Origin of the sequence: Erwinia sp. INIA01 (assembly GCF_025947915.1) — a bacterium.
GTDB classification, from domain to species: Bacteria; Pseudomonadota; Gammaproteobacteria; order Enterobacterales; family Enterobacteriaceae; genus Erwinia; species Erwinia coffeiphila.
The window spans coordinates 57,672-101,133 of sequence record NZ_JAPDNC010000015.1; the positions used below are offsets into that span (position 1 = coordinate 57,672).

The 43,462-nt window shown below is 52.0% G+C and carries 50 protein-coding genes and 1 pseudogene (1 of these 51 running past the window's edge); 11 read left to right on the forward strand and 40 right to left on the reverse strand.

Translation table 11 applies throughout. The features are described 5' to 3' along the window. The 10 genes in view from traW to OMR58_RS22315 are tightly spaced (at most 33 nt apart) and all read right to left on the reverse strand, a layout consistent with a single transcriptional unit that may run on beyond the window. Positions 1-133: the beginning of a type-F conjugative transfer system protein TraW gene (gene traW / locus OMR58_RS22270; protein WP_264546962.1), read on the reverse strand. It extends 500 nt beyond the left edge of the window; the window shows 133 of its 633 coding nt (coding positions 1-133); its start codon is at positions 131-133; its stop codon lies off the left edge, out of view. Positions 134-166: 33 nt separating this feature from the next. After that, positions 167-517, reverse strand: coding sequence for a type-F conjugative transfer system protein TrbI (gene trbI / locus OMR58_RS22275; protein ID WP_264546963.1), 351 nt, complete (start codon positions 515-517; stop codon positions 167-169). Then, complete coding sequence (gene traC, locus OMR58_RS22280) at positions 514-3,120, reverse strand: type IV secretion system protein TraC (protein WP_264546964.1); 2,607 nt, start codon at positions 3,118-3,120, stop codon at positions 514-516. Before traC ends, trbI begins: the two co-directional genes overlap by 4 nt. A 7-nt stretch (positions 3,121-3,127) precedes the next feature. Further along, on the reverse strand, positions 3,128-3,670 hold the full coding sequence (gene traV / locus OMR58_RS22285; protein WP_264546965.1) for a type IV conjugative transfer system lipoprotein TraV: 543 nt from the start codon (positions 3,668-3,670) through the stop codon (positions 3,128-3,130). Then, the gene (locus OMR58_RS22290; RefSeq protein WP_264546966.1) at positions 3,663-4,016 is read right to left on the reverse strand and encodes a hypothetical protein; all 354 of its coding nucleotides are present in this window, start codon (positions 4,014-4,016) and stop codon (positions 3,663-3,665) included. Before OMR58_RS22290 ends, traV begins: the two co-directional genes overlap by 8 nt. Then, positions 4,013-5,353 (reverse strand): TrbI/VirB10 family protein, encoded by a 1,341-nt coding sequence (locus tag OMR58_RS22295; RefSeq protein WP_264546967.1) that lies wholly within the window; start codon positions 5,351-5,353, stop codon positions 4,013-4,015. The genes OMR58_RS22290 and OMR58_RS22295 overlap by 4 nt, the downstream gene beginning before the upstream one ends. Next, positions 5,343-6,074: a TraK domain-containing protein gene (locus OMR58_RS22300; RefSeq protein ID WP_264546968.1), complete on the reverse strand. Its 732-nt coding sequence runs from the start codon at positions 6,072-6,074 to the stop codon at positions 5,343-5,345. Before OMR58_RS22300 ends, OMR58_RS22295 begins: the two co-directional genes overlap by 11 nt. Further along, positions 6,067-6,639 carry a TraE/TraK family type IV conjugative transfer system protein gene (locus OMR58_RS22305; RefSeq protein WP_264546969.1) on the reverse strand — a complete coding sequence of 191 codons (573 nt, stop codon included), beginning with the start codon at positions 6,637-6,639 and terminating at the stop codon, positions 6,067-6,069. The genes OMR58_RS22300 and OMR58_RS22305 overlap by 8 nt, the downstream gene beginning before the upstream one ends. Before the next feature lie 17 nt (positions 6,640-6,656). Then, the gene (traL, locus tag OMR58_RS22310) at positions 6,657-6,953 is read right to left on the reverse strand and encodes a type IV conjugative transfer system protein TraL (RefSeq protein WP_264546970.1); all 297 of its coding nucleotides are present in this window, start codon (positions 6,951-6,953) and stop codon (positions 6,657-6,659) included. 8 nt (positions 6,954-6,961) lie between these two features. Further along, positions 6,962-7,297 (reverse strand): type IV conjugative transfer system pilin TraA, encoded by a 336-nt coding sequence (locus tag OMR58_RS22315; protein WP_264546971.1) that lies wholly within the window; start codon positions 7,295-7,297, stop codon positions 6,962-6,964. A 284-nt stretch (positions 7,298-7,581) separates the two neighbouring features. Here OMR58_RS22315 and OMR58_RS22320 point away from each other — a divergent pair, with 284 nt between their 5' ends. Further along, on the forward strand, positions 7,582-8,877 hold the full coding sequence (locus OMR58_RS22320) for a hypothetical protein (protein ID WP_264546972.1): 1,296 nt from the start codon (positions 7,582-7,584) through the stop codon (positions 8,875-8,877). Positions 8,878-8,933: 56 nt separating this feature from the next. On the opposite strand, the gene OMR58_RS22325 is transcribed toward OMR58_RS22320, so the two are convergent. Beyond that, entirely contained in the window at positions 8,934-9,335 is a 402-nt protein-coding gene (locus tag OMR58_RS22325) for a relaxosome protein TraM (protein WP_264546973.1), read from the reverse strand. Positions 9,336-9,760: 425 nt separating this feature from the next. On the opposite strand from OMR58_RS22325, the gene OMR58_RS22330 reads away from it, so the two are divergent. Further along, on the forward strand, positions 9,761-10,264 hold the full coding sequence (locus OMR58_RS22330; RefSeq protein WP_264546974.1) for a lytic transglycosylase domain-containing protein: 504 nt from the start codon (positions 9,761-9,763) through the stop codon (positions 10,262-10,264). A gap of 125 nt (positions 10,265-10,389) precedes the next feature. On the opposite strand, the gene OMR58_RS22335 is transcribed toward OMR58_RS22330, so the two are convergent. From OMR58_RS22335 to OMR58_RS22355, 5 genes are all read right to left on the reverse strand, one after another. Next, positions 10,390-11,241: an LPD29 domain-containing protein gene (locus OMR58_RS22335; protein ID WP_264546975.1), complete on the reverse strand. Its 852-nt coding sequence runs from the start codon at positions 11,239-11,241 to the stop codon at positions 10,390-10,392. Positions 11,242-11,295: 54 nt separating this feature from the next. Then, positions 11,296-11,865 (reverse strand): hypothetical protein, encoded by a 570-nt coding sequence (locus OMR58_RS22340; RefSeq protein WP_264546976.1) that lies wholly within the window; start codon positions 11,863-11,865, stop codon positions 11,296-11,298. 680 nt (positions 11,866-12,545) lie between these two features. Next, entirely contained in the window at positions 12,546-12,854 is a 309-nt protein-coding gene (locus OMR58_RS22345) for a HigA family addiction module antitoxin (protein WP_264546977.1), read from the reverse strand. Then, positions 12,854-13,135, reverse strand: coding sequence for a type II toxin-antitoxin system RelE/ParE family toxin (locus tag OMR58_RS22350; RefSeq protein ID WP_200563763.1), 282 nt, complete (start codon positions 13,133-13,135; stop codon positions 12,854-12,856). Before OMR58_RS22350 ends, OMR58_RS22345 begins: the two co-directional genes overlap by 1 nt. A gap of 127 nt (positions 13,136-13,262) precedes the next feature. Next, positions 13,263-13,643, reverse strand: coding sequence for a hypothetical protein (locus OMR58_RS22355; RefSeq protein WP_264546978.1), 381 nt, complete (start codon positions 13,641-13,643; stop codon positions 13,263-13,265). Positions 13,644-13,742: 99 nt separating this feature from the next. Between OMR58_RS22355 and OMR58_RS22360 the strand changes: the two genes are divergently transcribed. Continuing rightward, positions 13,743-14,006, forward strand: a complete 264-nt coding sequence (locus OMR58_RS22360; RefSeq protein WP_264546979.1) for a hypothetical protein — start codon at positions 13,743-13,745, stop codon at positions 14,004-14,006. Between the two features lie 276 nt (positions 14,007-14,282). Here OMR58_RS22360 and OMR58_RS22365 read toward each other — a convergent pair whose 3' ends face one another. The 18 genes from OMR58_RS22365 to OMR58_RS22450 form a co-directional block, all read right to left on the reverse strand. Continuing rightward, positions 14,283-14,573 carry a helix-turn-helix domain-containing protein gene (locus OMR58_RS22365; protein ID WP_200564222.1) on the reverse strand — a complete coding sequence of 97 codons (291 nt, stop codon included), beginning with the start codon at positions 14,571-14,573 and terminating at the stop codon, positions 14,283-14,285. Further along, a complete protein-coding gene (locus OMR58_RS22370) occupies positions 14,570-14,902 on the reverse strand; it encodes a type II toxin-antitoxin system RelE/ParE family toxin (RefSeq protein WP_105595824.1) in 333 nt (110 codons plus the stop codon). Before OMR58_RS22370 ends, OMR58_RS22365 begins: the two co-directional genes overlap by 4 nt. Before the next feature lie 100 nt (positions 14,903-15,002). Continuing rightward, complete coding sequence (locus OMR58_RS22375; protein WP_264546980.1) at positions 15,003-15,593, reverse strand: JAB domain-containing protein; 591 nt, start codon at positions 15,591-15,593, stop codon at positions 15,003-15,005. Between the two features lie 614 nt (positions 15,594-16,207). After that, positions 16,208-16,417 carry a hypothetical protein gene (locus OMR58_RS22380; protein WP_264546981.1) on the reverse strand — a complete coding sequence of 70 codons (210 nt, stop codon included), beginning with the start codon at positions 16,415-16,417 and terminating at the stop codon, positions 16,208-16,210. Beyond that, on the reverse strand, positions 16,414-16,719 hold the full coding sequence (locus OMR58_RS22385; RefSeq protein ID WP_264546982.1) for a hypothetical protein: 306 nt from the start codon (positions 16,717-16,719) through the stop codon (positions 16,414-16,416). Before OMR58_RS22385 ends, OMR58_RS22380 begins: the two co-directional genes overlap by 4 nt. Before the next feature lie 41 nt (positions 16,720-16,760). Beyond that, complete coding sequence (locus OMR58_RS26090; protein ID WP_444861337.1) at positions 16,761-17,006, reverse strand: hypothetical protein; 246 nt, start codon at positions 17,004-17,006, stop codon at positions 16,761-16,763. Next, complete coding sequence (locus OMR58_RS22395) at positions 17,003-17,350, reverse strand: hypothetical protein (protein ID WP_264546983.1); 348 nt, start codon at positions 17,348-17,350, stop codon at positions 17,003-17,005. The genes OMR58_RS26090 and OMR58_RS22395 overlap by 4 nt, the downstream gene beginning before the upstream one ends. A gap of 93 nt (positions 17,351-17,443) precedes the next feature. Further along, entirely contained in the window at positions 17,444-17,824 is a 381-nt protein-coding gene (locus OMR58_RS22400) for a hypothetical protein (protein WP_264546984.1), read from the reverse strand. Positions 17,825-18,468: 644 nt separating this feature from the next. Then, a complete protein-coding gene (locus OMR58_RS22405) occupies positions 18,469-18,687 on the reverse strand; it encodes a hypothetical protein (RefSeq protein ID WP_264546985.1) in 219 nt (72 codons plus the stop codon). Beyond that, positions 18,687-19,211, reverse strand: coding sequence for a conjugation system SOS inhibitor PsiB family protein (locus tag OMR58_RS22410; protein ID WP_264546986.1), 525 nt, complete (start codon positions 19,209-19,211; stop codon positions 18,687-18,689). The genes OMR58_RS22405 and OMR58_RS22410 overlap by 1 nt, the downstream gene beginning before the upstream one ends. Positions 19,212-19,311: 100 nt before the next feature. Next, positions 19,312-21,306, reverse strand: coding sequence for a ParB/RepB/Spo0J family partition protein (locus OMR58_RS22415; protein ID WP_264546987.1), 1,995 nt, complete (start codon positions 21,304-21,306; stop codon positions 19,312-19,314). Between the two features lie 740 nt (positions 21,307-22,046). Beyond that, positions 22,047-22,283, reverse strand: a complete 237-nt coding sequence (locus OMR58_RS22420; RefSeq protein ID WP_264546988.1) for a hypothetical protein — start codon at positions 22,281-22,283, stop codon at positions 22,047-22,049. A gap of 22 nt (positions 22,284-22,305) precedes the next feature. Further along, positions 22,306-22,899, reverse strand: coding sequence for a methyltransferase (locus OMR58_RS22425; RefSeq protein ID WP_264546989.1), 594 nt, complete (start codon positions 22,897-22,899; stop codon positions 22,306-22,308). 64 nt (positions 22,900-22,963) lie between these two features. Then, positions 22,964-24,340, reverse strand: coding sequence for a DUF3560 domain-containing protein (locus OMR58_RS22430; protein ID WP_444861342.1), 1,377 nt, complete (start codon positions 24,338-24,340; stop codon positions 22,964-22,966). Between the two features lie 676 nt (positions 24,341-25,016). Next, complete coding sequence (locus OMR58_RS22435) at positions 25,017-25,367, reverse strand: hypothetical protein (RefSeq protein WP_264546991.1); 351 nt, start codon at positions 25,365-25,367, stop codon at positions 25,017-25,019. A 57-nt stretch (positions 25,368-25,424) separates the two neighbouring features. Then, a complete protein-coding gene (locus OMR58_RS22440; protein WP_264546992.1) occupies positions 25,425-26,801 on the reverse strand; it encodes a DUF3560 domain-containing protein in 1,377 nt (458 codons plus the stop codon). Positions 26,802-27,738: 937 nt separating this feature from the next. Continuing rightward, on the reverse strand, positions 27,739-28,131 hold the full coding sequence (locus tag OMR58_RS22445; RefSeq protein WP_264546993.1) for a plasmid partitioning/stability family protein: 393 nt from the start codon (positions 28,129-28,131) through the stop codon (positions 27,739-27,741). Between the two features lie 4 nt (positions 28,132-28,135). Continuing rightward, complete coding sequence (locus tag OMR58_RS22450) at positions 28,136-29,092, reverse strand: plasmid segregation protein ParM (protein ID WP_264546994.1); 957 nt, start codon at positions 29,090-29,092, stop codon at positions 28,136-28,138. Positions 29,093-29,365: 273 nt separating this feature from the next. Between OMR58_RS22450 and umuD the strand changes: the two genes are divergently transcribed. From umuD to OMR58_RS22470, 4 genes are all read left to right on the forward strand, one after another. Then, the gene (gene umuD, locus OMR58_RS22455; RefSeq protein WP_264546995.1) at positions 29,366-29,794 is read left to right on the forward strand and encodes a translesion error-prone DNA polymerase V autoproteolytic subunit; all 429 of its coding nucleotides are present in this window, start codon (positions 29,366-29,368) and stop codon (positions 29,792-29,794) included. A 1-nt stretch (position 29,795) separates the two neighbouring features. Further along, positions 29,796-31,067 (forward strand): translesion error-prone DNA polymerase V subunit UmuC, encoded by a 1,272-nt coding sequence (gene umuC / locus OMR58_RS22460; RefSeq protein ID WP_264546996.1) that lies wholly within the window; start codon positions 29,796-29,798, stop codon positions 31,065-31,067. Between the two features lie 224 nt (positions 31,068-31,291). Further along, complete coding sequence (locus OMR58_RS22465; RefSeq protein WP_264547008.1) at positions 31,292-31,918, forward strand: ParA family plasmid-partitioning AAA ATPase; 627 nt, start codon at positions 31,292-31,294, stop codon at positions 31,916-31,918. Beyond that, entirely contained in the window at positions 31,915-32,217 is a 303-nt protein-coding gene (locus tag OMR58_RS22470; protein WP_264546997.1) for a hypothetical protein, read from the forward strand. The genes OMR58_RS22465 and OMR58_RS22470 overlap by 4 nt, the downstream gene beginning before the upstream one ends. A 531-nt stretch (positions 32,218-32,748) precedes the next feature. Here OMR58_RS22470 and OMR58_RS22475 read toward each other — a convergent pair. The 3 genes from OMR58_RS22475 to OMR58_RS22485 form a co-directional block, all read right to left on the reverse strand. Beyond that, complete coding sequence (locus OMR58_RS22475) at positions 32,749-32,931, reverse strand: hypothetical protein (protein WP_264546998.1); 183 nt, start codon at positions 32,929-32,931, stop codon at positions 32,749-32,751. A 301-nt stretch (positions 32,932-33,232) separates the two neighbouring features. Continuing rightward, positions 33,233-34,069, reverse strand: coding sequence for a hypothetical protein (locus tag OMR58_RS22480; protein WP_264546999.1), 837 nt, complete (start codon positions 34,067-34,069; stop codon positions 33,233-33,235). A 116-nt stretch (positions 34,070-34,185) separates the two neighbouring features. Then, a complete protein-coding gene (locus OMR58_RS22485) occupies positions 34,186-34,749 on the reverse strand; it encodes a hypothetical protein (RefSeq protein ID WP_264547000.1) in 564 nt (187 codons plus the stop codon). A 317-nt stretch (positions 34,750-35,066) separates the two neighbouring features. Between OMR58_RS22485 and cui the strand changes: the two genes are divergently transcribed. Both cui and OMR58_RS22495 read left to right on the forward strand, forming a co-directional pair. After that, a complete protein-coding gene (cui, locus tag OMR58_RS22490) occupies positions 35,067-35,591 on the forward strand; it encodes a colicin immunity protein Cui (protein ID WP_264547001.1) in 525 nt (174 codons plus the stop codon). A 905-nt stretch (positions 35,592-36,496) separates the two neighbouring features. Beyond that, the gene (locus OMR58_RS22495) at positions 36,497-37,219 is read left to right on the forward strand and encodes a replication initiation protein (protein WP_264547002.1); all 723 of its coding nucleotides are present in this window, start codon (positions 36,497-36,499) and stop codon (positions 37,217-37,219) included. Between the two features lie 780 nt (positions 37,220-37,999). Here the strand turns inward: OMR58_RS22495 and OMR58_RS22500 are convergent. Continuing rightward, complete coding sequence (locus OMR58_RS22500) at positions 38,000-39,199, reverse strand: hsdR (protein ID WP_264547003.1); 1,200 nt, start codon at positions 39,197-39,199, stop codon at positions 38,000-38,002. Between the two features lie 292 nt (positions 39,200-39,491). On the opposite strand from OMR58_RS22500, the gene OMR58_RS22505 reads away from it, so the two are divergent. Further along, positions 39,492-39,770: a hypothetical protein gene (locus OMR58_RS22505; protein ID WP_264547004.1), complete on the forward strand. Its 279-nt coding sequence runs from the start codon at positions 39,492-39,494 to the stop codon at positions 39,768-39,770. A 54-nt stretch (positions 39,771-39,824) separates the two neighbouring features. On the opposite strand, the gene OMR58_RS22510 is transcribed toward OMR58_RS22505, so the two are convergent. Next, entirely contained in the window at positions 39,825-40,559 is a 735-nt protein-coding gene (locus tag OMR58_RS22510) for a tyrosine-type recombinase/integrase (RefSeq protein WP_444861338.1), read from the reverse strand. Positions 40,560-41,715: 1,156 nt separating this feature from the next. Further along, positions 41,716-42,393: a helix-turn-helix transcriptional regulator gene (locus OMR58_RS22515; RefSeq protein ID WP_264547005.1), complete on the reverse strand. Its 678-nt coding sequence runs from the start codon at positions 42,391-42,393 to the stop codon at positions 41,716-41,718. A 476-nt stretch (positions 42,394-42,869) separates the two neighbouring features. Here OMR58_RS22515 and OMR58_RS22520 point away from each other — a divergent pair. Beyond that, positions 42,870-43,106, forward strand: a pseudogene (locus tag OMR58_RS22520) (transposase); the annotation flags it as partial. Between the last annotated feature and the right edge of the window lie 356 nt (positions 43,107-43,462).

The following is a 43,462-nucleotide window of genomic DNA, read 5'->3' on the forward strand; positions in this document are numbered from 1 at the left end:
GAAGGTTGTTCTTCAGAACGCTTATCAGGTTCTGTTCGCGGACATCCCAGGTGTCGCCCCAGATGCCGAGACTGGCCGCACCCGCATTCATACAGGCGAGACTCACCAGGGCACCGCAAAGGATGCGTTTCATCGTTACTCTCCGGGGTTGTGGTGATCGGGGGGGTTACTGACCGCCCTGCTTCATCGCGGCAGCCAGACGCGACTGGATTTCCGGCGTGGCATCCGGCAGGCCGGTGACAACGGCGGGACTGACCACAATGGCCACATGCTTCTCCTGTGCATAGTCACGGGTAACAGTCGTGAGTCCGCGGTCGAAGCGGGCCAGCAGCTGGCGGCGCTGCTCCTCAGTCAGATCCATTTTTGCACTCTGCCGGATGAACGCATTCATCGTGTTTTTCATATCAAAGGTCACCATGCCCGGCGGTTTCAGCAGATACTGGCTGACTGCAGCGCTGATGCCGGTGCTGAGTAACACCGACAGCATAACGGCGAGAACGACAGATTTTGTATTCACAGCGACATCTCCCGTAACGCGTTAACAATGTGTTTTTTATGCGGATCGTGCTCGGCCATTTCAAAAAGGATGTCTTTGATATCCGCCCCTTCCTTCAGTCGTTTTTCGCGGTAGGTGAAGTCGTCACCTTTCGAGGAAAACAGGCCGTCGCTGAGCGGGTCCAGCAGCAGCCGGTGGAAACTGGAATATTCCCCGACACTCAGCAGGAACGAACTGTAACGGGCCTTTTTAGCCGGCGGGAACTTGCGGATCATTTCCCATTCCAGTTCACTGAATGCGTGCGGCTCCTCTTTCTGGAAGGTCGTGAAGGACTTCGCATCCTGCATACAGGTAAATTTGAACGAGCTGTTGTCGTAGGCCGCCAGCGCAGCGGTGGACAGATTTTTATCCCTGATGGCCTGTGTGACCGTGCCGTAAGAGCCGTTATGACGACGTGCAGTACGGTAGCCCTCCTCGATGAAGTCCCTGATTTTGGTGCTGGACCCGCCCAGCAGCTTCCAGCCTTCATCAATGATGTTCATTTTTTTCTTGTTACGCGGCGAGGTGTACATCATGTTCTCGTTCCAGATCATGATGGTGAACAGGATCGCGGAGAGCAGGTCAGCCTGTTTTCTCAGGTCGCCCAGTTCGGTCACCACAAACTGCAGTCCGTGCTTCAGTGTCGGCTCAGAGGAGTTGAAAAACTGGCCGTAAAGCCCGTACGTGCAGTATTTGCTCAGCAGTGTGGTGATTTCATCAATGCGGCCACCGATGCGGGAAGAGTGCTGCTTCGACACATCGTCCTGCTTCTTCTTCAGATAACTCACCACGTGGTCAATACGCATGTCCTGCTGGTACTGCGGCCACGACTCGGTGATGGCCTCCAGGATAAGCGACTCGTGAACTTCATCCAGCAGGCCGTTCGAACTGCCGAGGATGCATAACTGGTCACGGATACGTTCTGCCGCCAGTGTGATGTTGGTGACGTTGGCAAACGGGTTAAACCGCAGGGATTCCCCGTTAATGTAGGTGCCACCCAGGCTGCTGCAGGCGGCTTTGTACGAATCACCGATATCCTGAATGGCCACATCACCGCCGTCATCCAGCACAGATCGCGCGATGGAGTTGGCCAGCACCGACTTACCGGCCCCGGATGTCCCGGACATAAACCAGTTGAAGTTCGTGTTAGGCAGTGACTCGTCGAACACGTTGATGAACGCCACCTGGTTGCGGATGCTGGGGATCAGAATGCCGGAACGGCAAAGTTTGTTATCCCCGATGATCGGCAGCAGATTGACCACATGGAAAGCTTCTGCGCGCTGCATCCCGCCGGTCTTACGGCAGTCGCTGCGCAGTTTTTTATCCACCATCGAGAACGGAATGGTGGCCAGCACGTTACGCAGTTGCATAAAGTCGGCGCGGACCAGCTTCAGCCCCTGCACCGCAAAGGCGTTACGCGCTTTTTCGGTGTAACGCGAGGTCAGGTCATCGTCATCAGGACAGAACAGCGTCAGACCGCAGAAATAGCTGGTCAGTGAGGTCTGGTTTGCCAGCAGCCGGGTGCGGACATCGCCCCATTCGGCGTGTTGCGCCTTCGTGCTCGGAATGTATTTGGCGTAACTGGTGTTAACCCGCGAATCCAGTGACAGGAATTTGCTGTTTGCCTCGCCCTGGCTTTTCATCTGTTCTTCGGTCACCAGCACCATCGTGAAAATAAACGGGCACGGGATGCCGTTGGTCGGCGACATCAGATCCTGAATAATATTGCCGTTCTGCCACAGGAAGTGTTCTGTCGGGTTCTGATCCAGGTTCAGGTTCACCATCCGTGAACTGAAAGGTTTGTTTTCCCTGTCGCTGCCTTCAACGAGGATATGCGATGTCTTTACGCGCCAGGACGTGGTCCTGTCCACAAACTGCGTGCTGAGGTCAGCGGCGGGGTCATACTTCGAATCGTACATTTCAAGACGTGCAGGGTCGTGGTTGAAATACTCGCGCAGGACGCCACTGAACTCATCCACGCCGATCGCAACAGACTGGACATCCGCCGCGTTCAGGCCATTCAGCACATTTCGCCTGACATCACGCACCTTTATCAGATCGGTTTCCGTGACGTTTTTAACCGGCATGCTCCAGGTAAAGAACAGCCGGTAGTCCCGAAGGGTCAGGGGATGGTCAAGCCCGTTGCCAAAGGTATAGCGCGCACCGTTCAGGTAAAAACGCGCGGTGAGATCGTTACATTCCTCTGCCCGGTGGCCCTTCCAGGCAAAGTCTTTCAGACCGTACTGCACCTGCTCTTTCACCGCACGGGTCGACATCAGCAGCACCTGCAGCGGCGTTTCGCGCGGAACGATATCGCGGATCAGATACTCCAGCCCTTCCGCCAGTTTTTCATTGGCACCCAGCAGCGGCTGTGACTCAATAACAAAACCCAGCGAATCTTTGTTTACCCATAACTGACTTTCGCTGTCGTAATCCCTGAAGGTCATCAGGTCGCGGATATGCGGATAGTCCATCTCGTTGAGCATTTTCCGCGTTTCTGTCGTGGTATCGCGATCGCCCATAATTCCGGCAACCGTATCCACGACATTCAGCGGGTCAAATTTGAATTTACTGAAGAATTTCATGGCTGCCTCACATCAGAATGCCGTTCCAGTCTGCCGGACTGGCCACCGTGTAAATCACCTCACCCATATGCACACTGTTGTCAGGCGACACGTACGGCGCTATCCAGATGCGCGCCACACCGTCAGGGCGACGAAAGGCGGCAGCAGGTTCGGGGAAACAGTGCGGCGCATTACAGTAAACGCCCTGGGACGTCGTCACCGGTGTTCCACGAGAGGGTTCGCTGAACAGGCGACGGGGTTCACCTGCGGCCGTCTGCAGGGGAATGCCCGCTCCGCTCACACTGCCGACGGGACGTACCGGCTCCCGCTGCGGGTCCAGCTGAATATTGCCGGTATTGATAAGCCGGTAATCCTCCAGGCGGATACTGTTGCCCTGCGAAGCGGCAGAAGGGGCATTCCGGCTGGCAGAGGCGGACATATCATCCGCCTCTGCCATCCAGACGCCGGAATCCTTCGCCGGTTTGTCGAACTGGAACTCACTGTTCATACCGGCGCAGCCGCTGAGCAGTAACGCCAGCACGGTTATCGCAGGCGGATTGAATTTAGTCATGGTGTTCTCCGTTATCTGAGTGGCCACCGGGCAGGCTGGCTTTTTCGGTGATATCGATAAAAAGATCGCTGTATTTCCTGTTGGTCCCCAGCCGGGAAAGCAGGTCAAGGGCAAAGGGATCGCCGGGCGCAACTTCAAGAAGTCGTCTCAGTGTTTCGCCGAAAAGTGAGACGTAGCCGTCATCCGGAATGAGGCCCGGTTTGCAGTAAACCTTCTTGATGAAGAAGCCCAGCTCGCGTAGTCCGGGAATACGCTTGTCTGCTTCCCGTCCGAAAAGCGAAACCGTACGGTCGGTGAACACCATCCAGCCGCAGTGCTCTGCATGATCCATGCGCGTATTACTCATGGCGTCACACCCTGTGGCGTTGCCCCCTGGCGCTGACCGGCAACCGGTGCCACAAAGTCATTCATGTTGAGATGTGTCGCATCGCCCAGCTTGCCGACCAGCTCCGGCGGCAGACCGCTGTTCCCGGTGGCCTGTGTCGTGGCGTCATCAACGGCTTTATCCGCCTCTTTCGCCAGCTGTGCCGCCTCTTCATCCTCAATGAACTTCGCCCGGAACCCTTCGATAAAGACCACCTCCACGCGGTTGGCGGCCCCGATGGGAATAATCGGGTGGTACTGTTCGGCCCGTTCTATGTAGTAATCAGCCAGTTTGTCAGCGGCTTTTGAGACCCCGTTTCCTGCAGCACTGCGGGCAACATCGCCACCGCTCTGGCTGGCTGTAGCCCCCAGCCCGGCAACGGTCTGACCGACCTGGGACGCACTCTGTCCCAGACCGCCCAGCGCACCGGAAGCAAACGCCAGCCCCAGAATTTTGCCGTTACGCATGACCGGCACGCCCTTGATACCGGCCTTGCCGTAGAAGGCCACATGCCCTTTAACTTCCTGGTCGATATGTTTGCCGTCGATAATGCAGGACAGTCGCTGGAGCTGAACGACGGCACGCTCACTGGAGATATCGCCATACGCTGCAGCTGTGACAAAACAGTTATCCAGATGGTTGAGCCGGTTGTTACCCGGCAGACGCGCCAGCCCTTTCAGCTTGAACTGCATCGGGACCAGATTTTTCTCACCCCGTACCGATGCGTTGGTGTCAGCCCCTTCGATAACGATGGCATCGGAGAAGGTGCCGGTGGGCACCCAGAACGAGCTGTCTTTGGGTTTCTTCTGCCACTTTGAGTAATCCAGCAGTGCGTTATCGATCTGCCCGGTCTGGACCGGAGCCGGTCCCACCGCATACTCAGTACGTGGTGGCATGTATCCACCGCCCTGCGCCTGCGCTGTCGCTCCCGGTTGAGACTGCGCTGTGTTCAGCTTCTGCGTCAGCTCGTCTACTTTCTGATTCAGGCTCTGGTTGGTGCTCATGAATTCAGTCAGCTGATCCTGCAGACCTTTAAACTGCTTCTCCATATTCGACAGGTGCTCTTTCGCTTCCTGCTCCCGTCGCTGGGAATCGACCAGCAGTGAGTTCTGCCCGTTACCGTCAAAGGTGTTACTGACCGTACCGCCGGTCAGGTCCGGCTCGGGGGTGGCAGCATCCGCAGGGGTTTCTTCCGTCGGGGCCGGGGCCACTGCCTGCCGGTTGGCGGCATACAGGATACCGATAACAAAAATCACGGCCCCCAGGATGATGGCCATCAGCTTCCGCTGACGGGTCAGCACCAGCCGGTTAATGTTCATCAGCACCTCCCTTCGTGCGGAATACCGTGATGACAGACACCTTCGCCCCCGGCTTCAGCACATCCAGACGCGGATGAAACGACACGGCCATCACGCCCGGACTCCAGAAGTAGCGCTCACTGAGTCTGACCGAAACCGCAGAACGGCTGGAGATATCCGTGCGCACGATACGGATGCGGTCGCCCTGCCAGGCGGTCACCGGCTTCATCTGAAACGTGGCGCTGACCGCTGCACTGACCGGCACATCCCTGTTTTTCGTGAACACATACCCGGCAGGTTTCCGGTTGGTGATAAAACGGCTGACCAGCCCGCTGATGAGCGCGCTGTAGGAGTCCTGCTTGTTTTCATACTCACGGGCTTCTTCACCGCCCCGGACCTCGCTGTTGTCAACGGTCAGTGACATACCCGCCCGCTTACCCGGTGTGGCCTGCAGGGAGAAGGCGAAGCCGGACTCGGTCTGTACGAACAGCGTGAAAGGCTTCTCCGCCACGGTCGAGAACACCACGGCGCCATCCGGTGTCGGCGATCGCGAGGTCAGCACACCCTGCGTGGCCTGAACGCTGATAACGCGGTCATCGCTGACGCGGATATAGTTGGGATCGGTATTACTGACGGCGGCGGAAACGCGGGCACCGGAGTTCAGCGTCAGCTGCTCCGCATGCGCGGTACCGGACAGGGCGGCCAGCAGTGTCAGCGCGCCGATGACAGAACGTTTATTCATCTGCAACCTCCAGAAAAGCACTCCAGCAGAGACGGTTATTACGGGTGTCGGTACGCAGGCGGTAATGCTTGTGAACCGGCTCAGCGGCATTGAGGCCGTAGGTCAGCACCAGGTCGCCGGTAATATCCACAACGCCCTTGTCCGTCCAGACATTCAGATCTTTGGGATAGAACACCGAACTGCCGCTGTTACCGGCAACCCGTGCTGCTTCCTGCGCAAGGACAGGCTTCAGCTCTTTCTCTGAGCCGTCACAGGCCGAGGCGATCAGCATGCTGTGGCTGGCCTGCGCGTTATCGCTGTTAATGTTCAGCCGCAGATTGAGCCAGGCAAGCGCCATCAGGCGCAGATAACGGGCATCACCCCGCTCTCCGGTAAAACTGAAAGGCGTGTCTGCGCCATACGGCACGATGATGGTCTGTCGGTTGTTGAGCAGCTTGTCGGTCAGTTCTTTGTTATCGCCGTAAATGCGCCAGGCCAGCGCCATAGCGGTAATGGTCATGAACAGCAGCACAATGATGGCCACGCCCATATTGCGGTTACCCGCCGTTCGCAGCTTGTATTCCATGAGGACTCCGGGGAAGGTCAGGCGACCCAGTGCCGTTTAAAACTGTCAGGCAGCTTACTGATGAAAAACCGCAGGGGGGCGGTCGGCAGGCACCAGTAGGCAAGATTGAGAAGGTACTGAGAACCACGGCCCTTTTTCAGGTGGCGAATTCCGATGACAGACGCAAGAAGTGTGGGGCCGAAAATCCACATGTTGAGAAAAACCGCCAGCAGCGCCAGAGGCACATACAGGCAGAACTCATCAGGTGGCAGCCCCACAAAGCGTTTCTGCTCGGAAAACGTAGCCGGGTAGGCGTATCGGTTACGTTTATCCATAGGATCGACTACTTGGGTTGAGGGATGACCCCGAAGGCAACATTTACAAACACCAGAACCGCCGCAACACTGGCAAACATGGCCAGATTCTTGGTTTTGATGTACGTGAAGATACAGGCTAGAATTTCGAGAGTATACAAGATCCAGATAATTGTCGAACCACTTCCGAACGTATCCTGGATTGTAGTTTTCCCGCCCTTAAAAAGGTCTACTGCTTCTGCTTGCATCACCGGGGTGGACATAATGGCGGTGGCAGCTAAGATGCTGAATAAATTGACCTTCTTGCACGCTACCGCCACTGCCTTACGACAGGTTTTTAAAGACGAAAGAATCTTGCCCTTCATATGCACATTCCTCTGCATGGGATATAATGTTAAGGTTTTTCACTTAATTTAATTTCTGCTGTCACGCAGTACGACCCGAGTAATTCTTACTCTTTCAACCTCCCCTTACATTTCCGAACATAACGTTGCGACATCTGTCAAAAAACTTACGATTCCTTTGCTTCCTGACGCTTTTTTACGCTCAGAGGGTCTACACTTCAACATAACTTATTGATCTTGCTGATCAATTTTATTTATCGTTGCAGTGAAATTTTGAATCGATGATATTTAAGGTACTGACAGATATGGAGAAAAATATTAAACCCGCAGAATTAATAGTGAATGTTACCCATCCCGGCGGCACGAAAATTCAAATACATTCAGAAATACATCGCCGTGATTTAAGTATCATCATTAAACATGCGCTCTATCATTACGTCCGCAAGCTGGGCTGGATAAAAGCTGATCTGGATGGGCACGATTACTATGCCTGCCGCGTTGTACCCCTCCCCTTTCTGTATTCTTATTCCCTTAGTGCAGGAACAGCACTGTCAGAATCTTTTTATAATCGGGTCATCGGGACGGTGAAACTTTCAGCGGGATCGGCTGAACCTGAAATATGGATCGCCGTCAGTGCTGACTGGTTCTGTCCGTTTCCGGTGGCCGTGGTTAATTCCGCCCAGGCCCGGACACTCCAGAGAAAAAATGAACAGGCATTCCTGATTGAAGTGGCTGAAGAAGAAATTGCCCCTGAAATAAAATCAGCCGGCGACCACGAAGCTGCGGAAAAGAAAAAGAATTTCGCAGCCAGTATTAAGAAAGAGAAAATAATGGAGCGTTTCTATCAGGGCTGGTCTGTAAATGAGATTGCGGCTGACCAGTTATGCTCGGCGTCATCTGTTTATAAAACCGTATTCAGTAAAACGGGTGTTTCAGCGATGGAATACCGCTACAGAAGGTGGCAGCTGATATATGACCTCTACTGTGCAACACCCAGACGGTCAATGAAAGAGATCAGTGAAATCTGTAGTGTCAGTCACTCACAGATTTATCACGCCGTAAAGAAAGTGGCAGAGAGAGAAAACAAAGAACTCCCGAAAGAAAAGAGAGACAGAAAACTCTCTGAAAAGGATGTCGAAGAAATTAGGTTGAAACTGTCACAGGGAGCTCTCAGAAAAGAGATCCTTCAACAGTACGATATTACAACCATGACGCTGATTAAATATGTCGGTAAAGACCCGTCACAGAATATCATTCCAAAGGCATTTAAGGAAAAAGTCATCAGACTGAGGATGATGGGTAAAACCATAGAGGAAACGGCTGACAAGCTTGACGTAAGTATCCAGTACGTAAAAAAAGCCTGGAAAGAGGCAAAAGGAGATCCGAATGTTAAAAGACGGAGATTGAAATATGATAACAGGAACCCTCTTTCAAAGCGCGACAGAGATCAGGCAGTCAATGCTGTTCTGATCGGCGGTCATACCAGAAAGCAGATATATACGCAGTACGGAATTAATGCACTGACACTGCGCAGGTATATTCGTAAGGCGCTTGAAAAAGAAACTGAGGAAATCAGAGAAAAAAATCAGGAAAAAAAATAAAATCAATACTGAAGAAAATCGAGAACAGGGAGGCTTACATGCAGGCCTCCCTTCAATCACTTGAAGTATTCCAGAAGTTTTCCCGCTACCATTTGTTTCATTTCTTTTGGCCAGTCTGGTTCTAACAGACTGGCATTCCTGACAACTAAAGATTTATCGACGGTTTCTTTTGTTATCCCAAAGAGAGCATCTATCATAAAGCCATTTATAAGGGCATTTTTTGCAATCAGCTCCAACTTGTCATCCAGAGTTTTCTCCGCATCATCCTTGTTGATTTTATTTTCATATACTCTGAGTCCCAGCTTGAACATTTCCATAACGAATGCTGAACGGTTAGCCACATCTCGTGACTCACCATCTTCCAGTCTCTTCTCAACATGCATATCAACTTTTTCAAGCAATGAATAAGGAACGGTAAGGTACACCCTGTTTCTTTTTACTGCGTCATTGTCGTTCATATTTTAAATCCCACCATTCCAGTTTATCGATGAGGAGCATCAATCTCTGCCCCCAGACAATCGTCGTTTCTGATGCCTGAATACTGCCATGACTGGCCACCAACTGGCAACCACATAGCAACCTTAAAGCCACTCATAAGAAACTCGAAAGAAACCCACCGGAAGCTTGTGAATGTAATATGGTTATATCACATTGAAAATATTCAATATGCCATAATGCCTCCTTACAGCAACCATCCGGCCTGTTTTAAGATGCCATCTGGCAACCTTGATATTGTATGTTTTTTCTACGTTTTCGAGCTAAGTTAATGATATAACACAATATAATAGGCAAAATTTATTTTGCGAGTGGTGTGTCAAAATATCGACATCGTGATATTATAGTTTTGTACCTCGTCCATTTCCCTTTAAAAACCGGTGGCCTTATGCGATCTATTTTTCTTGCAATCGCCCTGCTGGCGTCAGGACTCAATATATCAAATTCTCTGGCTGACTGTTTTAATCAGGCTGGCCAGTGGTACTCAATCGATCCCGACTATCTGCGCGCTATCGCCTGGCAGGAATCCCGCTACAATCCGAAGGCCATCAATTATAACCGGGACGCGAAAGGTAAAATAACCAGTACCGATTACGGCATCATGCAAATCAATGACGCCACGCTCAGAAACTTCAGGAAAGAATACCCGGCACTCACCCCGGAAAAAATGCGGGCCGATCCCTGCCTCAACATTTATGTCGGTGCAATGGTGCTGAGAAGAAATTTCAATCAGTACGGAGCCGGGTGGCTTGCTGTCGGAATGTATAATGCAGGTGTTAAGAACAGGGAGATTACCATCAGGAATCGTTACCGTTATGCGATGCTCATCGATGGCCACTACAAAGATATCAGGGCTGGAAAAATTCCGCGTAAGATCATTGAGAGAAACTGACTGTCTGAATGGTTCAGTTTTCTTCTGACAGCTCTGCGATCTCTGGAACCGTTTCTGCTTTTATCCGGTTCGATGCCGGATAAAAACAGAAGGCGATAAAGGAGCCTTGCGGCTCCTTTTATAAATCACTCCGTAACCTCCATAACTCGTCTTATCTCGCCGTCAAAACCCTGACTGTGCCAGAAAAGCGCCTGCCCCGTTCTGTACAGTGCGCCTGATTTGTAATTCTCTTTATCAATTTTAACCCCTTCAAATTCTGCACCGTATTTCTTATGAATCTCCGAGAGTGCTTTATCGAGGATTGCATCGGTAAACTCCCTTTTCAGAGAAATATATCCCACGCCGCCATAAACCACATTGAAAGCAGAACGACAGGAGACGGACATATCCTGTGACGAATCAAAAAAGCTGTCCCTGTATTTTTCAGTAACGGATTTAACGTTTTCCTCAGTGGGTCCGTCAGTCCAGGAAACCGTGATGCTGTCATAATGATTTTTACGCACTGAAAATTTCACGCCGGGGAACTGTGATTTAAGTTCTTTTCTGATGTTTTTTGTAACCTGATTCGCGCCGGACTGTTCCTGTGTAAGATGACTGTATCGTTTATCTGTTTTCAGCTGAATACAAAGGTTTTCAAAAATCACCTTAGCTCTGTCAATCTGCTTACGCTTATTGTCTTCTACCTGAAGGCAGTGTGATACCAGCTGCTCCAGTTCATCCCCGGATATGACCTCATCTGTCACCGACCACTGCACACCGTGAAGAATGCTTTCAGGGAGACTTCGGGAAATGCTGCCATTAAAGAATGCAATATCAAATTTAGCATTTCCGCCACGCGTCATTATTCCTTTGACGGAACCGACTGTTTCCGGTTTTTGTTCACCCTCAATCGCGAAAACAGCCCCACGGCCTTTATTATAGAGATTCGTACTGACAACCTGGCCGACTACCAGAGGCTTTTGCAGAGTGTTTTTCATTATTAATGCCCTCCTTTAATTTTAATAAAACGGCCCGACCGGACCGTATGTTATTCAGAACGGAATATCACAGTCTTTCGGGTGCGCTGATGTGTCATAAAAATTGCGGTCCGGATGCAGAGCCTTCTCCAGTGGGATGTGTCCCTTTGCAACCGACGATGCGACATACAGATCCAGCCCGGCCGCCAGTGCTTCGTGCAGTTTTTCCATGAACACAGTGTTATTCCTGGTAAGGATCTCGAGCACCAGTCGCCGGTGAATGGCTGCCGCAGTAAAGAGGTTACCCAGCCGTTTATGGATGGTGCCGCTGCGGCTGATGATGTAACGCTCAGGCGAATTTATCCCGGTATCGTAAAGCGCCGATTCACTGCCTGCGCTTGACGTTATGCGTTTGAGTGAGGTTACATTCAGGGACATCAGCTCAGAGACTTCAGCCCGATCAAAAACCAGAAAATCACGCCCCCATTCACCATTTCGCGTCGGATAATAGAACCCTTCCCCTCTCATAAGTGAATCAGCCGATACCTGTAATTCCTCATCCAGACTGGTGGCATTCACACAAATTTTTTCCACCCATGTTTTGGAAGATTCAGAAGCGGCGGTGTTGACGTTATGTGTGTTCATGCTGGTTCTCCTTTCAGTGGTTATCTTCATGTTTCGGTGAGTTCGTCGCGGCAGAGGGCAAAGGAGCAACGCCGGGCGGGTGCTGCAGGGGCGCGCAGCGTGCATTTCACCCTTGCAGCAGCTGACCGGGGGTGCTACGACCAGCCCTCCGCGCCGGACTGGCCGGAACATGGCCACGGCAGCGGAGATGAGCAGGAACACACCTGCACGCCACAGCGTGCCCCTCAGCGGCCACGTCTTTATGTGGCCAGTGAACGCGCTGGCGCCAGCCAGCTGCAGAGCCCTGGACGTTCGCCATCAGACCCTAGCCGGGAGGCCCGAAACCCGTTTACGGGGTTCGGCGAAGCTTACCGGCAGGGCCGGTTAGCGCAGTGGGGCTGACGAGCCGGCTACGCCGGGGAGCCGGAGGGGGCCATACTGTGGTTTACGGTTTTGAAGGACGTTCAGCTGCAGCAGCTGCATGACGGGAGAAAGGAGATAAACAGCAGGAGAGGAAGAGGAAGTAAAAGCAGTACAGTAAAGATGATGCAGTCACACAGAAATAATCTCACGCGAACGGAGCAGAGCTGCGCGTCAGCGCAGCCTTTATCCGGTGACGGAACGGCATGCGGCAGTTTTCAGCCGGACGTAAACCCGCCCAGACCAGGCGGGGATAAACGAAATCCTTTAAAGGCCCGGCATCAGACTTTAGCGGCCAGATCCGGTCCCTGCCCCGGATGAAGCTCAACATGGGATACATCCGTAACTTCCCGCGCTTTATTAAGATCACAGGCTGCCTGCATCGCCAGCCAGAGCCTCGCTGAAATACCCAGACCGGCCTCCAGGCGTACCGCCATCTCCGCGCTGACAGACGTCTTTCCTGCCGCCAGTTTACTTAACGCAGCGGGTGAAACACCGAGACTTTTCGCCAGAGAACGCAGCGAGACATTGTAATCTTCCAGGTATTCTGTAATCAGCCCGCCCGGATGCGGGGGATTAAACATTGCCATCAGTGATAGTCCTCCAGATTGAGTATCCAGGCATCGCCATCCGTAAATTCAAATGTGATACGCCAGTTTGCCCGGACGGTGATCGAATAGATATTTTTCCTGTCACCCTTGAGTGGATGAAACCGGAAACCAGGATAGAGACGAAAATCATCGATCGACACGGCCTCATCGATCGCCAGCAGGCGCAGCCGGATACGATCCACGTCCTGAGCCTGAACGCCGCTGGCGTCGCCTTTCTCAAACAGTTTCTGAAGCCCTTTATGCTTCCAGCTTTTTATCACGTACTGCCTCCTGTTTCCTTCTGAGGAACATTATACCATACGTTTCTCAACGGGAAACACTTTCAATGGGTATGCCATTTCCCGGATATCAGGCAGGTAGCTTTATTGCATACCTGCCCGCACAGAGTCAGGGATGGTAGTACCCCACAATGAGGTCCGCGCGCAGAGACTTCTCGATACGATCCCACTCAGCCTCTCCTCCTTCTTCAAACGCAGAGGTCACCATTTTTTTGGCCAAAAGCCAGGCCGCCACAACAGCAGCCGGAATTAACGGACGTGGCACTGACCAGTCAGTGACTGAATCGCACACCAGATCAACGATGTGAAGAGCGGCACCGTCAATCAGTTCCAGTCGTTCAATGTGTAACATGCGTTCTTCTTTATCACAGAGTGACGCCAGAAAACGCATTTCTTCTGCCAGCTGTGGGGGGAAGTTACGGGTGTTGACCTGTTCAACCCATGTTTTGGAAGATTCAGAAGCGGCGGTGTTGACGTTATGTGTGTTCATGCTGGTTTTCCTCTCAGTGGTTATCTTCATGTTTCGGTGAGTTCGTCGCGGCAGAGGGCAAAGGAGCAACGCCGGGCGGGTGCTGCAGGGGCGCGCAGCGTGCATTTCACCCTTGCAGCAGCTGACCGGGGGTGCTACGACCAGCCCTCCGCGCCGGACTGGCCGGAACATGGCCACGGCAGCGGAGATGAGCAGGAACACACCTGCACGCCACAGCGTGCCCCTCAGCGGCCACGTCCTTTTGTGGCCAGTGAACGCGCTGGCGCCAGCCAGCTACACGCCCTGGACGTTCGCCATCAGACCCTAGCCGCAAGGCCCGAAACCCGCAGGGGTTCGGCGGAGCTTACCGGCACAGCCGGTTAGCATAGTGGGGCTGACGAGCCGGCAACGCCGGGGAGCCGCAGGGGGCCATACTGTGGTTTACGGTTCTGAAGGACGTTCAGCTGCTGCAGCTGCTTAACGGAAAACGCAAAAGCGAGAGCCGGCATAACAGAATGAGAAGAGAAGACGGCAGAGAGAGGAAGAAGAAGCGCAGGCGAAGGGGGAAAAACAGTGCGTCAGCACTGTTCCCCCCCGGGCCGCAGGCCCGCCCGCTTTGCCCGCTTCGTACCGGATTTCACGCACGGAGCAGACACCTGATCAGGCGGCCGCAGCTTCACTGATCTCAATATTAACGATATGCAGACCCGCATTAGCCAGCATAGTGATCAGTCTGTCTACGCTGAAAAGGGCGATTTTGCCCCGTGCCAGCTCTGAAATACGCGGCTGAGTCACACCGAGCGCTCTGGCGGCTTCCTCCTGGCTCAACCCGTGGCGGGCAATCCAGGCATTAATGATGGTCATCAGCTGAGAGCGGATTTTCATATTTTCCGCTTCTTCGTGGGTATCACTGATCGCATCCCATACGTTTTCGAAATCGTGAGTTTTCATTTATCCCGCTCCCGCGTCAGTTCCTTAAAACGTTTTCTGGCCAGTTGCACATCATGCTGACTGGTCGCCTGTGATTTTTTCTGGAAACAGTGGAGGACATACACAGCTTCTTCAAACTTCGCAACATACATCGCGCGGTAGATCCCATCCTGGTCTTTTACCCGGATTTCCCGCACGCCAGCACCAACGGTGGTAAATGGTTTCCAGTCATCAGGGTCCATTCCCTGCTGCACCCTGTCCAGCTGATACCCCATCTCTGTACGCATATCGTGAGGAAAGGCGCGAAGATCATCCAGACTGGTATCGATGAAGCTGAGTTTTTTTCTCATTACATATCCGCACATACGAAATTACGTATAATTATAGTACGCCCGCCCGGTTAAAGCTACCAGGTATCGACCCGGCAGCGCTGATAACCCGGCGGAAAGATTACATCAGCCCCCGGGAGGCCATCGATACGCAGGTGTTACCGGCGACGATGATATGATCCAGTACCCTCACATCAACCGCATTCATCACATCAACAATCTTTCGCGTAACCTCAATATCCTGCCTGGATGCTTCCTGATAAAAAGACGGGTGATTGTGAGCAAGGATCAGGGCTGCCGCGTTAAACGTCATAGCAGCACGCATCACTTCGCGTGGATAAATACAGGTAGTGTTGATGCTGCCGAGGAAGAGTTCGCGATATGCGATTAACTCGTTCTGGTTGTTGAGGAATGCCACGGCAAAGACTTCACGCTCGCTCCCCGCCAGTTTGGCCCTGAAAAACTCTTCAGCCACCTCATTCTTTGTGAATGCTGTACCCGACGGATAGCGAAGATCGATAACTTTTGCTGCTTCTGAAAGGATCTGCGAATGGGATGCCATAGCGTAATTACCCGCATCATCGCGGATAAATAATGAAGAAAGCAGGTTCTGATTGTTTTGATTTTCCACCCATGTTTTGGAAGATTCAGAAGCGGCGGTGTTGACGTTGTGTGTGTTCATGCTGGTTCTCCTTTCAGTGGTTATCTTCATGTTTCGGTGAGTTCGTCGCGGCAGAGGGCAAAGGAGCAACGCCGGGCGGGTGCTGCAGGGGCGCGCAGCGTGCATTTCACCCTTGCAGCAGCTGACCGGGGGTGCTACGACCAGCCCTCCGCGCCGGACTGGCCGGAACATGGCCACGGCAGCGGAGATGAGCAGGAACACACCTGCACGCCACAGCGTGCCCCTCAGCGGCCACGTCTTTATGTGGCCAGTGAAACGCGCTGGCGCCAGCCAGCTGCAGAGCCCTGGACGTTCGCCATCAGACCCCAGCCGGCAGGCCCGAAACCCGTTTACGGGGTTCGGCGGAGCTTACCGGCTCTGCCGGTTAGCGCAGTAGGGCTGACGACCCGGCAACGCCGGGGAGCCGGAGGGGGCCATGTTCCGGTGTGTGGTTTTTAAAGACGTTCAGCTGCAGCAGCTGCTTAACGGAAACCGCAAAAGCGAGAGCAGGCATAACAGAATGAGAAGAGAAGACAGCAGAGAGAGGAAGAAGAAGCGCAGGCGAAGGGGGAAAAACAGTGCGTCAGCACTGTTCACCCCCGGGCCGCAGGCCCGCCCGCTTTTAAACGCCCTGGCCTGGAAAAAAGGGGCTGTCGCCCCCTGATTCATCTTTCACTGACAAGCACAAAAAACAGGTGTCGCTGGTCCAGCAGAAAATCACGTGCTTTTGTTGTAATGCCAGGTCTGGCCGCCTCGCGGGTATACCGGTTGTAGGACTCACACTCGGCAGCGGTCATCACGTGGCCTGTGTAAGTGACATAACCCGCCTTCAGTGGATTTTGCAAAGCATAATCAAGCCGTTCCCGTATGTTCATCGCTGTTGTCCAGCTCCGCGCTGGTTATAGACGATCCTCCAGTCGCTGCAATCGTCCTTCACCGATATCAGCTCTGCCCTGACGACGTTTACAGCCACGTTATTCATCACCATGATGTGCTCTGTGACCGGGAACAGTGCAACGTCATTATCTACCGGGAACCACAGATCATTATTCGCTCCGCTCAGAACAGGATGCGAACAAAAATGGATTGCGCGTTTTCCCTGAAGGCGGGTTTCAATCACGGTGACAACGCTTCTTGCGCCATCCTGCACGGGTGCATCAGCCGGATTACATGTCATAATTTTCTCCTGAAAGCCGCCCCTCCGGGCGGCTGGTTGAATTACTGTGAATCGGCCAGGCTGGAGTAAACGGTTGTCATGAACTGCTGCCAGTGCTCAAAACTGATCGCCGGGACACGGGCAGGTTTATTTGCCTGAAGGTTATTTACAAACTCCTTCGCGTATGCGACGATTTTGTCGTCAAAAGTCATGGTTTTTCTCCACATTGATTTTTTGAGGCCGGATTTCGCTTTCTGAGGGCAGAGAATCCGGGATGGAATGAGCAGGCTTATGCCTGCTTTTTTCATTTCTGGCTTCTGTCGAATGCCTCCTTAATGCGTGCCAGAATGTCCGCGTGTTCCAGGTTGCTGTAATCACGCATCCGGTAATAGCTCGTACCGATCCGCGCATAAATTTCGGTCACGTTTCCGCAGTACATTTCCGCCATCATGAACGTTTCGCACTCCCCGTCTTCGCTGCAACGCCAGTTCATGGGATACATCAGCCCCAGGGCATCATGAAAGGCATGAACGTCGATTTGCTCTGGCTTTCTCACTGCTGCTTTTTCACGGCTCAGCCAGTACGCCATTTCAGCTTCCGCGCCCGGATTCATTGCCGTAACATCAGAAACTACGGTCATATTGATAAACATATTTCTCTCCTTCAGGTTAAGGGGGACAACACCACGCTGCCCCCGTGTAAAAATCAGTACCCGGCGGCCAGTTCACGCAGGGTTGTGCTGTTCTCACGGATGATGAAAGCCAACGATAAGGTCCGCGCGCAGTGATTTCTCGATACGACCCCACTCGGCTTCGCCTCCCTCCTGAAATGCAGATGTGATCATTTTTTTAGCCAGAAGCCAGGCGGCAACAACTGCGGCCGGGATCAACGGACGAGGTACGGACCAGTCAGTCACTGAATTGCACACCAGATCAGCGATGTGATGCCCGGCACCGTCGATCAGTTCCAGTCGTTCAATGTGTAACATGCGCTGTTCTTTATCGCAGAGTGACGCCAGAAAACGCATTTCTTCTGCCAGCTGTGGGGGAAGGTGACGGGTGTTGATCTGTTCAACCCATGTTTTGGAAGATTCAGAAGCGGCGGTGTTGACGTTATGTGTGTTCATGCTGGTTTTCCTCTCAGTGGTTATCTTCATGTTTCGGTGAGTTCGTCGCGGCAGAGGGCAAAGGAGCAACGCCGGGCGGGTGCTGCAGGGGCGCGCAGCGTGCATTTCACCCTTGCAGCAGCTGACCGGGGGTGCTACGACCAGCCCTCCGCGCCGGACTGGCCGGAACATGGCCACGGCAGCGGAGATGAGCAGGAACACACCTGCACGCCACAGCGTGCCCCTCAGCGGCCACGTCTTTATGTGGCCAGTGAAACGCGCTGGCGCCAGCCAGCTGCAGAGCCCTGGACGTTCGCCATCAGACCCCAGCCGGCAGGCCCGAAACCCGTTTACGGGGTTCGGCGGAGCTTACCGGCTCTGCCGGTTAGCGCAGTAGGGCTGACGACCCGGTAACGCCGGGGAGCCGGAGGGGGCCATGTTCCGGTGTGTGGTTTTTAAAGACGTCCAGCTGCAGCAGCTGCACAGCAGAAACAGGAAACACAGGAGTAAGAGAGACAGAGACGGAAAGACGGAGAAGAGAAAGCGCAGGCGAAGGGGGAATAACAGTGCGTCAGCACTGTTTCTCCCCGGACCTTCAGAGCAGTTGACCGGACCGGTTATCTTCCCGATCCCACAGACCGGCACAGACAGTTCTGTCAGGTGACTCAGAACGGGCCACAGCGTCTCCTGCTCCACTCCCAGAGCATGTTCAGCAGGTCATCGCGCGCGATCCTGTTATCCTGCCAGCGCAGCACCCAGGGCAGAACGGTGACCGGTGTTTTCAGCGCCAGTTCATTTTCGGCTTCCGTCAGCCTGATTTCCTCAGCTGACTGCCCGGTACCGGGAAACATTCCCCGGCACCGTCCTGACTGGTGTAGTTGCATTATTCCTGCTCCCCCTGGCACAGCACGGAGGCGATATTCCACGGCCGCCGGACGCCCTGAATAACCAGATCTTCCGCCTTCTGCAGCCGTGCGGAGATATCTTCCGGCCTGAACGTGTCTGCATTCCAGAAAAACAGTCCTGTCCGGTCGGTGTCCATCCAGATGAGGCCGTGCCAGAACGGTGACCGGTTCCCGGGACTGAAGATGTCGATGGTCAGATTTTTGCAGAGATCGTGCGTCAGTCTCAGGTGAACCGGGAAAACGCCGCCCCATTCATTGCGTGTTTCGCAGTCTGTTATCCACCTGTGGGACAGGGAAAGCTGCGACAGCACCGCATTACTCATCCGCAGGCGATATTCGTCACCGCGCTGCCGGTATTCTTCGTACTCCGCAGGTGAAAACGCCTGAAGCAACGCCAGGGTAAAGGGTTCATTCTCCGTCATATCGCAACGCTGACCGGCGGGCTTCTGTTCTTTTGAGGGTTTGACGAAATTACGTTTTGGTTTAGAATTTTTCGCTGACATATCTGGTTCCTCTTAACTGGCTTATGTCCGGCCCTGCGGAGTTACAGCTCCGGCAGGGCACCTCATATGTGTTAACGGTTTAACGGGCTTTATTTCTGTTTCAGGCGGCTTTATCGTCGTGACTGACACTGCCGTCTGTGACGTTTCCGGCGAGGGATGACTTCATCCATTCAGGCAGCCAGGTGGTTTCCTGCAGCACGTTCTCCGCCATCAGCGCCGCATCTTTTTTCTTCATCCCCTGCGCTTCTGTCGCCCTGTCTGTAAAACCTGCTGACGTCAGATCACTGCTTATCTGCGCCTTACCCGTGCGTGAGAAATAGTTTTCCGCCCCCGGCACCCACCACTGGCGCAGATCGAATTTCATCACGCTTTCAAGCAGGTCAAGTTCACTGGATTCGGTTTTGCCGTAGAGACGTTCCTGGACGCCATCGATGGAAAGTGCCGCGAGGAAGCCCAGCAGCGCACTGCGCCGTTCAGGCTCCCACCCGAGCAGCCAGTCGAAATTTTTATCCCATGACTTTGGCAGTTGTTCCTGCCAGCGTTTTTTCTCGGCCATAAGGAAGGCGTAAGCTTTACCGTTTTCGCCTGACAGGCTGCCGGAGCACGTCTGCCAGACCATGTTGTTGAGCTGCACGCGGGAAGGATCATTGCGGCCATGACGGCCAGAGAACACCGATCGGCACAGATGCCATACCATCAGCGAGACGGAGATATCGGCCTGAGTACAGAGTGAAGCCTGCACGGCCAGCGTACGTTCACAGGACAGCGCCTTCACCAGGGTGGCGGGGATACCGTCGATTTCTTTCGCCGGGGCTTTGTTCCGGGCCTCTTCTTCACTTTTTCGTGCAGCTTCGGCGGCCTGTTCTTCTTCCGGGATGCGGTACACTCCCCGCTGCACACAGGGTTTACCTTCATAAAAGAACACCACCACGCCACGGTCCTCATGCGGGTGATCGCGCCAGGCACTGACTTCAGCCGCATCCTGAACGGCCTGGTATTCCAGTCCGGCACTGCGCCGTTCATCTTCCGTTCCGGTTTCGAAAATGGCTTCCAGCTGCGAAAGCCGTTCCTGCTGTGCGTCCGTGTACTGTGCCTTTACCTTTCCGTCATACAGCCTGTACTGACGTGCATCGTCCCCCCAGTGCTTCACTTCAGACAGACGGCCCTCCCCCCATGTCCAGCCCTCGTCTGCGGCCAGCTGCTGTGCCATATCACCAAGTTTTTTAAACAGCAGGGTTTCAATCATGACCGGGTCGGCAAACCCTTCGCCGTCCTCACTGAACAGATCGATACGGATTTCCCCGCCTGCAGCGAGATATTCATCGCGTCCGATAAAGGCAAAACGGCTGTTCCCTGCGATCTGCGTTTCCCCTTCGGTGATCAGTCTGCGCAGGTATGAGGCGGGCGGTGTCCCTGAGAAAGCGCTTTTCGCCGCAGACCAGACCTGCTCCTGACGTTCGTGCGTCTCTGCCATAATCAGCGCCTGGCAGTGGTCGAGGGTGATGACATCCTCTGCCAGCAGCGTCAGTACGGAGGGAGTCAGCGCGGCCAGCTTCAGGCTGCGTTCCACATGACGGGAGCTGTATCCCAGCAGCCCGGCGATTTGTGCAGGGGTTTTCCCTTCAGCAGACAGGTCGCTGAAACCTTCAATCTGCTCTGCGGGATGCATATCGAGGCGTTTGCCGTTTTCGGTCAGTGAGACGGCTTTCGCCAAATTTTCCGGTACGATCAGAACGCTGATGTTCTGTTCCTGCGGCCAGCGGTTCTCACTGCTCAGCAACTGCAGGGCTTCCAGACGCCCGCCCCCTGCTGCAATCCCTATCTGACCATCAGTCATAAAGTGTCCAACGAGATTCTGCAGAAGCCCGACACCCGAAATACTGTCTGCCAGGCCGCGAATATGTGACGCCGGATGCTGTCGTTTACGTGCCTGATGGGGAGATTTGACCAGACGATCGAGCGTGGCCTGTTCAGTCACAGCGACTTTCAGGATCTGCTCCAGTGAAACCGTGCTGTCCTGTTTCTTCCTGCTCCCTTTTTTTGCTGATGATTCTGTAGGCTTCGTTGTCGCGCCTTTGATGTTCTGCTGAGTCATGCTGCTTCTCCTTCTGTGGGTTAAATGATGTTTCTGTGAGTATTCGCCGTCGCAGAAGGGGGAGAAGCCGTGCCGGGGAGCGCTGTCAAGGCCGCCGGAGGCGTGCATTTCAGCCTTGCCAGCATAGCGAGACGGTGTGGCGCACTACCCTGCGACGGAAATACCACAGGGACATCAGCCACTGCCGGGTGAGCAGGACGCAGCCCCGGACGCGGTACGCGCTCCGTCCTCAGCGGCCACGTCCTTTTGTGGCCAGTGAAGGCGCTGGCGCCAGCCAGCTGCACGCCCTGGCAGTCCGACATCAGACCCTAGCCGGGAGGCCCGAAACCCGTTCACGGGTTTCGGCGAAGCTTACCGGCAGGGCCGGTTAGCGCAGTGGGGCTGACGACCCGGCTCTGCCGGGGAGCCGAAGGGGGCGCAATGTTGTTGTTTTTCAGGTACAGGAAGGAAACCGGCAACAGCAGCAGCCAGGCAGAAACAGGAAAAGGTGCAGGAAACTAAGCAATAACAATATGACGGAGAACAGAGAGAGAAGAGAAGAGAAGACAGCAGAGAGAGGAAGAAGAAGCGCAGGCGAAGGGGGAAAAACAGTGCGTCAGCACTGTTCACCCCCGGGCCGCAGGCCCGCCCGCTTTTCAGCCGCGGCCCGGGGCAACATCAGCAGTCACGTCCGGCGGCACAGACCGGGTCAGCACCGCCAAAAATTAGCCGGGTAAGGACAATACCCGGCACAAATCAAATCAGGATGTCAGATCCTCTTTCATGCGATAAATCATGACCGCGAGGCACAAAAAGCCCGCAGACAACGACAGCAAGTTATCCAGAGATGAAGAGATATTATCAAAGGCATTGTCCCCGGCGGTGCCGTGTGTCGCCGTATAGTAAAACGTGAAGTTCAAGATCGTGGCGGCTGGCAGAAACATCCAGGTAAAGAATTTAGACATCATCCGGCCAGCAGACTTGTTTGATTTTTTCATAGCATTAATCCTTGTATGCAGTTCACTGATTCAGTGAATGAATGGCTGTATAAGGCGCATTAATGCGCACAATCATAGTCGATACATCCGTGTAAGAAAACGTCCCGCGCGGCAGCTCCTCATGATGAACAGCCATTTTGTACAGCTCCCGCTGTTGTCGTGGCCCGTTCGTGCAGACCGCGACCAGGCACCCGCCAGGGGAAAGCATCGTCAGCGCATGACGGATATGCTTTAAATCGGCTCCGTTGCGGAATGGCGGATTCATGATGATGCGGTCGTAAGGTTCAGCCGGCTGGTAGCTGAGAAAATCCCCGCAGCTGACCGGTACGCCGGGAAAAGCCGATTCCAGGTGCTGAACCAGCTCGTAATTAATTTCAACGCATTCACAGCGGGCCGCAGGCTGCGCGGCCAGGATGGCCCGGAGGATCGCCCCTGTGCCCGCGTTTGGCTCCAGAACCCGGTTACCGGGGCGGATATCAGCCAGCGTGACCAGTCTGTCACACACCGGTTCAGGGGAGACAAAAAGCTGGCTGTCTGCGTGTATCTCAGCCACCGGGTGCCGGGAACTGAGTTTCTGTTGCATCTGCGCGATGCGTTCTTTAAGTCCGGTCTGCATTCTTTTGCCCCTCAGAGTGAACCATTACGGAAGGTTTCCCGGCAAGGCCGGGAAACTCTGATTATCAGCGTGGAATGTCTACCGTTTTCATATCCGAAATGTAGATATATGAAAGGGAAAATCCTGTCATCATGGCGCGCCGTATACGATACGGTCCGTGTTCATCCGTAGCGGCCACCCCGCGCACAGATTTGTAATCACTGTGCTTTTTGCTCCATTCCTGTTTTGTCATGGTAATGAAGCCCTCACCCGGATAATTGACCATCGGCGGCCGTTTCGCGGCAACCTTTGCCGCTGCGGCGACTTCTGCCGTGGGGGCGGCATAATCCGTAATACGGTCGCGCCGGATAACGGTTGTGCCTTTACGGCCCATGAATGCGTATTCATTTGTGACCACAGAGCTGATTTCTCCGCCGCTGCGGTTGACGCGGATGATGGTCAGCCATTCACCCCGGCTCAGGACTTTACCGCCCGGAACCATGTCAACACCGGACGCCAGCAGGCTGCCGGTTTCGTCCAGCATGGCGCGCTCATACATCAGGCGATTACGGTAATGACTGGCCCAGCGGTTTTGCCAGTCGATTGTCCGCTGATGGACGCGAACACAGATTTCCCGTGCCTGTTCAGCGGTGATGATATCATCCGTCAGGGCTGACCATACGGACGTCTGGCCTTCATACTGGCTTTTATCAGCAGGGCGCGGGAATTGTTCCAGCGTGAAGCGGGCATAAACATGATCGCCGTTGGCGATTTTCAGCGCCATTTTCCGGTCCAGGGTTTCACATGACCAGAGTTTGATAAATAGCCGGGCGTTTTCAATATGGCGTTCCGATTTACGCAAATCGGCCTCTATTTTTTTGATACGGCGATAACGCACATCCGGGCGCTCTTTGTACGCTGCAAGGCGCAGGGATGCCTCTGCACGGCGTTCCCAGTATTCGGAGGTTTCAAACAGGTTTACCGCCCTGCGCATGCCGTTTTCGATACGCTGTGCGTGCTTACGTGCGCGGCGTTCGCTGTGGTGGCCCACCAGGATCGGCTGACCGAAAGGAATGGCGGAGGCAAGTTTATCCACTGCGGTGAGTTCCCGCTCAGATTCCGCAGCGCGTTTGACGCTGTAAACTTCGAAACGCTCCGCGCGTTCTTCCTGGCGTTCAAACAAAGACTGATCTTCATCTTCGATTTCGCCGGCCAGATCCAGCAGTAAATCCTCGCGGGAAGGTGTCCACATCGGGGCCACAAACAGCCCCTGTTTAGGCGCATATTTAAAGCCTGTGTTTTTTACGCGTGAGTATGTTTCTTCATCGAGACGTGAATCCGCGTACAGACGTAACTTATTGTCATCAGGGGAATAAGTGGCCCGATATTCCGGCCCTGCGATTTGAAAATCTGATGATTCTGTAGGCTTCGTTGTCGCGCCCTTGATGTTCTGCTGAGTCATGCTGTATCTCCTTCTGTGGGTTAAATGATGTTTCTGTGAGTATTCGCCGTCGCAGAAGGGGGAGAAGCCGTGCCGGGGAGCGCTGTCAAGGCCGCCGCAGGCGTTCATTTCAGCCTTGTCAGCATAGCGAGCCGGTGTGGCGCACTACCCTGCGACGGAAATACCACAGGGGCATCAGCCACCGCTGGGTGAGCAGGACGCAGCCCGGACGCGTTACGCGCTCCGTCCTCAGCGGCCACGTCCTTTTGTGGCCAGTGAGCGCGCTGGCGCCAGTCAGCTGCATGCCCTGTCAATCCGACATCAGACCGTGGCCGGGAGGCCCGAAACCCGCAGGGGTTCGGCGGAGCTTGCCGGCCCTGCCGGTTAGCGCAGCAGGGCTGACGACCCGGCTCTGCCGGAGAGCCGAAGGGGGCGCAGGGTTGTTGTTTTTCAGGAACCGGAAGGAAACCGGCAACAGCAGCAGCCAGGCAGGAACAGGAGCAGGAAACCAAGCAATAACAATATGACGGAGAACAGAGTGAGAAGAGAAGACAGCAGAGAGAGGAAGAAGAAGCGCAGGCGAAGGGGGAATAACAGTGCGTCAGCACTGTTCATCCCCGGGCTGCAGGCCCGCCCGCTTTTCTGTCGCGGCCGCACGCCAGCACGGGGCCGGATGAACCTGCCCCGTACCGGTTATTTAAAAATCGAACGCCAGTTCATCTGAATAATTGTGCCCGGCTGTTTCCAGGAGGGATGAAAACGGGCGTCCTTCGTCTGTTATTCCTGTTTGCCTGCACAGGTGCATCAGATTACACAGCAGATCTGCAATAGCAGTCTCCGCCTCTTCCTGCCGGTTAAGCCCGGCACGCCCGGCGAATAACCAGACCGCTTCTACAGCGGCAATAGCCCGACGGGTGTTATCAAAATTCTGGACCCCTTCAAGGGCATGATCGGCCAGAGCCGCGAGATGTTCGATAACGGTAATCCCTACCGGCGCGGCCTCACAGCGCTGGCGGCCATCTGCTGGCGGGTTGTGTTCTGAAGACATGGTGAACCTCCTGTAACCGGGTCATGCTTCCCGGGCAATGCCGGGGAACGATGTGCATCAGCGCGGAATTTCTACTGTTTTCATATCCGAGATGTAGACGTATGACAGGGAATAACCTGTCGTCATGGCCCGCCGGATCCGGTAAGGCCCGTGTTCGTCAGTTGCGGCCACCCCGCGCACGCTCTTGTAATCAGCGTGTTTTTTTCTCCATTCCTCTTTCGTCATCGTAATGAAATCTTCATCTGGGTAGTTGACGATGGGCGGGCGCTTGGCAGCAACCTTAGCGACTCTGGCCTCTTCTTCAGTCGGGGCGGTGTATTCCGTGATGCGGTCCGGCGTAATAACTGTGGTCCCCTTCCGGCCCATAAAGGCATATTCCGGCGTAACCACGGACGTAATTTTTCCGCCGCTGAGGTTAACGTGGATGATGGTCAGCCATTCGCCCCGGCTTAATACTCTGCCGCCCGGAACCATATCTGTGCCGGAAGAAAGTACGCCGCCGTTTTCATCAAGCATTGCGCGCTCATAGGTCAGCCGGTTGCGGTAGTGGGCCGCCCAGCGGTTCTGGCGGGCAATCGTGCGCTCATGCCAGGGAATGCAGATCCCTCGGGCCTGCTCAGTGTTGATGATTTCATCCGTCAGGGCGGACCAGATGCTGCGGTAACCTTCATACTGGTTTGTCTCCCGCGGGTATTTCTCCAGGGTAAAACAAACGGAAATGTGATCGACGTTGGCCAGCGTGAGTGCCATCGCCATGTTGAGGTTTTCCGACGACCACAAACGAATAAATTTCGTAGCGTTATCGATCGTCCTTTCAGCTTTTCTCAGGTCGGCCTCTATTTTTTTGATACGGCGCCAGCGCACATCAGGGCGCTCCTTATAGGCCGGCAGCCTCAGTGACGCCCCGGCGCGCCGGTCCCAGTATTCGGACGTTTCAAACAGGCTGACCGCGCGGTGCATGCCGTATTCAATGCGCTGCGCATCTTTACGGGCACGGCGTTCACTGTGATGGCCAACGAGATTCGGCTGCCCCAGGGGAATAGAGGAAGAAATCCGGTCAACAGCGGCCAGGGTCTGATCTGAATCGGCGGCGCGTTTAACGCTGTAACTGCCAAAGCGCTCTGCACGTTCTTCCTGGCGATCAAACAGACTCTGATCGTCGTCTTCAATATCGCCGGCCAGCTCCAGCAACAAATCCTCCCGGCCCGATGTCCACATGGGCGCGACAAACAACCCCTGTTTTGGTGCATATTTAAAGCCTGCGTCTTTAACACGTTTATACGTCTCTGCATCGAGGCGTGAATCTGCGTACAGACGCAGTTTATTGTCATCCGGGGAATACGTGGCGCGGTAGCCCTGCTCTGGGATTTCATATTCATTTTCAGATGCATTTGTAGGCTTCGTTGTCGCGCCCTGGACGTTGATGTGTGACATGTTATTTATCTCCTGTAGGTTAGATGATGCTTTTGTGAGTATTCGCCGTCGCAAAAATACCAGAACCACAGTCAGGAGCGCTGACAGGGCCGCCGCAGGCGCTTGTAACAGCCTTGTCAGGTTGAGCGAGTGACTGTGGTCTGATGGCATGCGACGGTACGAATGCCTCACGAAGGCTGATGAACACAGGGATAAAGTGAACATGTCACAACGCCGGAACAGCTGGCGCGTCAGCGATGGCTGTTCCGGGCAGGAGAGCACCGGCAGCGGTATCGCCGGTGCGGTTAACGCGCTGGCGCACGCCAGCTGCAGGGGTTGATTTCAGACATCAGACCCCAGCCGCAGGCCCGAACCCCGCAGGGGTTCGGCGGAGCTTCCGGCGCCGCCGGTTAGCGCAGTCGGGCTGACGACCCGGCCACGCCGGGGAGCCGAAGGGGGCCACCGGGTGAGTTTTCAGAAATAAGAAAAGAACAGTGCGGGAAAATGAATTACCTGGAGGACAATAACCCGCACCAGGTCAGTGAGTGACTAATTTCTGGAGATACAATTATTTCTCAGACAAATATACTTATATTTACTGCCAGCAGGAACGGACACTTCATCACCGGGTTTATAAACATCAAAGTTTCCATTAGCGAGGTAGACAGTCCCGTCGTCCAGTATTATCCGGATCTTCTTTCCAGATACGAAAGAGTCAGACTCGGTATTGATATCTTTAAGTTTTCCTACGGTTTTCATTGGTAACTCATCTATCTAAGTTACATCAAAATAACCGAAATAGGTTGCTACTGCATAGAATATAACCAATACAAATGGAATCATAACCGCTTGTGAACGACTCATTTACAGCTCCTTAAGTGTTTGAGATAGCACTTCCCTGCCCATATCATCTACAGAAAATATAGATGTATTCCCTGTCACACAGATACACCTCAGATTACTGTGATGGTTTCTTTCCGAACATCGCCTGGGCATTTTTTCGGGTTATTTCGTCATCATCTGCAGCATCCTTACTGCCTTTATCATCCGCGATACTGCCGGAAGAACCGGGTTGCTCCGTGGCGGATGCCGGTGTAACCGCACCCTTCGGTAAAACCACAGAGATAACCTGCATGATCTCGTCATGAGACGTTGTTTCCGTCAGCAGCTCGCTGAGCAAAAAAGGCAACCGGGGATCGATTTTGTGCAGGGCAAGCCCGGCCAGCATCGATGCCCGTTGTAACCTGCCCCGCTCCCCCTGCGGAACGGCGTCTAAAGCCGCGCTTGCAAACCTGTCCGCCTGAGTGTTAACCGGGTTGATATAGAAAAGAATTTTACGGCGATTATCCATCAGCTTATCCGATTGCGAACATCCCGTTTACGAGATCAAACTGGGACGTCGTTGATTTATAGAAACGTTCTCTTCTCAGATTACAGTGATCACGCAGTGCATCAACGATGATTTCACTGCCACCGCCAATAACCAGCACATGTGAGTATCCACTGAATGTACTGACAACATCCAGGACCCGGCGTGTGAGCAGCTGTTCAGACTCCTTAAGTGCGCTCATGATGTCCGGCAAACGCGTCGTATCATTAACCCGGTTAGCGATATAGTTGCCGTCATGGCGATGAATAATAATGTCATCTGCCAGATAACTGCTCCCCGGTGTTCTCGCGGCTCTGAGTGCATCTTTAACCGCCGTCGTCATCATACTGACACCCACCGTTGAATCCCCGAAAATGCGAGATATACCGGACATTTTCCCCATAACCTGTGAGATATCGAGCGTGGTTCCCCCCAGGTCAACAATCAGCAGTGATTCAAGGGGATCAAGGTCATTCAGAATACTGAATCCCGCCGGAATGGATTCAGGCATCACATCCACATTTGTCACCGTGAACGTCTTTCCTCCGTTCAGGGTTACCGGCCGCATGAGGCTGTTTTGCTTACGCTCAATAGCGTCTGTATTGGGCTGGTTGTTGCGATCGTAATACTCGCTCAACGGCAACGTAACGGTGATATCAACCTCACACGGGGCGATCCCCGTCTGCAACAGGGCATGATGCACCGCCACGACGTTAACATCACTGTACTGCCAGGCAATGTTAGTCGTGATAACAGCATCCGGCGTGACAGGGTCAAACGAGAACTGCGCGCCGTTCATCACATAGTTAAATACGGGTGAACCGAACGGCACAGACCATTCACGTTTAAAGCTGTTAGGGCTGCTGAGCGTCTTCTCTATACCCCCGGCATCCACCCACTTCATTTTGATATTTGTTGAACCGTCATCAACGAAAATCTTCATTTATGTATCCCGCCTTGTTTGAGATTTTACTGACACCTGAAGATGCCAGCAATGAGAAAAATCAGAGAACAAGAGATATATTAGAGAAAAAAAAGAGAAAAACAATCACAAAGCAGCGATAAATGAGATTAACTAGAGAATAATCAGAGAAAGTTTTGTCAAAAAATCGTGAATTCGACCTGGTGCAGTGTTTTAGTCACCGCGCATATTGTGCTGGGGAAAATCGTAGATATACTAATACACTGTATATTTAAACAGTATTAAGGAGGGGTTATGTGTGATGTAAAACTCCATGCGGCATCCGCGTCCCCGGAAGTGCTTTTGCTGCCTCTGTTCGCTGACAGGATTCCTGCGGGATTTCCCAGCCCGGCGCAGGATTATGTTGAGGCTGAACTGGATCTCAACTCGTACTGCATCAGGCATCCGACAGCGACCTATTTTTTACGTGCATCCGGTAACAGCATGGCTGATGCCGGCATGAAAGATGGTGATCTGCTGGTTGTTGATAAATCGATAACGCCGGAGCACGGAGACATTGTCATTGCGGCAATAGATGGTGAGTTTACCGTGAAGCAGCTGCAGATCCGGCCGCGTCTCGCATTGCGCCCGATGAATTCAGCCTGGCCTCCCCTGTATCCTGATCCAGATACGCTGGAAATTTTTGGCGTGGTAACTCATTTCGTGCATACAACGAGGAATTAGCATGTTTGCGCTGGCCGACGTCAACAGCTTTTATGCCTCATGCGAGCAGGTATTCCGCCCCGACCTGAAAGGCCAGGCTGTTGTCATTCTCAGTAACAATGACGGCTGCGTGATCGCGCGCAGCGCAGCCGCAAAGCGGCTCGGCATCAAAATGGGCGTACCGTGGTTTCAGCTCAGGAGTCAAAATTTCCCGCAGCGCCTGCATGCGTTTTCGAGCAATTACGCCCTGTACGCGAACATGTCCGCACGGGTGATGAACATACTTGAAAGCCTGGCTCCGCGCGCAGAGGTCTATTCGATCGATGAGTGTTTCCTGGATATCACACGCATTGACAGCTGCATTGATTTTGAAGAGTTTGGCCGGCAGGTCCGGCATAAGGTACGGGCGCACACCGGTCTGACCGTAGGCGTCGGGATGGGACCAACAAAAACCCTGGCCAAGTCGGCTCAATGGGCTTCCAAGGAATGGCCGCAGTTCGGCGGCGTACTCGCACTGACCCCCGGAAATCCCCGCCGCACTGAAAAACTTCTGTCACTGCAGCCGGTAGAAGAAATTTGGGGATGTGGCCGGCGCATCAGTAAGAAGCTGGAGGCAATGGGTATCAGAACTGCGCTGGATCTGTCCCGCGCGAATACCCGGTTTATACGCCGCAACTTCAGCGTCGTGCTGGAACGTACGGTGCGTGAGCTACAGGGTGAGGCCTGTATTGGTCTGGAGGAAAACCCGCCGGCAAAGCAGCAGATTGTCTGCAGTCGCAGCTTTGGCGCCCGTATAGAAACCTATGACGAACTGCGCCAGGCAGTCTGCAGATACGCTGAGCGTGCAACGGAGAAGCTGCGCGGAGAAAGGCAGTTCTGCCGGCATGTATCCGTGTTTATCAAGACATCTCCATTCAGCCCGCATGAACCCTATTATGCCAATGCTGCCGGCGAGCAGCTGGTACTGGCAACACAGGATACCCGGGACGTGATCGCCGCTGCGGTCAGGGGCCTGGATAAAATCTGGCGGCCGGGTCATCGCTACGCTAAAGCCGGGATCATGCTGAACGATTTCAGTACCAGCGATCAGGCCCAGCTGGGATTATTTGACGACAGCACCCCGCGGCCCGGCAGCGCTCAACTGATGACTGTAATGGACAGCATCAACAACTCCGCACTGGGAAATATCTGTTTCGCAGGCCAGGGGATTAAGCCGGAATGGCAGATGAAGCGCGATATGCTTTCTCCCGCGTGGACAACACGGTGGGCAGAGATCCCACGGGCGAAACTTTGATAGTGCCATGACGTGCTGCGCACCATTTTGTTATCTTGTTATCTTGTTATCTTGTTATCTTGTTATCTTGTTATCTTGTTATCTTGTTATCTTGTTATCTTAATTAAATTTTAAATCATACACTTAACAACTTAATAATATACTAAGATAACAATCGTGTTGTGCTCTGATAGCAAAGATGACAATATTAAGTTGTTAACTTAACAACTTAATATGAGGCTATGATGATTATTGTCCTGGGCAGTCAAAAGGGTGGCGTTGGTAAGAGCACACTGGCGGTCTCAATAGCCGCATATTTAATGTCACTCGGTAAACGGGTACTGATTGTCGATGCTGATGATCAAAAATCAGTCTTAACCTGGTACAACAACCGTCCTGAAACTCTCCCGCATATCCCGGTCACCGGAGCCACAGGTAACATCAAGGCAATGCTTAAAGAGCACGAAAAATCTTATGATTTCGTGATTGCCGACTGTGCAGGTCGCGATAGCGCTGAGATGCGCAGTGGGTTGATGGCTGCAGATGTATTCATTTCTCCGTTACGTCCATCGCAGATGGATTTAGACGTTGTCCCGCATACCTGTTCTGTGTTTACAGCAGCAAAAGACTTTAACGAGAAGGTCAAAGGGTTTCTGGTGCTGAATATGACCCCGACGAACATGTTCGTGAACGAAGCAAACCAGGCTGCCGATGTCCTGAAGGACTATCCTGAAATGCAGCTGGCCAGCTCACGGGTATGTGATCGTAAAGCACACAGGGATGCCTGGGCCGAATCCATGACAATCTTTGAAACACAGAATGATAAAGCCCAACAAGAAGTTGAGGCGCTGGTTAAAGAGGTGATCCTGTGAGAAACCGCGTAAACACACCACCACGTGACGAGGCAGCATTTATCAACGGAGGTTCAGCCGGTATCGATACAGCCAGTACACATAAAGAAAAAAACAAGGTTGTAACAAAGGCTAAGCCCGTCAGCATATCTTTCTTTGAGGAGAACCTGAGAGACATAGATGATTTAATCCGTGAGGAAATGGTATCAGGTTCCACAAGAGTTAACCGTTCAGATGTAGTCAGGGCAGGCTTAGAGGCATTAAAAAAACTATCTAAATCAGAGATATCTTTCCTGATAGAAGAAGCGAAACAAAAGTAGCACATCGAAGTTGTTAACTTAATTAAGTGTTAAGTTAACAACTTAATAAGTTAACAAATTAATAAATTAACAACTTAGTAATTATCCGCATTTTTTTGACAGTCGCTCTAAATTTCATAAGTCAAACGCCTAAAACAGACCCAAGGGGTAAAAAAAAGCCGCCCCGAAGGACGGCTATAAACTGTAAGTTTTACCAGGACAGGTTATCACCTGCACTGATTCCGGACCTGTTAAAGGAACCAGTTGATCAATTGCAGCAATGCTGCAACCAAGTTAAGTATTACTATTACTAGCTCTATCATAACCCGCACCTCCATCTCTGTGGTGCGTAGTTACTAAGCAGTCCCCTTACCCTGATTCCGCCCATCCGGTTATGCCATTCACTTCGCCAGAAGAAGAATTTCACCCTGCTGTACACCCGATGTCTGCTAAACATCATGGTGCCAGCGTAGATAACCCGCCTTTGAGCGGGTTTTTTGCTTTTTGTTCGGGGACATTCAAACTTGTGCCTGACAGGTCCGCAATTATAATTCACTCCCTGACAGACCAGCGAACCAGGTCCATCACAAGCTGATAATGCGTATGCTCGTGCTTTGCAAGACGCAGATGCAGATCCCAGGCCTCTTGCGCCACTCTTTCAGCGTCAGAACCTGCCCGCTTATCCTCATGCTGGTCCAGCCAGCGCTTCATGATCTCTCTTTCAATACTTTTCACGGTAGACTCTCGTGTGCGTTCTGGAGGTTCTACAGTGCTGTCACGACGGACCAACTGAAAAGACGTTTCAGGAACCGTCCTGGCTCACAGACATCCGCTATAGTAATCCCCATCACTGCAGCCAGTGCAACGCGCAGAAACTTATCAACAAGATAGATTAAATAACAGACCATTTATGGATTAGCAGAAGATCAATAAAGAACATGATCCCGCTGTGGCAAGTCACCATGCGTCTCTCAGCGGAACCGGATACCCTGTGAAGGCTGACGCCTACCCTGTAAAATGAGCCGGTGCTGGCATTTCAGCAGTCACCACGGGTTTCAGCGTCAGCCCGGTGTGGCCATGCGCCGCGAACGCCGGCTTTACTGAACTGGTTTCTGCGCTCCTTAACGGACTCAGTGCTGACAGCCTCCGGGAGATCGAGCGTGACGGTGGCAAGTATGGCAAGGCTGTCGTCGCTCAGCGTGAACCCGGTCGGCAGTCGACATATGTCTTCCCTGACATTCTGAATGTGGTTAAAGATGATCCGGAGATAGTCGGGAACCGTGGCTCCGCGGGACCTGACAACCTCCCTGTCTGCCTCAGAGAGAAACACGATTTCAGGTTGCTCTCTGGCGACAACATCAATAACGTCTGAAATCGAGGGCCAGTATTTCAATTCGTAGCGATTTCTCAGTACTACCAGTGGATCACGGATATACGAGCGGTACCGGCTGTTACTTTCTGCTGCCTGGTTAGTCAAATCAATAATATGGTATGCGGTATCGGCGATAAAATCGTTGCGGTTCAGGAGGGCGTCCCTTTCACGCATCTTTAACGCCATCAGTTTTGCATGCTCCCTGATGTCTTCATTAAGCTGTATGAGCCGCTTGTGATCGTCCTTAAGCCGCTTACGTTCCTCATCTGAAGCGTATTTACCCGCATAAGCTAGCTGCTCTACCAGACAGTGGCACTGCGCCTCGCTGAGGCGCTGGCGTGCAATATTTTCCCACACCGGTCTCATTTCGTGCGTACGTTCTAAAAATCTGTCGAGAACCGGCCAGGCTGACATCCAGACTTTTCCGGTATGCAGCTGGTTGCGTAAATCCTTCACGGTATCGATCACATCATCAGCCGTTTCTGTTCGTATATATGCCATGCAATGTGCCCCTCTGTTTCGGTGTAGCCAGTATCTGCCGAACCTTAAACGGTGTCGGTAACGCAGGGAAAAAAATCTGCCGCCGCCACGTTACCAGAACTGTTCAGCAGGATTTTTCAGGGCTTAACTTTCCACTGGACGGGCAGCAAACGGTCAAGGGCGGCCTGATCTTCCGTATAGGCCAGGAAGTATAATTCCTGCACACGCATCCGCTTCAGTACCTCATAACGGTGCGTCCCGCCTCCAGGAAAAATGCCACCTTCTTCGTGCAGACAAAGAAAAACAGGAGAAAGTGGCTGTCTGTGAGCTATGTGCAGGATCGCACGCGCAAGTTTGAAGCAATCAAGTTCTTCCCAGATAGTGTTCGTAGCCCGGCGGAAAAGGGGATGCAACTGCGTTTCGACATCTGAGAATACAGTTCTGCCAGTCACGAGAGATGCTGTTTCATCGCCGGCATATTCCGCGGACTGGAGAAGCCAGGGGCATGGAGGGTCAATCGTGTGCTTACGTCCTTCAGACGAAAGATCCCAGTTTATGAATGACTGACCAGCGGTTGGCCAGTCATCAGGGCAGAGACCCTCAAGAGCGGCTACATCCTCCTGGGAATAATGATACGTTTCACTTTCATCATCCTGGCAAAGCAGTTTTTTTAAAGCTGCAGCTGATATTCTCTCCGCCATATTACCTCTGTTTTTTTTTCAGTTTTCCTGCCTGTCGTCGTGTGAGACTTGATACACCACAAGTCGCCCATTTACCCGTTCAACGTCCGTTCAGGAAATATAACCGGCCCAGCGGACTGAAAGAAGGTACAATCAGTAGCAATGGTATAAAAAACGTACTCATTTATGAAGGTGAATGGCACAGGCTGGCTTTCATACTTGTATATTAAAGACCGTGAAAGCTTTACCAGAAGAAGCCCGAATCTCACTGTGAAACATCCCTCAGATCTTTCGTGTGATGAAGGTGAAAAGCGTGCCATTAATCTAAGGAAAGTAAAATGTCCAAAGACACGCGCATGAATCAGTCATTCTTTTACATTCCCGTTCCCGGGTTTATTGCCATCCTTCTGACATGGATGCTCTACGCCTTTGATAGCAGTTCTGCACTGCTTGGCAGCATTGTTTCGGCTACAGAAAATGCTGTCATGGTTTCATCTCATTTTCCTGTACTCTCCTCTGTCCTTTCATCGATCGTCAAACTGGCTCCCCTGTTCGCGATAGTATTCTGTTTCAGGGAAGGGCGGGCGGTGGTTGCGAGAATGAAAGTTCTGCCGGTAAAACAGGTTATATTGGGATTCTTTCTGGGGTTGTTCGTTTTTTCTTTTTTCAGTTTTCTTTTTCAACTGATAGATTCTGATTTGGCAGAAAGAAAACGGAGTATTTTTCGTTACATTTCTTCGTCAGAACCCTTTCTGGTTTTATATTATGGAATCGTTTTCTTTGTATATTACGGCTTAACAATAGCGTGCATTATTTGTTCTTTTATAATCCCAGGTGTCCGGATAATGAAAAAAAGAGGGTAGTAGCTCCCCTCTGCACCTGTCATATACCGACATCAGAATATGAGCACATATATACTTAGTGTCAATGACGCCCACATAAAAACCAATTAAAAGAGCCTGAATTTAAAGTGGTTTTTCAGAGCAAACCCTCTATTTAAAACAATCTTTGTGATAATAAAATTCGTAAATTACAATATCAAAGTCAAAAACTTCAAAGGAACACGCATAATTTATGTGAATATTTAATCCCTTAACCATTTCCTGATTTGTAAACAAACCGTTCTAAGTATCGCCAATCCAGTCCACATGCCCCTGATTCGATCTGTTTCAGTTGTTCAATAAAGGAGTGATGACCACTTCCGATTTTAACCCAAACCAGATTTGCGTGTGAAAAGACGAGAGGCTGCATTAACCGCCGTGAGCAGATGTGACAGTGCATAAGGGTTCATGCGCCTCCGTGAACAAGCTTCTGCAACACTGCTGCCCTGACGTCCGGGGTCCTGCAGCGCTCGCCGCAGGCCATGACCGGGCCTGCCCGCGAATGGCCGAGGAAGCGCAAGACCAACAGGTCTGAGGGATCCACGGCCTCCGAATGGCCGGATTGTCCACTTATCCACAGCGCATCTTTTTAAAAGCTTTTTTGGTTTTTTTTCTTTTTAAGTCTTTTAGATAGCCGATATCCCGCGCCGGAACTGGTGCCGGAGGTGCCTGTTATGGGATTAGGCACAACTTTTTATGGGGAACAGGAATACTTGTTGTGGGGAATGGGTACTGTTGGCGTGGGAAACACATCAACTGGCTGTGGGAAATACATCAAGTTTGTCGACAGGGTATGCGTCAGATCGTATGAGGGTGTTTCCGACGTTGCAATTTTTCAAATGGGTGCCAATATGGGTAAATAATTTTTTACCCACAGGCACCTCGCGATGACGACTGTTTCACTGAAATCGTTCAAGAAAAAGGTCAGTATCAAACAGTCGAATGAACTGACTGAGGCAGCTTACTACCTGCCGCTGCAGGCGAAGCGGGTGCTCTGGCTTTGCCTGATGCAGGCCTATTTCAGTGAGTCAACGGAGGATATGGAGAACGACGTTCTGCCGTTGTTCAGCGTCAGCGTTTCGGATTACGTGCGTTATTTCAACGTGGCGACCGCCGTGGCCAGCCGTGATGTGAAGGCCGGGGTAAAAGCACTGGGTGAGTCTACCGTTACGTTTTACCCGAGAGACGGTGAATTCGAGCAGGTCACACGCCCCTGGCTGTCGGAAGCAGGCATGAAGCGCGGCCGCGGCTCGTGGCAGTTAGAGTTTAACTATAAAGTCATCCCCTTCCTGGTAGGCCTCTCCTCCCAGTTCACCACCTATTCCCTGTATGACTGTGGCCAGCTCAATAGCGTAAAGGTGATCCGTCTGTACGAGAGCCTCTGCCAGTTCCGGAGCACCGGCACCTGGGTTACCGATCACGACTGGTTGTGCGAACGCTTTATGCTTGCTGATTCCCAGAAGGCCAATAAAGCTGAAATGAAGCGCACCTTTCTTGAACCGGCCATTCGTAAAATTAATGAAAAGACGCCGCTGCGGGTCAGCTATCGCGTCCTTGATGACGGACGTTTCCTCTTCAGCGTGATGGACAGGCCGCTGCCGGCAGCCTGACATGTACATCCGCCCTCAGACTGAAGTTGACCTTATTCCCATACTCCTCCGAAAAAGCGGCTAACACTCTTCCGAAACTTGACCTTTTTCCCACTCTCACCCACTGAAGGCAATACCCTCGAAGTAGGTGTGCCGGGTCGAATACACATTTCCGGGCAGTCGGCACCGCAAAGTTGATGTGTTTCCCATACTGCTACGCCAGATCCTGTCCGGTACCGGCAAACATGACTTCTTTCCCACATACACGACGTCGCCCGGAAACCCGGGTTCCTGCCGCCGACAAACATGATGTATTTCCCACATCTGCGGCCGGAAGTTGATGCATTTCCCATATCTTCTCTGTATTCGCCAGCGCGGGCAGGGCAGAGGGCACGTCATTCTGAATATCAGCGGGTCCGGTGGGTAATTTCACGAGGATGCGAACAAGTGTCGCATCCCGGCCGGTTTCAGCTCAGTAACGCCCGGGCATAAAGTTGACCTGTTTCCCACAACGGTCAGGCAGCGGCGAAGAAATCGCCGGTGGGAAATCCCTTCCGCCGGGGAGAATCACCACGGCATTCTGTCCGACTGGCAGGCTGCAGCAAGAAAGGGGAGGACGGGAAAAAACACTCCGGCGGAAAAGGGGGGAAATACATCCTCAATATCCTGAAACGTAACCCCCAGGTTGTGATATACCCTTACCGCAGATATCCACTGTACCGGGTTATGCTGCGATAAAACGCCCCGCAGACCTTGTGCTCAAAAGTATGAGCGGAGTCATCCCGAAACGCAGGAGCCCTACTACAAGTCTAATGTTGGGTCTCCTTTACAGGCAGTACAGCCTGTAATTTCTCCTAATCCGCCTACAAAAGTGTCAGCGTGACCGCAGTAATTGCAAATCTCAAGCTCTGAAACAAATTCAAAACAGACGGTACACAGATGGCCTGTCCCGAACTGACATACGCTTTGCGACGAGCCACATTTATAACACCCTGCAGGATGAGATGAATCCTCAACGCCCGGTGAATGTTCTGACCCTTCATCAAAAAACGGATAGCGCTCTTGGGGTTCTGCACAGAACTCACATTTATAAGGCGCACTCCCCTGGCCAAGACAGTCACCCCGCCCGCACTGCGGGCAGGTCACAAGCGCGTACGCGTAATGATATGAGCATACGCGGCATTCCGGATGGAACACGCGATGTGTACCTCCGGTCTCCATGGGCCAGTGAACCATAGCGGTTTCCTGACAGTTCGTGCACTGGGAAATATTCAGACCGTCCTGACGCAGAGTATCCAGCTTGTGCGAAACATGTTTGTACTTCGCTGTGGCATAAAAGCGATTTCCGGCCAGCAGCTGGGTTTCATTACGTGCCAACCGTCTGGCAAGACGACCACGAAACAGCTCCTTCCATTCATCGCGCAGCAGACGGTTCAGTGCAAACCAGGCATCGCCCTGTTCGGAGAGGATGTCGTCATGCTCCGCGGAGCTGAATCCGTCATGGTAAAAATGGACCACCCGGTTGCGGTGCCGTCGGACCCGGTCAAAGATCAACGCCGTTTCTTTACGAAGCGGTTTTTCGAGGATGTTACCCAGTCTCTCCAGCGTCTCGCTGTACGTCACGGACTGAAAGTCCCCGGTCAGAAAATCCTTTCTGGCAATTTTCTTTCCGTTACAGACCAGCGTCCAGTGCTCCTGAACCAGCGGAACTTTAAGCAGGAGTTCGACTGCAGTCCAGAAGCTGACGACGGAAAAGCGATAGTCACAACGGTCCAGCTCGCTGCGGGCCTTGTCCAGAAAACCCAGACCGTTATCGATAAGCGCCTCCGCCTCCGGACTCAGCGCGTCCATTTCTTCTCGCCTGCTCATTTTATCCTCTTTTCTGTTCAGTCGTGCTGCATATGCAGCGTACCAGTGGTATCCCGGCTGAAGAGTATCTGCTGACCGACGGCCTGGTCCGGCCTGGACCTCAGGGAATACCACTTCGTGCAGTTCGCACATTTGATCGCCGTCAGTGTATGGATGAACTTCCGTGACACAGCGTGATGAATCAGAAGTATTGCATAAATATGGCGCGGTTAACTGAGTATGAAGGGGGCTCTCAGCGCTTATTATGGTGCCCGGTGCTATTTTAAGGCGGCCGTAGCGGGTCGCTGATACCAGCCTGTACTTGTGGGCTGGTGTCGTGTGAGAACAGCAGCTATGCACTGCATCCCGGCCGGCCATTTATCCGTTTGACGATGCTGCCACATTACCACAGTATAAATCTTCGTTGCAGTCTGAGAGGAAGCTGATGATTTTCGCCAGGACACTGACTTTCATCAATAAATACCAGTGGTGGATCTACACCGTCTGGGCTCTGCCGACGTTCATCTTCTGGCTCGGGGTGGGGTTTTATGCAGCGCAGAGTGAGACCGACACGCCGGGCGGTTTATACTTATTCACCACGCTGATGCTGTGGTTCTTTATCCATTTTCTGCCGGTGATCCTGCTGGCCACTGTGCTTGCACTGTTCCGCTGGAGAGTGCGGCTGCATCAGAGAAAGCACCGTTCCGCTTCACCCGTGTCATAAAACTAACCTCCCGGCTGAACGGCCATTCCGCGCCCTGCAAAAATCACTGACCGGTCAGACCGGCGGAAGCGCACGCAGGATCCCGGCGGCACCGGCACCGTCTCCGGTAAACGGCACCTGCAGCGTCGCCGCCAGTTCCAGCGCAAACACCCGCGTGTAGACCTCCATTGATCGGGCGTCACGGTGGCCGGCGAGTGCCTGGATAACCTTCGGCGGCTGCCTGTGATACAGCATGTGCATGATGTACGAGTGCCGGAACGTGTGTGGTGTCACCGGCACCGAGAATATCACCCCGTCACCGGCCGCCCGCTTCACCGCCGCCTTCAGCCAGTTACGCATGGTCTCATCGGTGGCAGACCACAGGGATTCGCGACGCTTCGGCCGTTCGGTGGCCATCCAGCTGTGTATTTCGTGAACATATCCCTGATCGGTCAGCGGAACCAGGCGCACCGCATCCTTCGGCGGGCGCCCGCGCCGGCTGCGCACCTTTTCTGACAGGATCCGCACAAAGGGCCGCGGGCCGTCGGTCACAAACGATTCCGGGGTGAGCGTGCAGGCTTCGCCGATTCGGGCGCCGGTGTTCCACAGCGTGCTGAACAGAAAATGGTGTTTCCGGTCCGGCATATAGTGGAGCAGGGCGCTCACCTCCGGTGCCAGCAGGTAAAACGGCGTCACGCCGTTCGCGGTGGCCATGCGACGCAGCGCCAGCGCGGTCGGAAAATCCACGCCCGGCGCGATGCTCAGCGCAGTGACGCGTTCTGGTGAATTCTGCAGGGTTACGGGGCTCATTATCATAAAGTTTTCACACAGCGCGATCGGTGGGTTTATACCGTCATTTTCCCTCAGGCACCGGTCCGGAGCCAGCGCAATAAATCGCGCAGAGAGGATCCTGAATTTGGTTTTACCCGCATTATTGCGCCTTATCCAAAGTGCGTAAAGGATCCTTTTTTACCGTAAAACACGTTCAGGCCCTGTGCCACGCGGCTTCAGGGCCGGCCGGCATATTTGGTATAATGCGCGTAAACCCGAATATGCAGATCCGCAGTACTGCCAGCGTATGAAAGCGTGCTAAAAGCAGATTCTGGTTTGACGGACAGGGAAACTGCATTCTGCATTGCAGGAGCTGCGTATCCAAACGGTGAAAAACACTGGATAACAGGACGGGCTGATATCATAAGAAATAATACTGGGAAGAGGAAAAACGGGCCTTTTCTGATTTCCGTTATTATGTAAAGCATATCGTCAGTGATATAAGCTTTCCTGTTAAAAAAAACACTCGGCCGTCCGGCAATCTGCACTGAAATATCGGTCTCAACGACCTATTAGGAAGGGAAAAAATACCTAACCGTAAATCTCGAATATTACCCCCTGATTATAAGCAAGTACATTGATGCAGATAAAAATCATCAACAACAACTCTTGTTTTGTATCTATCACATTCATTTATAGTGAGGCAGATACCGAAAAAACAATATGTAAAAGTAATTATTGGGTTTTTATTTTACATCCATAGCAGAAAAAAATGAATTCTTTTGCGCATGAATTTAACAGAGTTAACTTCACAAATCTGCTTAACAACACCCAGCAGGAAATTAACGTCTTTTTCGAAAAGGATAAATACCCGCACTGAAATTATAACTCTTATTTTTACCTGCCTGAATATTTATGGTTATCAAAAAAATAATTACTGCAGTCTATCCGTTAAAAAAATTTCAACTGACACAAAGAAAACGGCTAAAATCATCAGCCATGGATTTTTCAGCCCAAATGGCTAAAATGAGAAAAACAAAAAATTAAGATAAAAAATTTAAATCTACGGAGGGTTACAAATCAACCTAGAATAAGACAACCCAAGAAAAATTATTATATTTAACTGGACTCATTAATCTTTTAATAAAAAAACAGATGAGCAAGACGTTTATACCAACCTTAACTCGTTCTATTTTCATGATAAAAACCTCGAGAAATCAAGACCATTACTTATAAGGATGTTCTTATTAGAAAAAACTGATTCAATTTCCAGCAGCTCAATAAAGTTAACAATACTGAATAAATGAACCCTCTTCATCACGTTAGTTTTATGAGTTACAATCGTTTTGTATTCTGCACTCAGAATGAAAGCAATTTGTTTATCAGTAAAACCTGAAAGATACATGTAAACAACCTCGAGTTGCCTTGGTGTTAGTGAGTATAATATACCATTGATTAATGACAACTCACTTAACATCTTGAAACCTTCTAAAACAGACACAAGAAACGTAACATCTTTCTGAGCAATCGGGATTACATATATGTTATCTAATATATTAATAAAATCACTTGCCAGCCTGAATCTTCCTGGAACAAAGAAAATAAAATCAACACCCTTGCTATATTCTGAAATGTTATTTATTCTATCCCTCTCATTTTTTGAAATCTCCGCAACAGTCTTGAATATAATGATTCTTTTTATTTCGGAAATATCAATATCACCAAGGTCATTAAATCGCCTGCGGATAATTAATTTTAACCCTGAATTTGAAAAGGATAGTGAATCCTGGATGGATTCAACTGCGCGCAGGAAAAAATTACAATCACTAATGACTATTATAGCACTCTTATCTTTAAAACCATTATTCATCATTCACCAAAAGCAGACTGTCCCTCTATAAAACCCACGCTAAAAACATACGAGGCACGAATTATTTACAACAATACCATATATTATAGCCCTAAGAAAATAAAAGTCAATAAACCCCACTCCTTTTCTATCGTTCTGTTTATATCAATAAGCTTTGCAATTAAAAAACCAATCCTTTATTGCACAATGAATAATCAGGAGAAGATAATTAACCCCGCCAGAAAAATGAGCACAGGCCATTTGTATGAAGCAGCGAACACAAGAACGAATAAAACCCAACCAGATGAAAGAATTAAAATATCGAAATAGATATCCATATGATATTTTATATCACGTTCAGTAATAATCAAATCACATTTCAGTAGACAGTATCAATAACATAAAAAAACACTGCACTGAAATTTTTTAAGGGTGAAGTTATTTATCAAAATAACTAAGTTGCTGCACGCCTTTGTTGATTAAATCGAACTTTTGCTGAGTTGAAGGATCAGACCACGCATGATCCTGATAATGCAGGCAGTTCCGTGGCAAAGCATAAGTTCAAAATCACCAAATGGTACAACTATAACAAGGCGCTGATTAATGTTTGCTTCATCACTTTTTGGCTGGATGATCAGGCCATTCAGGCGTGGTATTATTCAGTAAAACCCGTATCACGCGGACGACCTCAGCGCTATTCAGACCTTGCTACAACTATAGTTCTGGTAATTGGGAGATCCATGGTTAGGGTGTTGAAAAGGATGACAAGGCTGGAATGCCAGAAAGCGTGGGCATGGCCTGAAAACCTGTCCTGCTAAAGGGACACTCTCCCGAATCCGATTTATTCATTAAAGTTCCGCGCACGGCTTTAATCAGATTCAGTTGCTTAATACGAATCACCCGATTTTACCACAGCTTTCGTAGATTTCGTTCAGGTTTCAATGAATTCGCCGGCAATCGTATACGTCTCCGCTTTACAAATATGAGTCTTCGATAGGCTTCAGCAGACACTGATTTGATCTTACCCACGTAATGTGGACACGTCCCTAAGCGAGGGTCTGGTTTTCGAACTGTTCCGGGCTGAGGCCGCCGC

Coding starts and splice junctions, on each gene's coding strand:
- traC (WP_264546964.1), bottom strand. CDS start 3,120: ATGAAATTCTTCAGTAAATTCAAATTTGACCCGCTGAATGTCGTGGAT.
- traV (WP_264546965.1), bottom strand. CDS start 3,670: ATGACTAAATTCAATCCGCCTGCGATAACCGTGCTGGCGTTACTGCTC.
- OMR58_RS22290 (WP_264546966.1), bottom strand. CDS start 4,016: ATGAGTAATACGCGCATGGATCATGCAGAGCACTGCGGCTGGATGGTG.
- OMR58_RS22295 (WP_264546967.1), bottom strand. CDS start 5,353: ATGAACATTAACCGGCTGGTGCTGACCCGTCAGCGGAAGCTGATGGCC.
- OMR58_RS22300 (WP_264546968.1), bottom strand. CDS start 6,074: ATGAATAAACGTTCTGTCATCGGCGCGCTGACACTGCTGGCCGCCCTG.
- OMR58_RS22305 (WP_264546969.1), bottom strand. CDS start 6,639: ATGGAATACAAGCTGCGAACGGCGGGTAACCGCAATATGGGCGTGGCC.
- traL (WP_264546970.1), bottom strand. CDS start 6,953: ATGGATAAACGTAACCGATACGCCTACCCGGCTACGTTTTCCGAGCAG.
- OMR58_RS22315 (WP_264546971.1), bottom strand. CDS start 7,297: ATGAAGGGCAAGATTCTTTCGTCTTTAAAAACCTGTCGTAAGGCAGTG.
- OMR58_RS22320 (WP_264546972.1), top strand. CDS start 7,582: ATGGAGAAAAATATTAAACCCGCAGAATTAATAGTGAATGTTACCCAT.
- OMR58_RS22325 (WP_264546973.1), bottom strand. CDS start 9,335: ATGAACGACAATGACGCAGTAAAAAGAAACAGGGTGTACCTTACCGTT.
- OMR58_RS22330 (WP_264546974.1), top strand. CDS start 9,761: ATGCGATCTATTTTTCTTGCAATCGCCCTGCTGGCGTCAGGACTCAAT.
- OMR58_RS22335 (WP_264546975.1), bottom strand. CDS start 11,241: ATGAAAAACACTCTGCAAAAGCCTCTGGTAGTCGGCCAGGTTGTCAGT.
- OMR58_RS22340 (WP_264546976.1), bottom strand. CDS start 11,865: ATGAACACACATAACGTCAACACCGCCGCTTCTGAATCTTCCAAAACA.
- OMR58_RS22345 (WP_264546977.1), bottom strand. CDS start 12,854: ATGGCAATGTTTAATCCCCCGCATCCGGGCGGGCTGATTACAGAATAC.
- OMR58_RS22355 (WP_264546978.1), bottom strand. CDS start 13,643: ATGAACACACATAACGTCAACACCGCCGCTTCTGAATCTTCCAAAACA.
- OMR58_RS22365 (WP_200564222.1), bottom strand. CDS start 14,573: ATGAAAACTCACGATTTCGAAAACGTATGGGATGCGATCAGTGATACC.
- OMR58_RS22370 (WP_105595824.1), bottom strand. CDS start 14,902: ATGAGAAAAAAACTCAGCTTCATCGATACCAGTCTGGATGATCTTCGC.
- OMR58_RS22375 (WP_264546980.1), bottom strand. CDS start 15,593: ATGAAGATAACCACTGAAAGGAGAACCAGCATGAACACACACAACGTC.
- OMR58_RS22380 (WP_264546981.1), bottom strand. CDS start 16,417: ATGAACATACGGGAACGGCTTGATTATGCTTTGCAAAATCCACTGAAG.
- OMR58_RS22385 (WP_264546982.1), bottom strand. CDS start 16,719: ATGACATGTAATCCGGCTGATGCACCCGTGCAGGATGGCGCAAGAAGC.
- OMR58_RS26090 (WP_444861337.1), bottom strand. CDS start 17,006: ATGAAAAAAGCAGGCATAAGCCTGCTCATTCCATCCCGGATTCTCTGC.
- OMR58_RS22395 (WP_264546983.1), bottom strand. CDS start 17,350: ATGTTTATCAATATGACCGTAGTTTCTGATGTTACGGCAATGAATCCG.
- OMR58_RS22400 (WP_264546984.1), bottom strand. CDS start 17,824: ATGAACACACATAACGTCAACACCGCCGCTTCTGAATCTTCCAAAACA.
- OMR58_RS22405 (WP_264546985.1), bottom strand. CDS start 18,687: ATGCAACTACACCAGTCAGGACGGTGCCGGGGAATGTTTCCCGGTACC.
- OMR58_RS22410 (WP_264546986.1), bottom strand. CDS start 19,211: ATGTCAGCGAAAAATTCTAAACCAAAACGTAATTTCGTCAAACCCTCA.
- OMR58_RS22415 (WP_264546987.1), bottom strand. CDS start 21,306: ATGACTCAGCAGAACATCAAAGGCGCGACAACGAAGCCTACAGAATCA.
- OMR58_RS22420 (WP_264546988.1), bottom strand. CDS start 22,283: ATGAAAAAATCAAACAAGTCTGCTGGCCGGATGATGTCTAAATTCTTT.
- OMR58_RS22425 (WP_264546989.1), bottom strand. CDS start 22,899: ATGCAGACCGGACTTAAAGAACGCATCGCGCAGATGCAACAGAAACTC.
- OMR58_RS22430 (WP_444861342.1), bottom strand. CDS start 24,340: ATGACTCAGCAGAACATCAAGGGCGCGACAACGAAGCCTACAGAATCA.
- OMR58_RS22435 (WP_264546991.1), bottom strand. CDS start 25,367: ATGTCTTCAGAACACAACCCGCCAGCAGATGGCCGCCAGCGCTGTGAG.
- OMR58_RS22440 (WP_264546992.1), bottom strand. CDS start 26,801: ATGTCACACATCAACGTCCAGGGCGCGACAACGAAGCCTACAAATGCA.
- OMR58_RS22445 (WP_264546993.1), bottom strand. CDS start 28,131: ATGGATAATCGCCGTAAAATTCTTTTCTATATCAACCCGGTTAACACT.
- OMR58_RS22450 (WP_264546994.1), bottom strand. CDS start 29,092: ATGAAGATTTTCGTTGATGACGGTTCAACAAATATCAAAATGAAGTGG.
- umuD (WP_264546995.1), top strand. CDS start 29,366: ATGTGTGATGTAAAACTCCATGCGGCATCCGCGTCCCCGGAAGTGCTT.
- umuC (WP_264546996.1), top strand. CDS start 29,796: ATGTTTGCGCTGGCCGACGTCAACAGCTTTTATGCCTCATGCGAGCAG.
- OMR58_RS22465 (WP_264547008.1), top strand. CDS start 31,292: ATGATTATTGTCCTGGGCAGTCAAAAGGGTGGCGTTGGTAAGAGCACA.
- OMR58_RS22480 (WP_264546999.1), bottom strand. CDS start 34,069: ATGGCATATATACGAACAGAAACGGCTGATGATGTGATCGATACCGTG.
- OMR58_RS22485 (WP_264547000.1), bottom strand. CDS start 34,749: ATGGCGGAGAGAATATCAGCTGCAGCTTTAAAAAAACTGCTTTGCCAG.
- cui (WP_264547001.1), top strand. CDS start 35,067: ATGTCCAAAGACACGCGCATGAATCAGTCATTCTTTTACATTCCCGTT.
- OMR58_RS22495 (WP_264547002.1), top strand. CDS start 36,497: ATGACGACTGTTTCACTGAAATCGTTCAAGAAAAAGGTCAGTATCAAA.
- OMR58_RS22500 (WP_264547003.1), bottom strand. CDS start 39,199: ATGTGCGAACTGCACGAAGTGGTATTCCCTGAGGTCCAGGCCGGACCA.
- OMR58_RS22505 (WP_264547004.1), top strand. CDS start 39,492: ATGATTTTCGCCAGGACACTGACTTTCATCAATAAATACCAGTGGTGG.
- OMR58_RS22510 (WP_444861338.1), bottom strand. CDS start 40,559: ATGAGCCCCGTAACCCTGCAGAATTCACCAGAACGCGTCACTGCGCTG.
- OMR58_RS22515 (WP_264547005.1), bottom strand. CDS start 42,393: ATGATGAATAATGGTTTTAAAGATAAGAGTGCTATAATAGTCATTAGT.